A 56,433-nucleotide genomic window follows, 5' to 3' on the forward strand; every position below is an offset into this window, starting at 1 on the left:
GCCGCACACGTTGATCGGCGCGTGGACCGGAACCTGGACCACATTGCCCGACGCGACGCCGGGCGAGTGGACCGCGGCACCCTCCGCGCCGGAGTGCGCCGAGGCCATACCGGCGCCGCTGATCACGACGGCACCCGTGCCGAGAGCCAGGGTGGCCGCCTTCGCGATGCGAGACATCACGTTCTCCTTACTAGGTCAGGTAAACACGGCCCCTCACCAGCGGCCGTACTCCCCACTCAACGCGCCGCATCGCCCCGGGTTACGCCAAATGTCCAGGGATCACACTTTGGCCCGTATTCGATCCGGACGCGGACCCCGCCGACGCCTGCCGTTCGGCCATCTGGGACGCCCTCGCGCGCCGCTGACCTGCGTCTTCACAGAAAACCTACGCGATTGGGCGTTTCCGTTGCGAAGGGTTGCAAACTGTCACCTATAGTCATGACTGTCGGTAAACGGGCCATAACGGTCCGTGTCGACACAAACGAGAAACGGAGAGGTAATGCGTAAGTTCCAGAAGGCTGCCGTTGTCGCGGCCATGCTCGGCAGCGTTGGCTTCCTTGGCGCCGGCGTCAGCTACGCCGGTGACAACCCGGGCTTCGAGCTCAACAGCGAGCAGACCACGACCTGTGCCCAGGACAACTCGGTCCAGTCGCTGATCTCGATCGACGACGTCAACGCCGGCGTGGGCGCCCTCCTGGGCCTCGGCAACGCGGAGAACACCGAGGTCAACGCGGTGGCTTGCTCGTCGAACCTCGGCTGAGCAGTCGCGTGAGGTGACCCGGGCGGGTTCCGGGGTCCGAGCCGATGCGCCACGGACCCCGGGCCTGCCCGGCTCCCTGCCACTCCATGACCGTCAAGGGAAAAAGGCTGATGTTCCAGTTGAAGAGGATCGCTGCGGCGGGCCTGGTGGGAAGCCTCGCGGTGATCGGTCTCGGTGCCGCCCAGGCCGCCGGCGCCGACAGCCCCGGCAACTGCACCGAGGACAAGCAGGGCCATGTGCGCTGTGTCCAGGTGAGCGAGTACCGGATCACCGAGAAGAGCGGAAAGGTCCGCGTCGGCAACGAGGCGTCGCAGACCTGCTCCGGCAAGGGCCGGCTCACCTGCACCAACTCGTACGACGCCCGCGGCGGGAAGTCCTGACGTGACGCGCGTCGGCGTTATTCGACGATCTCCCCACCGGGCCGATTGTGTGAGATCGCGACAGCAGCGCGAAGTGTCTTTTTCTGCCATCTGAATGCCGATCGGCGTTTCGCTATCAATTGCCGCAAAAGTCGCCTTAGGTTTGGCGACTGTCACCGACCGGTCCGTCCAGGATCGCGTCACCTCGAGAATGGAGAAGTAATGCGCAAGTACCAGAAGGCCGCTGTCGTGATGGCCATGCTCGGCAGCGTCGGCTTCCTGGGCGCCGGCGTCAGCCACGCCGGCGACGACCCGTCGGTGGAGCTCAACAACAGCCAGAAGACGACCTGCGCCCAGGACAACTCGGTCCAGTCGCTGATCGCCATCGACGACATCAACCTCGCGGTCGGCATCCTCGGCCTCGGCAACGCCGAGAACACGGAGACCAACAGCGTGCAGTGCGCCAGCAACCTCTCGCTGGGCGAGGACTGATCACCTTCCGGTGATGTGGGCAGGTCCCGGGGTCCGGTCGTATCCGACCGGTCCCGGGCCTGCCCGTTTCGTTGGCCGTTGAGGCAACCGTAACGGCGCCGCCGTACAGCCGCGGCGGGGCCGGGCGTCGAGGAATGAGCAGATGTTCAAGTCGAAGAAGATCACAGTGGTGGCGGGCCTTCTGGGGAGCGTCGCCCTGATGGGCCTCGGCGTGGTCCAGGCCGTCGCCGTCGAGAACCCCGCGAAGTGCGCCGACGACGGCAGGGGGCATGTGCGCTGCGAGGATGTGCGCGAGGACCACGTCAGCGGCGACAAGGCCGGGAAGCTCAACCTGGTCGAGGAGGGGGCCGGCGCCCTGCTCGGCGGCGGGAAGTCCTGACGCGTCGCGTCGGTCATGAGGAAGGGCCGGAACCCGCCGACGGGTTCCGGCCCTTCCTCATGACCGACGTCATACCGGGGCGGCGGCGGACGCGGCACGGGGCGTCTCGACGGCGTGGCAGTACGGCAGGCCGTGGACGGGGCGGTCGGTGCAGAAGCGGGCGATCAGGTCCGCGGACTCCTCACGGCGCTCGACCGTCACCAGATGGTCCGCCTCCTTGACCGTGGTGAACAGGGCCCCCGGCATCGCCGCGGCGAGCTCCCGGCCCATCTGGGGCGTGCACAGGGTGTCGTACTCCCCGGTGAACACCAGCGTCGGCACCTCGGGGACCGGCAGCGGCTCGTAACAGCCGTGCGTCACCAGCCTGGTGTTGTGCTCGACGGCCTTCCTGATCTCCTCCGGCGTCTGGGTCAGGAACTGCCGCTGCAGCAACCGCGCCACAGCCGCGTGCCTGCGCACCCGGCCGGCCTCCGGATTCGACATGAACAGCTGGACGAGTCCGTCGGCGGCTCCCTCGATGTCGCCCCGCTCGAGCGCGTGCGCGAGGCGCGGTACGGCATCGGTGTACGCGTCGGGGAGCCGGCTCGCCGCGGCCGCGAAGACGATCCGCCGGACGGACGCCGGATGACGCTGCGCGAACCGCAGACCGACCACCTCCCCGAAGCAGCCGCCGAACAGATTCACCTCCGGCACACCGATCTCCGTCAGCATGTGCTGGATGGCGTCGGCCAGGAAACCGATGTCGTATCGGGCCGGCAGGAAGTCCGAGCCGCCGTAGCCGGGAAGGTCCACGGTGATCAGCGTGCACAGCGGAGCCAGCCACTTCTCGTGGCTCTGCCAGGAGTACCGGTTCTGCGACGAACCCCCGAGCAGCAGCAACGGAGCGGTCCGCGGCGCGCTCTGGTGAACGATCCGGCACGCGTACCCGAATCCCTCGAACGTGAGGCCCCGCTCCTCCACGGAATCCTGGGCGGCGGTGAGGGCAGGGCGCATGAGCGGCTCCGGGAAAGGCGGAACGACGGCGAACCGTTCCATGATTACCAGGAACCTTGCAAATATGGCGTAATCACCCCAAGGTGGGCGATCCGGAAAGTGGCGTGGTCAGTGGTGGAAGCCGACGCGGGCGGAGTCGTGGGGGCGTCCCTCGGTGAGGTGCTTGATCGCTCTGCGCATGTCCTGGGCGAGGAGCTCGATCTCGTCGCGGTCGACGCCGTGCCGCACGAGGGCGCGCTGGATCACGGTCTCCTGGCGGTCCGGGGGGAGCGGATAGGACGGGACCTGCCAGCCGCGCATGCGGAGCTGGTCGGACAGGTCGTACAGGCTCCAGCCGGTCGAGGCCGGGTCGGTCAGGGTCCAGGAGGCGGCGGGCAGTGCTCCGGTGCCGTCGTAGAGCAGGGTGAACGGGCCCATGCCGGCAACCTGTCGGCCGAGGTGCTGTGCGGTGTCGGCGCAGGCCTGGTGGACGCGCCGGTATCCCTCGCGGCCCAGGCGCAGGAACATGAAGTACTGGGCGACGACCTGGCCGCCGGGGCGGGAGAAGTTCAGGGCGAGGGTGGGCATGTCGCCGCCGAGGTAGTCGACGTGGAAGACCAGGTCGTCCGGCAGGGCTGCCCTGTCGCGCCACAGGGCCCAGCCGACGCCGAGCGGGGCCATGCCGTACTTGTGGCCGGAGGCGTTGATCGAGGCGACCCGGGGCAGCCGGAAGTCCCATTCCAGGTCGGGGTGGAGGAAGGGGGCGATGAAACCACCGGAGGCCGCGTCGATGTGCAGCGGGACGTTCAGACCGGTCTCCGCCTGCAGGCGGTCGAGTTCGGCCGCGATCTCCGCCACCGGCTCATAGGTGCAGGTGTAGGTCACCCCGAGGATCGCCACGACGCCGATGGTGTTCTCGTCGACGTACTGGCGCAGTTGGTGTGCCCGCAGGCCGGTGGCGCCCGGTTCCACCGGCACCTGGCGCAACTCCACGTCGAAGTAGCGGGCGAACTTCTCCCAGCACACCTGCACCGGCCCGCACACCAGGTTCGGCCGGTCGGCGGGCCGGGCGGCCGCGCGCCGGCGGTCGCGCCAGCGCCACTTCAGGGCGAGGCCGCAGAGCATGGCGGCCTCGCTGGAGCCGGTGGTGGAGCATCCCACGGCGGGCTCGGCGTCGTCGGAGCCGACGGGGGCATGCCACAGGGAGGCGAGGATGTTGACGCACCGGGCCTCGATCTCCGCGGTCTGCGGATACTCGTCCTTGTCGACGATGTTCTTGTCCAGGCACAGGTCCATGAGGTCGCGGACCTGGTCGTCGGTCCAGGTGGTGCAGAACGTGGCGAGGTTCTGGGCCGCGTTGCCGTCGAGCAGGAGCTCGTTGCGCAGCAGCTGGTGGACCACGTGCGGGGGCGCCGGCAACTCCGGCATGGCCCGCTTGGGCAGGGGCCTCTCACTGATGGGCGATGTGAAGACATCGGCCGCCGGATCCGCGGTCGTCTCCCGGGCGTTGTGCAGAGCCACCGCCGGCCCCTCTCGCGTCGTCTGTCGTCTCCGCCTCGGACGCTACGGGCGGCGGACCGCACCGGACAGCGGGCGTACTCCACTCGGGGAACGACATGACCCGCAGCCGCGCCGCACGGCGGACGCCGGGGAGGCGAGGGCAGGGGAGGGGATCGGTCCTGCACCGGGCCGGGCGGCGGGATCGAACGGCGGCCCCGGACCGGCGCTTCGCCGGATCCGCGAGAGGCCGGGCCTGCGGGGCCGGTCCACGACCGCCGGCGCACCATACGTGCCCCGGCTGCTCGGGCCTGCTCTGGACGGCGGTCCGCCGGCCGCCGGGCAAGGGCTGTTGCCGACAGACGCCGTCGGAACCACGGAACACCCTGGAGGGAGGACCTCCTCCGGGGCGTTCTGCCGGCTGGCGCCCCCGGCAGGACTCGAACCTGCGGCCAAGCGCTCAGAAGGCGCTGCTGGAGCCGCCCGCTCGGGGTATCCGCCTGAGCATGCTTGCTGTAGTGGCCTACCGCTCGTACCACGGTGCGACGACCGTATGGGCCTTCGTGGTCGCCATTCTCATCGTGCTGGTGGCGGGTTGGTACATCCGGCGCCGAAGATGAGTATGGCACCCACAGACCCCATTCTCGGGATCCGGCAGACCGTTACGGACGGTTGATCGGGATCTCGTAGACGATCTCGCAGTGGAGACGGCGGGCACCACGATGCCGCCGTCTCCACGGGCCGCCCCTGGTCGCTGTAGTACGTCCGGCGGATGTGCGTGACGAGCGCGGACTTCTGGATGCCCAGGAGTGACGCTTCCTCGGCGGTCCCCTGCCTCGGCTCCGGCTGCTCCACGGCGTGGCTGACGGTCATGGCCTGTGCCCGCCCACCGACACCGGACGAAGCATCGACCCTCCGGACCAACTCCAACGCGCTCACACGCGTCGCGACCGATCCCACCGGGCGAGTCGTCGAGACCGTGCTCCCGGTGTTCCCGGGGGACCGCGTCGACGCCGTCTTCACCACCCACCACGTGACCGAAGAGAGGCAGACGCAAGCATGACGGCACCGGACGAACCGCGACTCCTCGCGCCTCCTGCCGCGCGGCGTGCTGAAACGGGCCTCGGTGGTCGTTCGTCGATCCGGGTGCGGACGCTCCTGTGCACGGTTGTTCGCCGTTGTCGACGTCAGCTGGTGACGTCAGTCGACGGGCACAGACGGCTCAGCTTCCTACAGCTCTGACCAGGGGTGCGGCTCCGTGTAGGCGTGCTCCCCGCGGAAGAACCAGTCCGCCAGATCCGTCAGCCGCTCGACGCATGCGGCGTAGTACTCCTCCGGCTCCGGCCGAGGGAAGTTGGGGTGAGCAGTCCACGAGGGAACGTCCGTGGCGACGTGGTAGTACCCCTCTGCCAACCAGCGGGGGAGCTCCTCGGCTTCCTGCAAGCGTTCGCAGACAGTGCGCATGGCTTTCTCCAGCCGGGAAAAGGCGTCCCGGTCCCAGACCAGATCACTTCGCAGCCCCAGCAAGAAGCTTCCGGGCTCGGAACGGAACTCGTGCTCCAAGGTCTTCAAAGCTTGGTCCATGGCGGGCATGCTGCCAGGCCCACCGTCCACGACGTGCGGGGAGGGGGATGGGTTCTCGACGGACAAGCGAAGGCCTGTCTTGTGCTGACAATGGCCGCCAGGCAGTGGTCGATGACCGTGGCCGACGCGTGCTTGTTTGCCGCCTCGGCACCTCCTTGCTGCCCCGATACCCAGGCCTGCGAGAGTGGTCCCGTGCTGCTGGATCCTGAGAACACCCTGTTCGTCCGTGGTGTCACGCCCGTGCTCCTGCTGGCCGACGCGCCTGTCCACGATGCCTTGCCGCTCCTGACCGCGCCGGACGGGGCGGTGCCCTTGTGCGAGGGCTGGAGCATCGTTCCCCGACTCACCCTGTGCGTCGTAGACGGGCCTGGGGACCACGGGCTCGTCGTCCCCGCTCTCGCTGCGCCGGTGGTCGGCGGAGCCGACAACGGCAGGGCATCGAGCGGCATGGGCGACTGGTGTGCGGATGCCGAGCAGGCTGGCGGAGCGGTCGTCCTGTCTCTGGACCACATGCCCGACGCCCTCGACTGGTCTGCCCTGCTGTCCTCGGGCACCGCCCGCGGCGGCTTCGTGCCTGCGCCGGCCTGACCGTCGGTGCGCCGGACTCGCAAAGCGAGCGTTACGCCTGTCGGCTTTGCGAGCCTTGAACTCCGGACCTCTTCTGATCCGAGTGTCTGAGGGTCTCCGCCAGGCGTCGGCTTCGTGGCGCACACGGCAGCATCCAATACGCCCCTGGGCTTCTGCGTATCCTCGGCTTGGCGCAGGGGGCGAACATGTGGGACGGGCCGTTCTACCGGGTGCGACGCGAAGGCTACGAGATCTGCTTCGTGCCCGGCGCAGGTGAGGATCTGGCCGAGGTGGACGACATCGACATGTGGGTGATCCTCGATGATGGCGACCGCTGGTCCGGCACTGTGTACACCCTGGATGTGGTGCGGCGGAACATGGACCGCTGGCGTGATACGGGTGAGTGCTTGGGCGGCAGCTACTTCTGGGTCTGGGATGGCCTGATCGTCCGCGATCCGGGCATCCCCGCCATGGTCCGTGTCATCGACCACCTTGTGAGCACAGGCGAGTACCGTACGGCGCTGCGCCACGTGGGGCCGGAAGAGGACCTGGACTGAGAGGACGCCGTCCGGGGCTGGTACGGGGCACTCCTGCGGCAGAGTCATGCTTACTTCTTCTTGCCCTGGGTCGTGTCCTTGTCTCCCTCGTTCCGCCGGACGCGGGCGCACCGGACACCAGGAGTGCCCTCAGCCCTCGGAGGGGGTGTTCCTGCGGCGGGTGATGATCAGGCCCGCTCCGCCCACGACGACCAGGCCGATCGCGGTGCCGGTGATCCACGGGGTGGCGCTGGAGGCGCCCGTTTCGGCGAGGTTGGTGTCGGTGGGAGTGACCGCGAGGGGGGTCGGGGACGGGCCGGACAGGGTGTGGGTGGTGGTGCCGATCTCGGCGGCCCGGGTCACGCAGTCGAGCTTGCCGGTGAACCGCTGCTCGAAGCCGCCCGGACCCTCGACCGTGAAGTCGTACGGCAGGTCCTCGCTCACCGGGACCGTCACCGTCCGGGACTTGCCGCCCGCGACGGTGTACTCCGCCCCGGCCAGCTCGAAGACGAACGGCTCGTCGTCCTGGTTGGCGACGGTGACGTCCACACCGCCCTTGGCACAGTTCTCGCGGGCGGACAGCGCGGGTATCGCACCCTCGAGCGCCCAGGTCGCGCTCGCCGTCGCCGAGACGGTCGACTCGCTGGAACCGGCCAGGATCTGCGTCTGGCTGCGGCTGTCGGAGACGAAGGCGCGGCCGACCGGGACCGTCGTGGAGGCCTGCGCGGTCAGTCTCACGGTGTCCGCCGCCGCGTCCTCGGGGACCTCGAAGAAGAGCCGACCGCCGTCGGTGGCGGTGGTGACGGGCTCGCCGTCCTTGTCCACGATCCGTACGCCGGTCGTGGTCGCGTCCGCCGGCGGGGAGACCGTGACGCTGCGCGCGTCCGTGTGCACCGTCACCGGACCGAGCAGCTCACCCGGGCGGCCGGAGACCGCCGGCGGGTCGAGGGTCAGCGACGCCTTCGGTTCCGCCTCGCCGCGGGCGTTCTTCTGCAGGTAGTCGGCGAGCTGCTCCGCCTGGGGGTCGACGGCGTCCACGTCGACGGCGTCGGAGTAGCGCCAGATCGCCACCTGGGTGCCGGCCGCCGCGTCCTGCTCGGTGAGCTGCCCGCGTACACCGGCCTTCTTCGCGAGCGCCGCGAGATCGTTGACCTGCGGGTAGGAGTTGCGCAGGATCCAGCGGATGCGGCCGGCGTCCTTGTTGGTGCCCAGCGACGTCCCGGCCCAGGCGGTCTCGTGGTACTTGGCGTCCTTCTGCGTCGGCGTCTGGATGTCGACGCAGTACGTGTGCAGCATGCCGCCGCCCTCGACGGACATCTCGAACAGTCCCGCCGACACCTGCTGGTCCCCGGCGGCGCCGCGTATCACCGCGTCGCCGTAGGTCTTGAGGCCGCCTATGGTCGCGGCCGCCCCGCTGTGCCCCGGCGCCGTCTCGTCGCCGGCGGCGGCGGCCGTCCCGGCACCGGCCAGTACGGCGGTGGTGACGAATCCGGACGCCAGCGTTGCTGCGGCGAGGCGGGCCGACCCGCGTCCGCGCACGGACCGCGCGGAGAACGAAGCAAACACCGAAATCCTTTCCGAGCGGGACCCGTTGACACGGGGGGACGGTCCCACCAGCACATTTCATCGGCCCCAGAGCGCCGGGAGCCATGCCCGGCATCCTAAGGAGGCGGCAGAGCGCGCTTGCCGGTGATCGCGTCGGAGGGCTGATCCGACTCGGAATCGTTATCGCGGAAGCCGCCGCGAGCAGGGCTTATCGACAAATCCACACAGGATGGTTCGGTATGCATCTGCCGATAAGCCTCAGTTCGGTCGGCGTCCGGACCGGGCGGAGCGCGCGGCTGACGTCATGTCACGACAACGGGCTCCGGCGCGGGTTGGACCGCCACGTCGTCCGATGCCGGCGAACCGTCCGGCGCGCTCTCCCAGTTGGGTTCGGCCCGGTCCGTCGCCGGTGTCTGGTCCGGTCGCTGCGCGCGGCGGAAGGCGGTCGTGCCGCGGGCCAGGTCGTGGCCGATCGACACCGCGTCGATGTCCGCCGACATCCAGCCCTGCTGTCCCTCGCGGGTCTCCGTGCGCACCTTCAGCCGGCCCTGGACGATCACCGGTTCGCCCACCGACAGCGAGGCCGCCGCGTTGGTGGCGAGCTGCCGGTTGGCCCACACCGTGAAGAAGTTGGTGTGGCCGTCCGCCCAGGCGCTCTTCTCCCGGTCCCAGTACCGGGACGTGACCGCGATCCGGAACCTGGCCGCGGGGCCCGACGCCGTCTCCCGGTACACGGGCCGTGTCGCCATGTTGCCCACCACGCACACCATCGTCTCGTTCATCCTCGTACTCCCTCCCTCGCCCGGACCCGCCGGCCGCACGGGGCGGCATCGGCGGGCGCCGGGCTGAAACGCGTACGGGCCCTCCCGTACGGCCGCCGTCCGGCGTGACGACCGCGGACCGTTCCGCGATCGCCGTGCAAGCCAGACTGCCCCCGTCGGGCCGGGCCCGCCGAGCGCTGTGGACCACCTCCGGCCTGGGGACAACCCCGCCACCCGAACGAGGCGCTCCGCCCTTACCGTCGGCGCCGGCCGCCCTCACCCCCGACCGGCCACCCCCACCCCCGCGACCCGCCCGTACTGCTCCCGTACCTCCCGGTACCGCAGCAGTTCCGCCGCCACCGGATCCAGGACGCGGGCCCGGCCGCACCCGGCCGCCGCATCCCGCAGACGTCTCTCCGCCTCCAGCCCGTACCGCCGTGCGGGCCCCCGGGCCGCCATGCGGCAGCTCCACTCGATCAGCGGGCCGCCGACGATGCCGATCGCCATCAGCAGCACCGGCACCCCCAGATTCGGCGCCATGAGGCCGGCGATCTGCGCCACCAGCCACAGCCCGCCGACGAACTGAAGAACCGTCATCGAGACCTGCGCCAGCACGGCCACCGGCCACCACCCCGGCCGCGGCGGCCGCCCCGGCGGCAGTCCCGCGCGCACGGCCAGCTCGTCGAGCGCCTCGGGCAGCCCCTGCGAGCCGCGTACGGCCGCCTCCCGGACCGCCTGCGCCCACGGGGCAGGCAGTCCGCCACAGGCGCGGTCGGCCACCGTACGCACCGCCTGCTCCACCCGCTGCCGGGCCGTGGCCTCCTCGTCGGGCTGCCCGCGCGGGGCGACCCGGCCGGTGGACGGCTCGCTCCGCTCCTGGCACCAGCGCCACAGTCGCAGCCAGGGCGTGCCGCACGCGCGGTTGGCGTTGCGCAGCCACGCGCGTTCCGCCGCCTCGCCCGCCGCGGTGGCGCCGACGGCGTCCGCGAGCCGGTCCGAGAACTCCTCACGCGCCTCCTCGCTCAGCCCGGTGCGCCGGCGGGTGGCGTACACGGGCCACAGCCGGGCCGCCGCGATGTCCACGTCCGCCGAGATCCGCCGCGACGGGGCGCCGCGTTCGGACACGAACCGGGCGAGGGACTCCCGCAGTTCGCCGATCCCGTCCCCGGTGAGCGCGGACAGCCCCTGCACGGTCGTACCGGGCTCGCCGTACTCCCCCAGTACGATGCCGTCCTCGTCGAGCAGCCGCCGCAGATCGTCCAGGACCTGGTCGGCGGCCTCCCCGGGCAGCCGGTCGGTCTGGTTGAGGACGACGAACATGACCTCCGCGTGGGCGGCCATCGGCCGCAGATAGCGTTCGTGCAGCATGGCGTCGGCGTACTTCTCCGGGTCGACGACCCAGATCACCGCGTCGACCAGCCCCAGGACACGGTCCACCTGCTCCCGGTGCTGGACGGCCGCCGAGTCGTGGTCGGGCAGATCGACCAGGACCAGCCCGCGCAGCCGCTCGTCGGCGTCCGCGGTCGCCTGCAGGGGGCGCCGTCTGAGGCGGGGCGGGATGCCGAGGCGTTCGATGAGGGGCGCGGCGCCGTCGCTCCAACTGCACGCGATGGGCGCGGCGGTGGTCGGCCGGCGTACGCCGGTCTCCGAGATGGGCACTCCGGCCAGCGCGTTGAACAGCTGTGACTTGCCGCTCCCGGTGGCGCCGGCGATGGCGACGACGGTGTGCTGTCCGGAGAGCCGGCGCCGCGCGGTGGCCTCGTCGAGGATCCGGCCCGCCTGGGCGAGAGTCCGGTTGTCGAGCCGGGTGCGGGAGAGCCCGATCAGCTCGCGCAGCGCGTCGAGCCGCGACCTCAGCGCCGGGTCGTACGCGAGCGGGATCACGGGCTGCGGCGCGGGGACGCGGGCCGCCGTCGCCGCGGACTGCTCCTCGCCGTTCACGCGGCGTGCGATCAGTCCGTCGTCCCACGGGGTCGCCGTATCCGTACGGGATGATCCTTCGGCGTCGCGATCGGGTTGCCCGGTGTGGTCCTGGTCAGTGACGGCGGTCACCGGTCACCTCTCCTTCTGCAGTACGGACAGGGCGGCGATGAGTTCGGCCTGGGGTTCCGCGTGCACGTCGAGCGCGTCGAGCGGGGCGAGCCGGCGTTCGCGTTCGGCGTGCATGACGCCGTCCACGTGCGCGACGAGGAGCCGTCCGCCCCGGTCGCGCAGCCGCAGCGCGCCGTGTGCGCCGATCCGCTCGGCGAGGCCCTCCCCGGCGGTGCGGGCCCGGCGGCCGCCCAGCAGCGCCGTGGCGACCAGCGCGGCGACCATCTCGGGGTCGGGGGCGATGCTGCGGTCCAGCTCCCGCACCTCGTCCTCGGCGAACTCCTCGAGTTCGCGCCGCCAGCGGCGTACGGCCAGCCCGATACGGTGCTCGGCGCTCGCGGGGGCACGCTCGCGGCCGGCGAGTTCCGGGGCGTCCGCGGCGGGCTCGCGCCGCCAGGCGTCCTCGACACGCTCGTCGGCGGCGGCCACGGCGCACAGCAGCAGCGCGCTCAGGCTCTCCACCAAGGTGTCGAGGAGTTCGCCGGGGGTGCAGTCCAGGGGGAAGGCGCGCCACCGTTTGAGCGCGTCCCCGGCGAGTACGGCCCCGGCCTGCAGCCGGCCGCGCACACGCGCGTGCTCGCTGTCGTACGCCCCGTCGACGGCGGAGGTGAGCCGCAGCGCGGCGGCGTACTGCGCGGCGGCGGCACCGGCGAGTCCGGGCATACGGGCGTCGAGGGAGTCGAGGACGCCGTACGCGGTGCGGCCCGTCACCTGCTGCCGGGCGGCGGGATCGAGCGTCTGGTGGACCAGCCAGGTGCGCAGCGACGCCACGGCGGTGGCGGGCAGCAGCCCGCCGCCCCAGGCCGACTCGGGCAGCTCAGGCACGGTGAAGCGCGGTACGTCGCCGAGTCCGGCCTTGGTGAGCAGGGCGCCGTAGTGCCGTGACACCTCGGAGACGACCTGGTGGGGTACGCGGTCGAGGACGGTCACCAGAGTGACGTCGTACTCCTTGGCGGTGCGCAGCATGTGCCAGGGGACGGCGTCGGCGTAGCGGGCGGCGGTGGTGACCATCACCCAGATGTCGGCGGCGGTGATGAGTTCGGCGGCGAGGACCCGGTTGTCGGCGACGAGGGAGTCGACGTCGGGCGCGTCCAGGAGGGCGAGGCCGGGCGGCAGGGTGTCGGCGGTCTCGACCCGCAGCACCCGCGCGGGGTTCTCGCCGGGCAGCAGCAGGTCGTCGGCGGGGTCCCGGTGGTGGGGCACCCACACACGCGTGAGGTCGGGCAGCACCCGCATCCCGCTGAACCAGTGGTGGTCCTCCGGATGGCAGACGAGCACCGGGGTGCGTGTCGTGGGCCGCAGCACGCCCGCCTCGCTGACCCGGCGGCCCACCAGGGAGTTCACCAGCGTCGACTTCCCGGCCCCGGTGGACCCGCCGACGACGGCCAGCAGAGGCGCCGAGGGGTCTCTCAGCCGGGGCACCAGATAGTCGTCGAGCTGCGCGAGCAGTTCGTCGCGGCTGGCACGCGCGCGTGCGGCCCCCGCGAGGGGCAGCGGGAAGCGTGCGGCGGCGACACGGTCGCGCAGGGCGGAGAGTGCGTCGAGCAGCTGGGGCCGTACGTCCAAGGTCACCACATGCGAAGAATGCCCAATTTTAGGGGAATTCTGAAGCATATGCGCATGTCTGCGCGCCGACAGGACACAAGGGATGGAAGGGGCGACCGTGACGTGTGCACAGGCCAGGCATAACGAGTGCACAACACCCGGTGCGCGAGAGGCCAAAAGCGGTGCACGATTCGTACCTGCCTGCGATTATCAGGACCGCTTCACCGAACCTCCACATCGAGCCACGGAGGAGCGGCAACAGGGGCAAGGATGCGGGAGCCCTATCCTTGTCTCCGGCACCGTCAGGGACAGCCCGCACCCGGGCACCACGACGACAGGCCACCACACCGGCCCCCGTAGCTCAGTGGATAGAGCAGGCGCCTTCTAAGCGCTTGGCCGCAGGTTCGAGTCCTGCCGGGGGCGCCACTCTCCGCCCTCCCGACCGGGAGGGCTCTTCGCTGGTCGGAACGCATTCCAGCCGGCACGACGAAGCCCCGGACGCCCTCTTGATGATCAAGGGCGGGCTCCGGGGCCGTCCGGCTGTCACCGGGTTTTCGCGGGTGGCCGTGTCGCATACAAGTCGAAGTCCCCGGCCGGCGATCAGCCGGCGCCCGGGCGCCTCCGGCGGGTCCCCCGCGGCTTCGAGCCGCCGTTTCAGGTCTCGCAACTGCCCGTCGGCGCATCGGGCGTAGGTGGCGAGCAGCACAGCCACGCTGTTCCCGGCCCACTCCGCCACTTGGGCGGGCGGGATGCCGTCGCTGAGCCACTTGGGCAGTCGTGTATGCCAGTTGGACGTGAGCCTGTGGATAGCCACCCCGGAGTTCGAAGAAGCCATCGGACAGAAGCGCGCAGAGCTTGATGCAGAGGTGCCGGCTGACGCCAAAGGCGCTCTCGTGTGGGCTTCAGCAGCTGGTGTCCAGGCCGCGGTCCAGCAGCCTCGGATCGAGGAACTGCTGCGCGCACGGGAGACCTTCGTGGAAGAGCTGTTCGACGCGCTGCTGGATGAACCGGGCTTCCCCGGAGCCGCCCACTTCGCACCGCAGCCATAAGAAACGACGTCCAAAGCGGTGCTCACGCGCCAGCCGGCTCAGGGCAAAGGGGGAGAAGCCGGCGGACTGGTCGAGGTGGTCAGGGGTCGTGAACCGCATGCCGCGATCGGCATCGCCGTCAGCCACGCTGTGGAGCAGCCGGAGCCCCGGCAGGCGACCGCCGAGGAGGCTTCACTTCTTGGCATCCAGAAGGGCTCACTCGTCACGCATATCCGGCGGACGTATTACAGCGACCAGGGCCGCCCCGTGGAGGCCGCGGACATCGTGGTGCCCGCCGCGCTCTGCGAGATCGTCTACGAGATTCCGATCAGTCGCTAGCCGCGTAGTGGGGTAGCGGGCTCAGGGCAGGAGCCGAGACGGGGACCTCAGTCGAGGGTGGTCCAGGGTCCGCTGGTTTCGTCCTTCGAGATCCACAGCTGGGGCTGACTCGCGCGGCAGTACTCCTGCGCGTGGTCGTCCCAGGGGAACCGGCCCTCCTTGTCTGGCCAGAAGAGCTGGGTGATCGGAAGGGGAGGCGCCTGGTAGAAGTCGATCCCGGCACCGAAGAAGCTTCGGTACCAGCTCGGGTGCACCGGTCGGACAGCCACCGAGTGGCCGTTCAGGATGTCGTCACGAAGCTGGTCGGATTCCAGAGGGTGACCGTTGCGGATCTCCCGCCCCGCGACGTTGAGGACGGACATCATCGTCTCGACCCGCAGGCCGAAGATGCAGACCTCTGGGCTGCGCAAGGTGTGCCACAGGCCGATCGAGTAGGCCCAGTCCGCCGGTGCCTCGTCCCCGGCTCCGACACCCATCACGTGCCAGCCGTGGGCGGTCACATTCGCGGCTATGTGACCGTCGCGTTCGTCCGAGGCCGGGGCGTCCGTACGGGGTGCGCACAGGAGGCAGAAGCAGGGAGAGTCACTCACCCGAGGAAGGTTACGACGTCCTGATCATGGCAGGTGCTGGGCCGTCCCCGGGCCGTGCGAGGGTGCCCGAGGCCGACCGGTGGCGACCGACAGTGACAGGCGAGGCTCAGGCGGCATCCGGGAAAGGCCAGGTCAGGGCCCCCGGGTGGAACGGGTTTCCCCCGAGGGGTGGCGGTCGGGCAAGATGGGGTGTATCTGCCCACTGCCAGATTTCAAGCTGCCGGACGGTTTCTCTTGGCTGAGTACATCTACACCATGCGCAAGGCGCGCAAAGCGCACGGCGACAAGGTGATCCTCGACGACGTCACCCTGAGCTTCCTGCCCGGGGCGAAGATCGGTGTCGTCGGGCCGAACGGCGCTGGTAAGTCGACGGTCCTGAAGATCATGGCGGGGCTGGAGCAGCCCTCGAACGGTGACGCGTTCCTCACCCCCGGTTACACCGTGGGCATCCTGCTCCAGGAGCCCCCGCTGAACGAGGACAAGACCGTCCTGGAGAACGTCCAGGAGGGTGTCGCCGAGGTCAAGGGCAAGCTCGACCGGTTCAACGAGATCGCCGAGCAGATGGCGACCGAGTACACCGACGAGCTCATGGACGAGATGGGCAAGCTGCAGGAGCAGCTCGACCACGCCAACGCCTGGGACCTCGACGCCCAGCTGGAGCAGGCCATGGACGCCCTGGGCTGCCCGCCCGGCGACTGGCCGGTCAGCAACCTCTCCGGTGGCGAGAAGCGCCGGGTGGCGCTGTGCAAGCTGCTGCTCGAGGCGCCCGACCTGCTGCTCCTCGACGAGCCCACCAACCACCTCGACGCCGAGTCGGTGAACTGGCTGGAGCAGCACCTCGCCAAGTACGAGGGCACCGTCGTGGCCGTCACCCACGACCGGTACTTCCTGGACAACGTCGCCGGCTGGATCTGCGAGGTCGACCGCGGCCGGCTGCACGGCTACGAGGGCAACTACTCCAAGTACCTGGAGACCAAGGCCACCCGCCTCAAGGTCGAGGGTGCCAAGGACGCCAAGCGGCAGAAGCGCCTCAAGGACGAACTCGAGTGGGTGCGGTCCAACGCCAAGGGGCGCCAGGCCAAGTCCAAGGCGCGTCTGGCCCGGTACGAGGAGATGGCCGCCGAGGCCGACAAGATGCGGAAGCTGGACTTCGAGGAGATCCAGATCCCGCCGGGCCCGCGCCTCGGCAGTGTCGTCGTCGAGGTCAGCAACCTCAGCAAGGGCTTCGGCGAGAAGCTCCTCATCGACGACCTCAGCTTCACACTGCCGCGCAACGGCATCGTCGGCATCATCGGCCCGAACGGCGCCGGCAAGACCACCCTGTTCAAGATGATCCAGGGCATCGAGGAGCCGGACTCCGGCGCCATCAAGGTCGGCGACACCGTCAAGATCTCCTACGTCGACCAGAGCCGCGAGAACATCGACCCCAAGAAGACCCTGTGGGCCGTCGTCAGCGACGAGCTCGACTACATCAACGTCGGCCAGGTCGAGATGCCGTCCCGCGCCTACGTGTCGGCCTTCGGGTTCAAGGGCCCGGACCAGCAGAAGCCGGCCGGCGTGCTCTCCGGCGGTGAGCGCAACCGGCTGAACCTGGCGCTCACCCTCAAGCAGGGCGGCAACCTGCTGCTCCTCGACGAGCCGACCAACGACCTCGACGTCGAGACCCTCTCCAGCCTGGAGAACGCCCTGCTCGAGTTCCCCGGGTGCGCCGTGGTCGTCTCCCACGACCGGTGGTTCCTGGACCGGGTCGCCACACACATCCTCGCCTACGAGGGCGAGTCCAAGTGGTTCTGGTTCGAGGGCAACTTCGAGTCGTACGAGAAGAACAAGGTCGAGCGGCTCGGCGCGGACGCGGCGCGTCCGCACCGCGCCACCTACAAGAAGCTGACCCGGGGCTGATCGATCTTGCGGCACATCTACCGCTGCCCGCTGCGCTGGGCGGACATGGACGCGTACGGCCACGTCAACAACGTGGTGTTCCTCCGCTATCTGGAGGAAGCCCGCATCGACTTCCTGTTCCGCCCGGAGAAGGACTTCCAGCAGGGGTCCGTGGTGGCGCGCCACGAGATCGACTACAAGCGGCAGCTCGTCCACCGGCACCACCCGGTCGACATCGAGCTGTGGGTCACCGAGACAAGGGCCGCGTCGTTCACCCTCACCTACGAGGTCAAGGACGGGGACGTGGTCTACGTCCGCGCCTCGACGGTGATCGTGCCGTTCGACTTCGAGGCGCAGCGGCCCCGGCGGCTCACCGCGGAGGAGCGGGAGTTCCTCCAGGAGTACACGGACTCCGAGGAGGAGGCCGTCGCAGCATGACGGCGCTCCACCTCGCCGACGAGGGGGAGGCCGCGGATCTCGCGGCCTTCCTCTCCCGGCTGCTGCACTACGACCGTTCCGCCGCGGTGCGGCTGCAGGCGGCCGGGACGGCGCTCGCCGTCTTCGGCAGGCCGCCGTCGTTCGAGGTGCTCGCCGTCCGCGCCGTACGGCTGGCGAAGCCGTACGAGAACGGGCTGGACATCACCCTGGACGTGACCGTGTCCGCCGGTGAACTGCTGGAGTCGGTGGACGAGTCCGCCGGCACGGCCGCCGTGCCGGGCGCGGTGACCGGGCCACCGTGGGCCGGTGTGCTGCCGCCGCGCGGCGGCTGGCGGGCCGAGCCCGGACTGCCGGCGCCGCAGGAGCTGCGCGCTCTCGTCGCCGCGTCGGTCGCGGAATTCCGGTCCCGTACGGAGGAGTTGGCACCGGAGTCGCGTAACCGGGCCGAACTCGACCGGATCGGCCGGGAGATCTGGTCCCGCACGGTCGCGGACACCGGGCTTCCGGTGCGGGCGGTGCACGCCGCCCAGTCGCTCGGCTTCCTGCGGGGCACGGAGCAGGGGCTGTTCTCCTCCGGGGCGTGGCTCCGGCTGCGTACGCCCTTCGGGTCGGTCGCCGTACGGCGGGCGGGGCTCGGGGCGTTCGGGCTCAGCGTGCGCTGAGGCCGTCTACCGCCCCTCGCTGTCGTCCGGGCGGACGGCTATGTGGTCGGGCTCCAGTTCCAGGGCGACGCGGTCGCGCATGTTCAGCGCCTTCGTGTACTCGGCGGGCAGTTGGAGGCGGCCGGCGCGGTCCAGCATCGCGTACTCGCGGGCGACCACGGTCTCGTGGCCGGTGGTCGCGTCGACCTCGCTGCGGCGCAGCACCTCGGTGGAGGTGCGGCCGTCGCGGATGGCGACGGTGCGGCGGACCTCGCTCGCCACCGCCTGGTCGTGCGTGACGATCACGATGGTCGTACCCAGCCGCTCGTTCGCGGTGCGGAACGCGGCGAAGATCTGTTCCGCCGTGTGGGAGTCCAGCTCGCCGGTGGGTTCGTCGGCGAGCAGGACGGAAGGATCGCAGGCCAGGGCCACGGCGATGGCGACACGCTGCTGCTGACCGCCGGACATCTCGTGCGGACGGCGGTCGCGGCAGTCGGCGACCTCCAGCAACTCCAGCAGTTCCAGCGCGCGTTCGGCGCGGACGCGGCGCCCGGAACGGGACCGGCCGGCCAGCTGCATCGGCAGGGCGACGTTCTGCGCCGAGGTCAGATAGGGCAGGAGATTGCGGGCCGTCTGCTGCCAGACGAAGCCGACCACCTCACGCCGGTAGGCGAGGCGGTCCTTGGCGGTCATCGTGAGCAGGTCACGGCCGGCCACCCGGGCCGCGCCCGCCGTGGGGGTGTCCAGGCCGGCGAGGATGTTCATCAGGGTCGACTTGCCGCTGCCGGACGCGCCCACCAGCGCCATCAACTCGCCCTCGCGTACCAGGAGATCGAGCCCCTGGAGCGCCTGCACCTCCACGCCGTCCGCGGTGAACACGCGGACCAGCCGGTCGCAGGTGATGAGGGCGTCATGGCCGTACGCCGGACGGTCGCGGTCGGCGCCGGCCCGGTCGGCCAGCTCGGCGAGCGTGGGGTTCGAGGTCATCGGGGGCCTCCTGGGAGGGAGCACGGGCGGGCGTGCGCGGTCGTACGGGCCTCGGCGCGGATCATCGGGCATCGCCCGCCCTCAGTTCCCGTACCGAACCCCTGCGGCCCGTCCACCATGCCTGGGCCGCCGCGATGCCGACCGTCAGGGCCACCACCGTCAGCGCGGGCAGCAGCAGGGACACCGGGTCGGTGCGCAGGGCCGCCCGGCCCGCCGGTGAGGAGGCGGTGGAGACGGCGATGGTCGTCAGGTCGATGCCGGGGGAGAGGAGCTGGACGGCGGACCAGGCCGTGATGGTGCCGCCGACCGCCGCGAGGAGGGCCTGCGGCAGGGACTCCAGGACCAGCAGGCGGCGGCCCTGGGCCCGGGTGAGGCCCATGGTGCGCAACCGGGCCAGCAGCGCGGCCCGTTCGGGTGCGGCGCGCAGCAGCGTCAGCAGCAGGGCGAGTACGGCGTACCCGGCGCCCGCCGCCACCGCCGCCGTGTAGAGCCGCTCGGCGCCGGACTGCAGGGGCGAGTCGACGTACTCGGCGAACCGCTCCGTCCGCAGCTGCACTCGCGCGGCATCGCCCGCCGCCTTCCGCAGCGCGGCCGCGTCCGGACGGCTTCCGGTCAGCAGCAGCGCGGTGGGCGGGGCGGAGGGGTCCGGCAGCCCGGCCCGGTCCACGATCAGGAACTCGTCCCCGACGATCGCCGGGGTCCGCTCCCGTACCGTCCCGATCCGTACGGTGAGGTAGCCGCCGCCGTCGAGCCGCACCCGGAACGGCCGGGTGCCGTAGCGGTCGGCGACCGCGGGGGAGGCCAGGGCGGGGAGGATCCCCGTGCCGCCGGGGGCCCTCAGTTCGTCCGCGGCGACCGCGCCGATGCCCGTGTGCCGGGTGAGGGCCGCGTAGCCGGCCGGGTCGACGGCGGCGACCGGGACGGTCAGCCTGCCGTCGTCGGGATAGGAGTACAGGGCGACGTTCACCGGCGTGACGTCGTCCACGCCGGACACGCGCCCGACCTTGTCGGCCAGGCCGGACGGCATGGCCGACGCCGATTCGAGGCGGGCGTCGGCGCCGACGGTGAGGAGGGCCGCGCGGTCCCGGGCGTCGGCCACCCCGGTGAGGACGGAACCGCCGAAGGCGGCGGTGGTCAGCGCGGTCAGCAGCGCGAGCAGGGGCAGTACGGCGGACCCCGACGTACCGCGGCCCGCGCGGGCCAGCGACAGCGGGCCGACCACGCCCCGCAGCCGGCGCGCCGGACGGGCGAGGCCCCGCAGCGGCAGCGGATACAGACGTACGAGCACCAGCGCGGCGATCATCCCCACCAGCACCGGGGCCAGCGACACGAGTCCGCCCCCGGACGCCCCCTGGCCGTCCTGTGCCGTACCGCGCGTGCGCAGCGCCACGACGGCGCCCACCGCGAGGGTGAGCAGGGTGAGTTCGGCGACCGTGCGGCGACGGGAGGGGCGGGCCGAGGTGATGTCGTCGCGGGCGGCGTGCACGCGTACCGCGCGGTGTGCGGCGACGGCCCGCAACGGCAGCGCCACGGCGGCGATGAGCGCCACGGCACCGGCGGCCGCCGCGGCGTACGGCAGCCGGCCGCCGGTGAGCGCGAGCCGGGCGGCGGCCAGGCCCAGGGCCGCCGCCGGGACGGCGACCACCGTCGTCTCCGCCAGCAGCCGGCCGGTCAGACCGGGCAGGGAGGCGCCGCGGGCGCGCAGCAGGGTGAGCTCGGCGCGGCGCCGGTCGGCGGCGAGCCCGCCCGCCATCAGCAGGACGGCGGCCGCGACGGTGCCCGTGCCGAACGCGGCGACCGCGACCAGCGGCCCGATCGCGGACCGCAGCCCGGTGTACTCGGCGAACACCTCGTCGAGCGCGGTCTCCGTCTCGACCGGGGCCGAGGCGGCCGTACGGGCCCGCTGGAGCAGCGGGCCGGCGTCGAAGGAGGCGACGGCCGACGTCAGCCGCGACAGATCGTGGGCGTGCAGGGCGGACACATCGGGGGGCAGCGTCCAGTACCGCTCGGGCTCCCCGGCCGTGGCCGCGAGCGCCGGGGCCGCGTCCGCGGGCAGCAGCACCGCGGCCACCCAGTACTGGCTGCGCATCGGGTCGTCGGGGACGGTCGTGAGGTACGGGGTGCGCAGTACGGAACTCGTCGACCAGTACGCCTCCTGGGGCGTACGCGGTTCGACGATGCCGGTGACACGGACCGCGAGCGGCCCGCGCTCCGCGGCGGGCACATGCAGGACGGACCCCACCCCGATGCGCAGGTTCCGGGCCGTCTCGGCGGTGACGGCGGCCTCGACCGCCGCCGTCGCGGAGGTCACGTCGGCCGCGGCCTTCGGCAGCCGGCCCTCTCGCAGCCGGGAGTGGCCGGCGAGCCCGCTGGGCGCGGCCAGGTGGAACTGCGGGGGCACCGCGTCCGGCATGGCCAGCCACGGGTCCGGGACCTCCAGCGGCCGGGTGGTGCGCACACCGTACGAGGACTGCTCCCGGTCGACCGGGAGGGAACGGCCCGGCAGCGCGAGGATCTTCGCGTGCGCGTCGGCGATCGGGTCCTCGCGCAGCTGCTCCTCCCGCTCCTCCGGCGTCAGCAGCAGGTCGGCCGCGGAGGCGCTGTACAGCTGGACGGTGGTGCGGGCGGGCCCGGCCACCTCCATCGACCTGCGCAGCCCCGCGTCGCCGTACCGGTCGGCCGCGAGCGGCAGCGCGGCGGCCAGGAACGCGGTCACCGCCACCAGCAGCGCCAGTGCCACCGCCTCGCCGGGCGCCGACCGCAGCCGGGTGCGCACCCAGGGCGCGACCACCCGCGTCCGTACGGTCACCTCACTCACCTCCCCGTTCCCGCAGCGAAGTCACCGGGTCGGCCCTGCGCAGCGCCAGTACGGCCGTGATGAGCAGCGGCGCCACGGCGACGGCGGCCAGCAGGGCCGCCACCCGGGCGGCGGGCAGCTCCACCAGCACCCCGGGGACCGGGCGGGCGGCCTCCGCGGTCAGCATGATCAGCGGGATCACCGCCCGTGCCAGCACCGTGCCGAGCAGGACGCCCACCGCCAGCGCCAGCCCGACCAGCACCCCGTGCTCGACGAGCACCACCCGGGCCAGCCGCCGCCGGGACGCGCCCAGCGCGCGCAGCACCGCGAACTCGGCGGACCGTTCCCGCAGCGACCCCGCCGCGCTCACCGCGAACCCGACCGCCGTCAGCGCCGCCGCCGCGAGGGCCGCCGCACCGAACGCGGCGCCCGGACCGGCGCCGAACGGGTCGTCACGCAGCTGCCCGGCGATCTCGTCCCGCACCACCACCCGCGACGGGTCGACGTCCGGCCGGTCGCGCAGCGCCCCGGCCACCCGCGCCGACGCGCCCTCCTCGGTCGCCAGCCACCACTCGTTCGGGGCCACGCCGGTGCCCTGACGGGCGAGGAGGACCCCGTTGACGGCGCGCAGATCGACGAGCAGCGCGCCCCCGTCGTCCTTCGCGCCGGTCGGCGTGGACGGCAGCTCCCGCACCGCGCGGAGGATCCGCAGCGGCACCGTGGCCTCGCCGATGCGTACGTCCACCCGCTGCCCGGTACGGGCGCCGGTGGAGTCGAGGTAGCGGTCCGTGGCCAGGGCGGCGACCTCGGCGGCCGCACGCTGCGGCACCTGGAGGCCGATCGTGAGGGGCGAGGGCCGCCAGTACATGTCCTCCGGCACATGGCCGGTGTCGTACGAGAGGGTCATCGGGTCGGCCGAGGTGAGGCGGGGGCGGGTCGGGGTGGTGCGCGCGCCGGGGGTGTCCACCGCGTCGTCGGCGCGGGCGGACAGCTTCCAGTCGTCCGGCAGCGGCAGCTCCCGGTCCCGGCCGCCGTCGTCCGTGGCCGTCACCGACTCCAGGGTGAGGCGGTGCCGCTCGGCCTTCCCGACCGGCTGATAGAGGTCCAGGCGGAGGCCGGTCAGCGTCAGGGCGCCCGCCGACAGGTCGGCGGTGAGGGCGTGCGGCCGCCCGTCCGCGCGGAGCCGGCCGAGATCGAGTTCGTACGGGGTGCCGTAGGAGTCGACCACGGTGGCGGCGGCGTCGACGGCGGTCCTCGGGTCCGCGCCCCGCAGACGGGCCGTCAGCGTCAGCTGCGCGCTGTCCCCCGGCACGCGCACACCCGCCGGGGCACCGTCCGGCGCCAGCCCCGACACCGTCGTACGCACGGGGTCGTCGGACAGGTCGGGGCGCATCAGCATCGTGTCCGCCGCGTGCGCGGTGTCCAGCGCCAGCACGGTCGCCGTCCGCCCGCCCGACAGCGGCACGGTCGTCCGCAGGCCGGGAGCCGTCTCGCGTACGCCGGGGACGGCCGCGTACGCCTGTCCGCGGCCGAGGCCGCTCTCCCCGGAGGCCAGGATCCGCACCGGCGCGCCGGCCCGGAAGTCCGCCTGGTCGTCCTGCGAGCGGTCCCACGAGGAGGCCTGGCCGATCGCCAGCATGCCCAGCGCCACGGCGAGCACCAGCAGCAGCACCGGCCCGGCCCCGCGCATCGGGCGGCGGCTGAACTGCCAGCCCGCCAGCGCCCCCGGCAGCCCCCGGCCGCGTGCCGCCCGGCGCTCCGCCAGCCGCGCCGCCGGCGGCAGCAGCCGCAGCGTCAGCACCGTACCGGCGAGCAGTGCCAGCGCCGGGGCGACCACCAGCAGCGGATCGATCCCGAGGTCCTCGCCGACCACACCGGAGGGGCGACGGCTCAGCTGCCAGTACGCCACACCCGCCACCACCAGCAGGCCGACATCCGCGCCCGCCCGCACCACGCCCGGCAGCGGCTTGGCGCGGCCGACCGCGAACGAGGAGGTGAGCGCCGGAACCGTGACGGCCAGCGCGCAGCCCAGTGCCACGCCCGCCGCCACCAGCCACACCGAACCGTGGCCGGCGACCGTGCCGACGGAGGCGTCGAGGCGGAGGCCGATCCGGGCGAGCGCCCCCTGCCCGGCCAGCAGGCGGGTGAGCGGGCCCGCCAGCAGCGGGGCGCAGGCGGCCGCGGGCACGGCCAGCAGCAGCGCCTCCAGGGCGGCGAACCGGGCCACCTGGGCGCGGGAACCGCCGCGGGCCCGCAACAGCCGTGTCTCCGCGGCGCGTTCCGCGCTGAGCAGGCGGGCCACGAGGAGGAGGGCGCAGCCGGCGAGGAGGGCCAGCTGGAGCGCGATGATCAGGAGGGTGGAGCGGGCCACGAGGAGCGAGCGCTCGATACGGTCCAGGGCGGCGGGGAGGTCGCTTCCGGCCGTTGCCGCGCCGTGCAGTGCCTCCGCCTCGGGGAGGGCGGCTGTGCCCTGGCGGGCCGCGTCGCGGAGGGCGTCGACACGGTCGGTGGTCATCGTCGAGAAGTCGGCGGAGGCCAGCCAGCCGGAGCCGCCCGCGGTGACCCGGTCGTCGGCGAAGACGGTGGGGTCGGTGAGGAGGGGGCCGTACGTCGTGAAGTGGACCTTGACGACTCCGCGGCCGTCGAGGTCGTCCAGCTGCCAGTACGGGGCGGCGGTGTCGGTGGGCTCGTAGAGGCCGGTGACGCGGATCCTCGCCGGGGGGCCGTCGAGGCGGTTGTCCAGGGTGAGGACGGTGCCGGGGCGCAGACCGAGGGCTCGGGCGGCTGTCTCGGGGAGGGCGGTCTCGATTTCCTCGCCGCCCGCTCGCGAGGGCATGCGGCCCTCGGTGATGCGTATCTGGGCGCGGTCCAGGGCGGCGAAGTGGGTGAGGTCCGGGTCGTCGGTCCTCTTCCGCTGCTCCGGGGAGCGCAGGGAGTCCGGGAGGGCGTACGGGCCGGAGCGGATCAGGGTGCGGAGGGTGACCGGGAGGCCGTCGAAGGCCTTCCGCGCACCCTCCCGTACGGCTTTGTCGGCCTCGGCGCGGTCCTGTGCGGGGAGGGTCTCCGCCTTGACGGTGAGAGTGGTGTCGGCGGGGGCGCGGGGGGTGGTGAGGGCGTGGCGCAGCGAGGCGTCGCCGATGGTGGTGGAGTACGCGGTGAGGGTGGCCAGGACGGCCGTGGTGAGGAGGACGGTGAGGAGGGCCGCGGCGAGAAGGGGTTTGTGGGATCGGGCGCGGGCGAGGACGAACCTCGCGGTGTGCGCTGCGGATGTCACTCAACCCCCCGTGGTTGTCCCCCGACCTGCGGGTGATGTTGTCAGAGGGGGTGTGGTGGGGGTAAGCGGCTGTGGGGTGGGCTTGACCGGATTGTGATCGGAAACCGGTCAAGGGGTTCCGGTATGCGGGCGGGGCGGGAAAGTCAGTCCGGGGAGTTGATCATCGACGCGGCCGCGTATGTCAGGTACTTCCAGAGCGTCGCCTCATGCTCCTCGGAGAGGCCCAGCTCGTCCACGGCGTCCCGCATGTGCTTCAGCCACGCGTCGTGCGCCGCCCGGTCCACCTTGAACGGAACATGCCGCATCCGCAGCCGTGGATGACCCCGGTTCTCGCTGTACGTCGTCGGACCACCCCAGTACTGCATGAGGAACAGCACCAGCCGCTCCTCCGCCGGCCCCAGATCCTCCTCCGGATACATGGGCTTCAGCAGCGGATCGTCGGCCACCCCCGCATAGAAACGGTGGACGAGCCGGCGGAAGGTCTCCTCCCCGCCGACCTGCTCGTAGAAGGTCTGCTCCTGAAGCGTGCCGCGCCGAATCTCTGTCACGCCGTCCATGGTCTCAGACACGACGGCGTAGGACTCCGGCCCTAGGGCGGGCAGGCCGCAGCGCGCACGCCGCGGCCCGGCCCGCTCAGCCCCGGTGGATCGTGATCGTCGTCCACGCGCCCACGTGGACGCGGTCGCCGTCCTGCAGCGGGACCGGGACGAACGGCTGGATCGGCTCGTCGCCGTTGTTGACCGTGGTGCCGTTGGTGGAGTTCTGGTCGACGACCGCCCAGGTCCCGTCCGGCTGCTGCACCAGCACCGCGTGCTGATGCGAGACGCCCGGGTCCTCCGGCGGGGTCGACAGATCGATGTCGGGGGTGTCGCCGGTGGAGTGGCGGCGGCGCCCGATGGTGATCTGGTTGCCGCTGAGCGTGCGCTGCTGCTCGGGGGAGTACGCGGGCAGGTTCAGGCCCGCGGCCTCGGGGCCGGAGCGCTGCATCATCGCCATGAAGTAGTCGCGGTCGGGACCGATGGTCGCGCTCCAGGTCACCGGGCCCTGCGGCGGACGCGGCTGCTGCGGGAAGCCGCCGGGTCCGGGCGGTGCCTGGGTCGCGCCCGCGCCCTGCTGCGGGTAGCCGTAACCGCCGCCGGACTGACCCGGGTTGCCGCCGGGCGGGGAGATCACCCAGTCGTCGTCAGCGCCGCCGAAGGGGGCGCCGCCGCCCTGCTGCGGGCGGCGGTCGGTCTCCTGCGGGAAGCCGGGAGGCGCCGGTGGGCCGGGCTGGAACGCCTGAGGGGCGCCGGGACCGTTCGGTCCACCGGGACCGCCGTAGCCACCGGGGCCGTTGGGGCCGCCAGGACCGCCGGGGCCGTTGGGACCACCGGGACCGCCGTAGCCACCGGGGCCGCCAGGACCGCCGCCGTAGCCACCCGGACCGTTCGGGCCGCCGGGACCCCCCGGACCGTTCTGGCCACCCGGACCGTTCGGGCCGCCGGGACCGCCGTAGCCGCCGGGTCCGTTCGGGCCGCCGGGACCGCCGGGACCGCCGGGACCGCCGGGCCCGTTGGGGCCACCCGGACCGCCAAAGCCACCGGGACCACCCGGACCACCGGGCCCGCCGGGGCCCCCGTAGCCGCCGGGTCCGGCAGGTCCGCCAGGTCCGGGCGGGGGCGGTACCGGGCGGGACGGGTCGCCGCCGAAGCCGGGCGGGCCGGGCGGAATCGGTTCGGCCGGGCGGTTCACCTGGGACGGGCGTGAGCCCTGGTAGTCGTATCCGTCACCGCCGCCGTACGACGGTCCGCCGGGCGGCTGCTGGAAGGGGCCGCCGGGACCCGGGCCGGGGGCCGGCGGGCGCGGGGCGGCCGGGGTGTACGAGGTCGCCGTGTTCGTCAGGAAGTTCCACCGGCACTCCTCGCAGAACGGCGCCGCGCCCTCACGGGGCGTACGGCACTGCGGGCACAGCTCCGGTTGGCCGCCCCCGAAACCACCGGGGCCGCCGGGACCGCCGCCGGGCGGCGGGAAGCCGTAGCCACCGGGTGCGGGAGGCGGGGGAGGGGGTGGCGGCACGGCACCCGCCATGCGGTGACCGCACACCTCGCACCAGTCGTCGGAACCCGACTGGTGTCCGTTCGGGCAGGTCGGCATGTCGGCGCTTCCCCCTCTCCTTTTCCGGCCGGTTCCGACCGGATTTCTCCCACCCCGAGGGGTCGGGCTCGACTACTTACGGATCACTTCTTTACACGAACAGTCTTTGTGGACCGGGTTTCGAGCGTCATCTCGTCGGCTTCCTCGACCTTCGCTTTCAGTCGCACAGTACCCGCCGCGGCGTCGACCACGTCCACCACCTTCGCAAGCAGTTTCGCAGTATCCGCGTTGCCGGACGCGCTCGCGAGCTGGACCGCCCGGCCCAGTTTGGCCGTCGCTCCGTCGATATCCCCCTCTTTGCGCAGATCCAGTCCTTGTCGGATGACTTCCGCCAGTTCCGCCTGCCCCGTGTAGTGGGCGACCTGGGGGTTGATGGACGTCGAGGCGGCCATGTCGTCCGTCCACACCGCGCGGACCAGACCCTGCGCACCGAGGCTCTGCACGCCCCGGTCGGGCTGCGGAATCACCAGCGACAGCCGGGCCGCCAGCATCTCCTGGCCGATGTCGGCCGCCGGCACCTCGACGCAGACGTGGTAGTCACGGGACTCGTCGCCCCAGGAACCCAGCGGGTAGTCGCCCGCGCGCGGGCCCGCTTCCGTACGGCGGCCGGTGAGTTCCTCGACCGTCGGCGCGACCTGCTTCACGAACCTCACCGTCGTACCGACCGGGGTCCACAGCCGCAGCGAGACGTCCGCGACCTCCTTGCCCATCGCCGTCTCCATCATCCGCGTGAAGTCGGCGGCGAGACCGGCCGGGTCGGCGACGATGTCGGCGGTGCCGAGGAGCGCCGAGGCGACGGCTGTGACTTCTTTCACTTCCCAGTCGGTGCCCACGCCACGGGCGTCACAGGTGAACCGACCCGCGCACGCCTCCAGGGCCGCCTTCAGGTCCTCCGGCGACTCGTGCTCGTTGCGGCCGTCGGTGAGCAGGATGCCGTGCCGGATCGCCACCTCCGCCGACGCCAGCAGCCGGTCGGTCAGTCCCAGCCAGGTCCCGATCGCCGTACCGCCGCCCGCGCTCAGTCTTCGCAGCGCCTGCTTGGCCTGCTCGCGCGTTCCGGCGCCGGCCACCGCCAGTCCTCCGCCGCCCGGGTACACCTCCCTGGCCACGTGCGTGCCGCCGACCACCGCGAAGTGCACGCCGTCGCGCAGGGCGTCGATCGCGGCGGCCGTGGCGTCGCGGGCGTTGCGCATCTTGGTCGGCGGGTAGTCCATCGAGCCCGAGCAGTCGACCATGAGGACCACGGCCGCCGACGGTCCCTCACCGGGCGAGTAGAGGTGGGGTGCCGTCACCGCGCTGCCGATGGTGCCGCCGCCGGTCGCCGTCACCGTGACGATGGCGTGGACCTCGCGGCCGCCCTCCGGCAGATACACGTTCTGGTTCACGTCCACCGAGAACTGCGGCACGTTGGATTTCGAGAAATTGGCCATGCCTGTTTCGCTCCCCCTTGGCTGCCCCGGCGGCGCGGGGCGACGACGGATGACGGCCCGGTCCCCTCCGGTCCGTCGGGCTTCCCCGTACAAGGCTTCCCGTAAGCGGCCTCAGGCCGATCCTGCCCCCTGCGGGACGGCCGGGAACGGCACGAGGGCCACTGTTACGTTGTCGTGGCCCCCGCCGTCGAGCGCGTGACCGACCAGTACGCGCGCGCCGTGCAGCGGTCGTACGGCCGCGTCGGCGGGGAGGATCTCGGCCATCTCGTCGGCCGACTCGGCGTAGTTCCACAGGCCGTCGGTGCAGACCACGACCACACCGGGCCGGTCCGGCTTGAACGAGGCGGTGTGCGGCTCCAGTTCGTACGCGTCGGCGCCGAGCCAGCCGGTGATGGCGTGGGCCCGCTGGTCGGCGTACGCCTCGGCCTCGCCCATCAGACCCGCGGCGACCATCTGCGCGGCCCACGAGTCGTCCTCGGTGAGCCGGGCCGCCGGGGCGGAACGGTCGACCGGCACCCAGTAGACGCGGCTGTCGCCGACCCAGCCGACCACCAGCAGCCCGGCCGTGACCACGGCGCCGACGAAAGTGCACGCGGGGGCGTTCTGGTGCGGGGCGTGCTCACCCGCCGCCTCGGGGTCGTCGGCCAGCGCGTTGACCGCCTCGGCGGCGGCGATGATCGCCTCGTGCATCGCCTGCTGCGGATGCGTGCCGCGCGGCAGGGCCGCGAGGAGGGACTCGCTCGCGACGCGGGAGGCGGCGAGTGACGCCTCGTCGGGGCGGGTCGCGGAGGAGACGCCGTCACAGACGACCGCCACGGAGGCGGGGGCACCGTCGGGCAGCGCGGCGGTGCCCACGGCGAAGGCGTCCTCGTTGCGGTGGTGGCGCAGTCCGCGGTCGCTGACCGCGGCCAGGGGGCCGCATTCCTGTTCCATGTGGTCCCGTTCGCGCGGCTGGGCGTGGCCGCAGTTCTCGCAGTAACCGTCGTCGTCCACCCGGCCCGCACGGCAGGCCACGCACACGGCGGCGGTCTCCTCGGCGCTCTGCGCCGGCTCGGCCGCCACCCGCGGGTCGGGCGCCTGCAGCGGGTACTCGTCGGCGGCCGGCTCCGCCCGCCGGTCGAACCGCACCCCGGACGAAGGGGCGACGGGAGCGCCTCCGGCGGGAGAGGGCTGTACGGCTGCCGGTCCCGCGGCGGGGGCACCGGGAGTGGGAGTTCCCCCGGCCGCGGCGGGCTGTGCGGGTGCACCGGCAGCGGGCGTGCCCCCGGTCGTGGAGGGCCGTACAGATGCGCCGGGCGCCGGGGCACCCCCGGTGGCGGGAGGCCGCACGGACGCCGCGGGCGCGGGAGCGCCGGGTGCGAGCGCGCTCCCGGTCGTGGAGGGCCGTACCGGTGCCGGAGGCGGCACGGCGGCGGAAGGCCGTTCGGGCTCGGCGGGCGTGCCCGACAGGGGCGAGCCGTCCGAGTTCGTGCCCGGTACGTCCGCCGGGCGATGAGCCGGAGCCGGGTCGGCGGGGCCGTCCGGGGCGGGCCACGCCGGTGCGGCGGGCGGGGCCGAAGGCGGCCGGGACGCGGCGCGCTCCGCCGAAGTCTGCGGCGGCACCACGCCGTTCATCGCGATCGTCGGCTCGTCCCGCGGCCGTGCGGGAACCACCGACAGGTCGTATCCGCACGCACCGCAGAAACGATCACCCGACTCGAGGGGTTCCTCACAGCTCGGGCACTTCGCCAGTGCGGCCTGCTGAGGCATCTGCGACATCAACTACACCCACGTCCGGGGGCGGTAACGATTGGCACGTTCCACCAGGTCGATCCTCTCCTCGCCGCTGCGCGCCAGCCGGGCCAGCGTGCGGTACGAACGCTCCAGGCCGAAGCGCAGGCCCCGTTCGTCCAGGCCGCTGCCGAGCAGCGTCCGCCCCCCGGCGGCGGGAGGAGCGGAACCCTGGCCCCCGGAGAGTACCCAGTCGAGGCAGCAGCCGAGGACCTCCGCCGACAACAGCTCCCGGCGCGCCGGATCCAGACCGTACGCCTCCAGGGCCTCGACCTGCCCGGCGGCGGCCGTCAGATCGTCCAGGAACGGTACGTCGGCGGCGGCCGCCGTACGCCCGCGCAGCCGTGCCCGCACGGCCGCCACCCGGGCGGCCGTGTAGTGGATGGACGACTCCGGCACCGACTCCAGCGTCCGTACGGCCCCGCCGCGGTCCCCGGCCGCCAGCCGCACCCGGGCCAGCCCGAACGCGGCGCTCACATAGCTGGGGTCGGTCGACCACACCAGGCGGTAGTACTCGGCGGCGTTGTCCAGCTGGCCCAGCACCTCCGCGCACACGCCGAGCGCCAGCTTCGGCGCGATCTCGCCCGGGAACGCGTCGTAGATCGCGTCGAAGGCGAGCGCGGCGCCCTCGTGGTCGCCGGTGACCAGCGCGGCCACGCCCCGGTACCAGACCACCCGCCAGTCGTCGGGGTCCTGTTCCTCCAGGGTGTGCAGGGCCGACAGGGCGGTGGGCCACTCGCCGGTCTCCAGCCGGGCGCGGATCTCCCGCAGCCGGGTCTCCGCCGACGGGGCGGGCGCCGCCGCCAGCGCGTTGATCAGCTCGGCGGGCGCGGACGTCAGCAGACCGGCGAGGAAACCGGCGTTCGGGTCCGAGGGGTGGACGTGCGGCACGGGCAGGGCGAGCGCGGCGGCGGAGCAGCCGACGGGCCTGACCAGCGCGGCGGGGGCCGGCGGGAGCCGGGGTGTCCCCTTCCGGGGGCGGGCGCCCAGGCGGGACACGTCCCCGTTCAGCGCGGGGAACAACTCCGTGTCCGTCACCCGCGGTTCCGGGCCGAAGAGCGGCGACAGCGCGGGCCGGGCACGCCCGGTCTGCAGCGAGACGACCTCGCGCAGCACCCCGGTCAGCTGCTCCGTCATCTCCTGCGCGGAGGCGAACCTGCGGGCCGGGTCCGGGTCCGTGGCGCGGACCAGAAGACGGTAGAAGGACTCGTACTGACGGAACACCTCGATGGTGTCCGGGTCGGGCAGCGAGTCCACGTACACGTTCGTGTAGCCCTGGAAGTCGAACGTGAGGACGGCGAGCGTACGGGCCACCGTGTACAGGTCCGACGCCACCGACGGGCCGACGTCGGCGACCTCGGGCGCCTGGTAGCCGACCGTGCCGTAGATGGCCGACTCCTCGTCGTCCATCCGGCGCACCGCGCCCATGTCGATCAGCTTCAGCTGGTCCTCGGTCTGGATCGCGTTGTCGACCTTGAAGTCGCAGTAGAGCAGGTTGCGGCTGTGCAGATGGCCGAGCGCCTCCAGGGCCTCGATGCCGTACGCGCAGGCCTGCTCCACCGGCAGCGGATCGCGTCTGCCCTCCGGTGTGCGGCGGCCGTTGGCGATCTCCTTCAGCGACTTGCCGCCCAGGTACTCCATGACGATGTAGCCGTCGAGGGAGCCGGTCCGCTGGTCCAGATGCTCCACGAAGTTGTAGATCCGCACGATGTTGGCGTGCTCGATCTCCGCGAGGAAGCGCCGCTCGGAGATCGCCGCCGCCATCGCGTCCTGGTCGCCCGTGTCCAGCAGGCCCTTCAGCACCACCCAGCGGTCCGAGACCGCCCGGTCCACGGCGAGGTAGATCCAGCCGAGCCCGCCGTGCGCGAGACAGCCCACCACCTCGTACTGGCCGTGCACGATGTCCCCGCCCCGCAGCTTGGGGACGAACGAGTACGGGTGGCCGCACTTGGTGCAGAAGCCCTCCGTACGCCCCGGCCGGCCGCCGCGGGCCCGCCCCACCGGCGCCCCGCAGTCGGAGCGCGAGCAGAACCGCTTCCGCTCGGGCACCTCGGGGTCGGCGAGCACCATCGCGCGCGGGTCGGGGCGCGGGATCGGCGGCACCTCGACCAGTCCGGCACCGAGCCGGCCCCGGCCGGACGAGCCGCCGCCCGCACCGGAACTGCGCACCGACACCGAGCGGCCCGTGGTCCGGCCCGACAGCGAGCGGGACAGCCGTCCGGAGACCGAGCGGCGCGACTTCGACGACTGCGACGACGTACGGGAACTGCGGCCGCTGCCCGTACTGCCCGAACCCCGGGATTCCCCGCCTGCCGTGATGCCGGTCGGGGGCGAGACGACCATGCCCGTCGGCGACACCACCGGGGCGAGCCCGCAGGTGTCGCAGTACAGCTCGCCGCCGCCGACGTCCTCGTACGTGCCGTCGCACTCGGGGCGCTGACAGGCGCGCTGTGCCTGACCGCCCTGGTTCTCGCCGTCCGTCATGCGCCGGGCCCCCTCCGGTCGTCGGGACCGGCGCCCTGGCCCGGTACCCGGGGCGCCGAGCCGAGGAGCTCGGACGCCGCCTGCTGGTAGCGCAGCACCGCCCGGTCGGCGGCGCGCAGATCGCAGGGCGCGCTCCACAGCATGCGGCGCGCCTTCTCGTACCGCTCCACCAGTTCGGGATCCTCCGCCAGGCCGTACCGGGCCACCTTCGCCTTGTACGCGTCCAGCCGGCCGCGCAGTTCGGCACGGACCGCCAGCGGGGCCGTCACCGCGGTCAACGACTCGCGGGCACGCAGCAGTTCGTCCTCCGCCCTGCGCTCCAGCGACTCGAGCAGCGGGGACAGGCGGTGCCACTGGGCGTGCCTGCGGTACTCGGCGGCCGTCGACAGCTGCTCCTGCAGCACGGTCGGCGGGCCGCTGACCACCGGCACCTCCGTCGAGGCGATCTTCGCCAGCACCTCGCCGCGCGCGGTGCGGGCCTCGGCGAGGGTACGGTCGGCACGCGACAGCACGTCCCGCAGTCTGACGATCCGCTTCTCGGCGTCCTGGCGGACCGTCAGTACGGCGTCGATCTCCCGGCGCACGTCCTCCAGCGCACGGGCCTCACGGTCGTACACCGTGGTGTCGGGCCGGCCGCCGCCCGGCGCCGAACTGCCCTCCGCCTTCCTCCAGTACGCCAGCGGATCGGACACCACCCGCTCGCGCAGCCTCGTCAGCGTGCGGGTGATCCGCTCCAGGTCGTCGCCCGCCGGATGCTCGCCGGGGCGCACCCCGACCGAGTGCGCGAGCCGGCCGGTGCGCTGGAGTTCGGCGGCGAGCAGATCGATCCGTGCGGGCAGCGCGGACCAGACGGCGTCGGCGGCCACGATCATGTCGAGCGAGGTCGCGTACAGCTCGTTCATACGGTCGACGAGGGTGACGAGCGAACAGCGCTCGCCGAGCCGGACGGCGTGCGGCGCCTGCGCGTCGGCGGCCAGGGCCACCGGCTCGCCGCGCAGCAGTTCCGTCAGCTCCACCAGGTCCTCGCGGCTGGACCAGCGGCGGCGGGACCTGATGTCCCGGGCCCTGCGCAGCGCGTCCGTGTACGCGTCGAAGTACGTCCACAGCAGCGTGATCGACGCCTCCGTGGCCGTCCAGCGTTCCTCGGTGACACCGGTGAGGTGCGCGCCCTCCAGGAGTCTTCGGCCCGCGTGGTCCTGCAGGGCGAGGAGCGAGGTCTCGATCGCCTCGTGCTCCGCGCCGAGCCGCGCCAGCGCACGGTCCACCTCGTCCCGGTCCATCACCGGCCCGGTGGGATCCGTGTCGGCCATCGATCACCTCTCGCTGGGGGGTGGTTGGGGGTCTGGGGTCTGGGAGCCTCGGGGGTCAGCTTTCGCGCAGGTATTCCGGGGGCGGGGGCTTTGACCGGGAGGCGTCCGCGCCCAGCGTGGCCGACAGCCACTTCGTGTACGCGTCCTGCCAGCCGTCCGTGGTGTCCTCGCGGAAGTCCACCAGGATCCGGTTGACCCGGCGCACCAGGTCGTCCGCGTCCTTCTTCATCGCCACGCCGTAGTACTCGGCCGTGAAGGCCTCGCCCTTGAGCTGCACCGTCGGATCCTGCGCGGCCTGGCTGGCCGCGAGCGCGCCGTCGGTGACCACCGCGTCGACCTCGCCGAGCTGCAGCCGCACCAGGCAGTCCAGCTGGTTGGGCACGGTGGTGCGGATGTCGGTGGACTCCGGCAGCCTGCCGGCCTTCTTGTCGGCCTCCAGCTTCGTGTACGCCGTCGAGCCCGTCGCCGTGCAGATCTCCTGGTCGGCGAGCGTCTCGTCGTACCCCTCGACCGGTGAGGACTTCGGGGCCAGCACCTGCTGGCCCGTCTTGAAGTACGGCGCGGAGAACGCCACGTCCTCCAGCCGGTCGCAGTTGATCGTCATCGTCCGGACGACCATGTCGACCCGGCCCGCCTGAATCGCCGGTATGCGCTGGTCGGTCGGGATCGCCTTGAACTGGACCGCGTCCCGGTCGCCGAGAATGTCCTCGGCGATCCTGTGCACCAAGTCGATGTCGAAGCCCTCGAGCGTGCCGCCCTCACCGCTGTTGGGGTCGCGGTAGCCCCAGCGGTAGCTGTTCTGGTCGACGCCCACGATCAGCTTCCGCTTCTCGCCCTCGCGGTTCTTGATCGCCTCGATGGTGGGGCCGTCGGCGGTGGACGGGGGCAGGGTCTGCTTCTCCGGGTCCGCGCAGTCCTCGTCCGCCTGTGCCCGTGCGGCGTGGGAGACGGACTGGCCCGCCGGCTGTGGTGCGGCCCCGGTCGGGGCGCCGGTGCAGGTCAGAACCAGCGCGAAGACCAGGGCCAGGGCGCAGGCGGTCGCCATCGCGCCCACTCCGCCCCAGCCCTTCAGGCGGGCCCGCAGGTGTCGTGTGATCATCGTCATGGCCCCCTTCGGTCCGTTCACCTGTCCGTTCATCGGTACTCCGACAGCCTGCGGCCTATGCCGAGCACCGCGCCGGCCGCGCCCAGTACGGCGAGGACCGCCGCCCCCATCGGCAGTCCCGCCAGCGCGTCCCGGCCGTCGCCGGCCGCCTGCTTGAACTCCGCCTCCTCGTGCGCCAGCGCCGTCGCGAGGTTCTCGTCGACGCTGTCGAAGCACTCGCCCGTCGCGCCCTTCGCGCCGATCACCATGTCCAGCGCCTGCTGGTAGTTGCCGTTCTCGTCCTGCTCACGGGCGGCCGCGTGACGCTTCTTCCACTCCGTCATATTGCCCACCGCGGCGGTCACCGGCCGCTCGCCGCTGTCGTCGTCCGCGAGGCGTCCGGCCTGGGCCAGGCCCTTGGCGAGGGTGTCCATGTCGCGGCCGAAGTCGTGGTCGTACGCGTCGAAGGTCTCGCCGCCGACCTTCGTCGTCTCCGCGCCCCGCGCCACCAGCGTCAGGTTCTCGTTGCCCCGGGCCTTCAGCGAGGCGATACGGGCGTCGTGCAGGACGTTGAGGGAGCGGACGCCGTGGTCGTAGGAGTCGTCGAGGTTCGAGCGGGCGAGGGTGTGGCCGGCCGTCAGCCACAACAGGACCACGGTCGCCGCTGTGGTGGCGGCCACCAGGCCGTGGTTGAGGACCCTGTTGGTGCGGACGTAGTTGCGGCGCATGGCCCACGCGAGCGCGGCCAGGGCGACGATCCCGAGGGCGATCGCGGGCCAGGGGTAGGGGGTCGCGTCCGCGTAGTCGTCGCGCAGGCGCTGGTTCTCCTTGGTGTAGAGGTCCTCCGCCGCCGGGAGCATCTCCTTCTGCATCTTCTCGTTCGCGTACCGCAGGTAGGCGCCGCCTACGGGGAAACCCTGGCGGTTGTAGGTGCGGGCGCGTTCCACCAGGCCCTTGTACTCGGGGAGCAGGCGGTTGAGCTTGGTGATCGTGGCGGTGGAGGGGGAGTCCGGTTCCGAGTTGGCCGCCGCGTTGACGAGTTTCGCGGCGGCGGTGCGGATGTCCTTCTCGTAGCGGTCCCTGGACGCGGCGGTCTCCTGACCGCCGGCGAGGAAGCCGCTGGACGCGGCGGTGTTGGCGTCGGCGAGGGAACGGTAGATGTCGGCGGCGTCCGAGCTGAGCGGCTGGCTGCTGGTGAGGACGTCGTCGGCGGCCGCCGCCCTGTCGGTCATCTGCCACGCGGTCACCGCGCCGAAGGCGACGACGAGGGCGGCGAGGAGCGCGCCGATGATCCTGAGCCGGCCGGGCTCGGTGGTGGCGGCCCTGCGGAGACGGTCGACACCCTCCGCGAACGCGGTACGGCGCGGTGGTGGAGGTTCCGGCAGGGATACGGGTCCGGGCTGCGGCGGCACCGCGGGCAGCGCCGGCGCATGCGTGACGCCGGGCGGTGCCGTGCTGTTCGGTGCCATGGTGACCTCCCCCGTGGTCATTCCTCCCGGCAAGTATCACCGCCGGGACTGACATATGCACCGGCCTTGGCGCGATCTTGATCCAACTACACCGCACTTGCGGCTTTCTCCACCGTCCCCGCCCCCACCCTGCCCACGAACACGCCCCAGAAATCGGTACGGTTCCCGCAGCCCTCCGCCCGCCGCCTCACTCCCCGAGATGCGACCGCACCCGCTCCCGCGCCCCGGCCCCCGCCCCCAGCCGGTCCAGCCCCAGCAGCGCGGCCCCCAGTACCGGGCGGCCCGTCACCACCCGGGGGACCGCCTTCGGGGCCCGTGCGGCCAGCAACTCCCGTATGCCGACGTCCAGCCGCGTATGCCGTGCCGCCAGCACCCCACCCCCCAGCACCACCGGCGTCTCCTCCTCCAGCAGGCCCAGCCGCCGCAGCGCGACCACGGCCATCGACACGATCTCCTCCGCCTGCCGGTCGACGATCGCCCCCGCCACCGCGTCCCCCTCCGCCGCCACGGCGAAGAGCACCGGCGTCAGTTCGTGCCGCCGGGCCGGGTCCACCCGTTCCAGATGCAGCGCCTCGATCAGCGACGGCATGTCCGGCAGGCCGAAGTGCCCCGGCAGGGCGAGCGACAGCGCCGTCGGCGAACCCCGCCCGTCCGAGGCGCGCGCCGCGTGCCACAGCGCCTCCTCGGCCAGCGCCCAGCCCCCGCCCCAGTCCCCCGATATCCGCCCCACCGCCGGGAAACGGGCCGTACGCCCGTCGGGCAGCATCCCCACGCAGTTGATGCCCGCGCCGCAGACGACGGCCACCCCCCGCGGCTCGCTCACGCCCGCCCGCAGGATCGCGAACGTGTCGTTGTGCACCTCGACGCTCGCCCCCCAGCCCTTCCCTGTCACCGCCGCCGTCAACCGCCGTTCCTCCACGGGAAGATCCGCGTTGGCCAGGCATGCCGAGACATGCGCGACCTCGCGGACGCCGGCGGTGTCCAGCGCCCGCTCCACCGCCTCGGTGAGCGCGGACATCGCCGCGTCCAGGCCGACGGCCGGGGGCCGGAACCCCGCGCCCCGTGCGGAGGCCAGCAGCGTGCCGTCGTGCGCGACCACCGCCACGTCCGTCTTGCTGTTGCCGGCGTCGATGGCGAGGACGCCTGCGGTCAGGCCCACGTGAGGTGCTCCCGGTTGTGTGCGATCAGATCGTCGGTGAGGCGGTCGGCGTACTCGTACTGGCCGATCAGCGGGTGGGCGAGGAGTGCGCGGAAGACGCGGTCGCGGCCGCCGTGCAGTGCCGCCTCCAGGGCCAGGTTCTCGTACGTGGTGACGCTCGCCATCAGGCCCGAGAACAGGGGATCCACGGAGGCGACGGGCAGCGGCGTCGCGCCCTTCGGGCCCACCGTCGCCTGCACCTCGATCACCGCGTCGTCCGGGAGGAAGGGCAGCGTGCCGTTGTTGAGGGTGTTGACCACCTGGTGCCGGGAGCCGGCGCCGCGCAGCAGGGCCGCCGCCAGGTCCACCGCCGCCTCCGAGTAGTAGGCGCCGCCCCGCTGGGACAGCAGGTCCGGCTTCTCGTCGAGGGCCGGGTCGGCGTACAGGGCGAGGAGGCGGCGCTCCATGTCGGCGACCTCGGCCGCCCGGGACGGCTTCGTGCGCATCTCCCGTACGACCTCGTCGTGCGCGTAGAAGTAGCGCAGGTAGTAGGACGGGACCACGCCAAGGCGGTCCAGCAGCGGGCGGGGGAGGCGGAGGTCGGCGGCGATCGTGTCGCCGTGGGCGGAGAGGAGGGCGGGGAGGACGTCCTCGCCGTCCTTGCGTACCGCCGTCTCCCACGTGAGGTGGTTCAGGCCCACGTGGTCCAGGTGGAGGTCCGCCGGGTCGGTGCCCAGCAGTGCCGCGAACTTGCGCTGCAGGCCGATGGCCACGTTGCACAGCCCCAGTGCCTTGTGTCCTGCCTGCAGCAGCGCGCGGGTGACGACGCCCACGGGGTTGGTGAAGTCGATGATCCAGGCGTCCGGGCTGGCCCGGCGGACCCGCTCGGCGATGTCCAGGACCACCGGGACCGTGCGCAGCGCCTTCGCGAGGCCGCCCGCGCCGGTCGTCTCCTGGCCCACGCAGCCGCAGTCCAGGGGCCACGTCTCGTCCTGCTGCCGTGCCGCCTGCCCGCCCACCCGGAGCTGGAGCAGCACCGCGTCCGCGCCGTCCACGGCCGCGTCCAGGTCGGCGGTGGTGGTGATGGTGCCGGGGTGGCCCTGCCGGGCGAGGATACGCCGGGACAGGGCGCCGATCAGCTCGAGGCGGTCCGTCGCCGGGTCGGTGAGGACCAGCTCGGTGACGGGGAGCGTGTCCCTCAACCGGGCGATGCCGTCGATGAGTTCGGGGGTGTAGGTCGAGCCTCCGCCGACCACGGTGAGTTTCATAGTCATCCCTTGACTCCGGTGAGGGTGACGCCCTCGACGAACGCCTTCTGGGCGAGGAAGAACACGAGGATCACGGGCGCCATGACGAGCACGGTCGCCGCCATGGTGAGGTTCCAGTCGGTGTGGTGGGCGCCCTTGAAGGATTCCAGACCGTAGGAGAGCGTCCAGGCGGCCGGATTCTCCGAGGCGTAGATCTGCGGGCCGAAGTAGTCGTTCCAGGCGTAGAAGAACTGGAACAGGGCCACCGCCGCGATGCCCGGCTTCGCCATCGGGAGGACGACCCTGAGCAGTGTGCGGAGTTCGCCGCAGCCGTCGACGCGGGCCGCGTCCAGGTACTCGTCCGGGACGGTCAGCAGGAACTGGCGCAGGAGGAAGATCGAGAACGCGTCGCCGAACGCCATCGGGACGATCAGCGGCCAGAGGCTGCCGGAGAGGTCCAGCTGCTTCGCCCAGAACAGGTACATCGGGATGATGACGACCTGCGGCGGCAGCATCATCATCGAGATCACCAGCATCAGCGCCAGATGCCGCCCCCGGAAGCGGAACTTGGCGAGGGCGTACGCGACGGGGAGCGACGACACGACCGTGAGCGCGGTGCCCAGGCCCGCGTAGAGGAGGGTGTTGCGCCACCAGGTGAGGAAGCCCGGGGTGTCCCACACCTTGCGGTAGTTGGCCCACTCCCAGGTGTCCGGGACCAGATCGCGGGTGAGGGCCTGCTGGTCGCTCATCAGCGAGGTGAGGACCACGAAGACGAACGGCAGCGTGAAGAGGAGCGCCGCCGCCACGCCGAGGGAGTGCACCGCGATCCACTCCAGCAGGGCCCGGCGGCGGGCGGTGCGGTGTGCGGGCCCGTCCGGTACGGGGGGCGTCATCGGGCACCCGCCTGGATCAGTCCGCCCCGGCGGCGCATCAGCAGCGCGGTGAACGCCGTCGACAGGGCGAAGAGGACCAGGGCCACCACACAGGCCGCCCCGTAGTCGAAGCGCTGGAAGCCCAGGTTGTAGACGAGCTGGGGGAGCGTGAGGGTCGACTTGTCGGGGTAGCCCGGCTCGAACTGCTGACCCGAGCCGCCGATGACACCCGAGGCGACCTTTCCCGCGACCAGGGGCTGTGTGTAGTACTGCATCGTCTGGATCACGCCCGTGACCACGGCGAACAGCACGATGGGGGAGATGTTGGGGAGCGTGACGAAGCGGAACCGCTGCCAGGGGGACGCCCCGTCCAGCGCCGCCGCCTCGTACTGCTCCTTCGGTACGTCCAGCAGCGCGGCCATGAAGATGACCATCAGGTCGCCCACGCCCCAGATCGCGAGTGCGGTCAGCGCCGGCTTGGACCAGTCGGCGTCCGTGAACCAGCCCGGCGCCGGCACGCCCAGCCCCTCCAGTACCGCGTTGACCGGGCCCGTACCGGGGTTGAGGAGGAACACGAAGGCGAGCGTCGCGGCGACCGGCGGGGCCAGACAGGGCAGATAGAAGAGGGTGCGGAAGACGCCCGTACCCGTTCTGATCCTCGTGATGAGCAGGCCGACGCCGAGGCCGAAGACCACCCGGCAGGTCACCATGACCAGTACCAGCCAGAGGGTGTTGCGCAGGGCCGGCCAGAACATCGGGTAGTCCTGGAAGACGTACACCCAGTTGTCCATGCCCCGGAACTCCGGGACGCCGAAACCGTCGTACCTCATGAAGGAGAAGTAGACGGTGGACACCAGCGGATAGGCGAAGAAGACACCGAAACCGATGAGCCACGGGGAGAGGAAGGCGAGCGTCCGGAGCGTCGGCGCGCGGTGTTTCGCGCGGAGCGTGTGTGTGGACATCGGCGGCGCTACTTCGCCTGCTCGATGTCGGTGTCGATCTGCTCCGCGGTCTTCGCCAGGCCCGCCTTCAGGTCCTTCACCTTGCCGGACTCGTACTGGAAGCCGAAGTCCTGGAGCGTCGTCTGGTACGTGGAGCCGTTGACGGAGGCCGGCGGGGTGTTCGAATCGGGGTGCCGGGCGATGTCGAGGAAGGTCCTGAAGGCCGGGTCCGTCTTCAGGCCGGGGGACTTCAGGGCCTCGAAGGTCGAGGGCACGTTGCGGATGGCGTTGGCGAAGGAGACCACGGCCTCGGTGTCGGTCGTCATGTACTTCACCAGTTCCCAGGCGGCGTTCTGCTTCTCGCTCCGCGGGGCGATGCCCATGATCGTGCCGGAGAGGAAGCCCTTGCCGTACTCGTCCACCTCGTCGTCGGCGACCGGCAGCGGCGCGGTGCCGATCTCGAAGTCGACGCCGGCGTCCCGCGCCATGCCGAGCCGCCACTCGCCGTCCAGTTGCATCGCCACCTGACCGGTGTGGAAGGGGTGCTCGGCACCCCACTCGTCCCCGAACGTGTTGCGGTACTTCTCCAGTCTGGCGAAGCCGCCGAGGTCGTCGACGAGCTTCTTCTGGTACGTGAACATCTCCGCGAACGCCGGGTCCTTGCCGATGTTCGACTTGCCGTCGGCGTCGAAGTAGGCGTGGTCCCACTGGGACATGTAGTGGTCCACGACCGTCTCGTAGCCGTGGTAGTTCGGCATGAAGCCGAGCCGCTCGTACCCGTCGCCCTTCGGCTTCGTCAGCTTCTTCGCCACCTCGGCGAACTCCGACCAGGTCTTGGGGGGTTGCTCGATCCCGGCGGCCTCGAAGGCGTCCTTGTCGTAGTAGAGCCCGTAGGCGTCGCCGAGGAGGGGGAGGGCGCAGCGGGTGCCCTCGAATTCGGTGTAGTCCAGCATCGGCTTCGGGACGATCGCGTCCAGGTCGAGCTTCGACTTCTCGATGAACGGCTTCAGATCGAGGAAGGCGCCCGAGGAGCAGAACGTGCCGACGTTGGACGTGGTGAACGAGGAGACCACGTCGGGGCCGCTCGAACCGCCCGCGCGCAGCGCCTGGTTGAGCTTGTCGTCGTTGATGTTGCCGACGACCTTCACCTTGATGTTGGGGTGCGCCTTCTCGAAGCGGTCCACGTTCGCCTGGACCGCCTTCACCTCGGCGGGGGCGCTCCAGCCGTGCCAGAAGGTGATGGTCGTCTCGGCGTCCGGGTCGTCCGTCGCGCCGCTCCCGGACTGGCCCGTACAGGCTGTGGCGAACAGGGTGAGGGAGGCGGTGACGGCGAGCGCGAGTGTCGCTTTTCTGGATATTCCGGGCATGACGGTGCTCCCTGGGGCGGGGTGGGAGGGCGGAAGGGGAAGGGCGGTGCTAGCGGGAGGTGTCGAAGACCTCGTCGCGCGTGGTCGCCAGGGCGCTTTCCAGTGCGCCCCGCAGGACCGGGTGTTCGCGGACGTCGCCCACGACCAGACGGGGGCGGGGAGCGGCGAGTTCCTCCAGTTCGGCCTGGATCAGGGCGCGCAGCACCTCGCCGCCGGAGGTGAGGCCGGTGCCGCTCAGGACGACGAGTTCGGGGTCGAGGACGGAGACCAGGGAGGCGAGCCCGGTGGCCAGCCGGGTGGCGTAGGTGTGCAGGAGCCGGTGGTGCGCCTTGTCGTCGTCGGGGTTCGCCGCCGCGCGCTCCAGAAGGGCGGCGGCCGCCTCGGTGTAGGGGCCCTGCGGGACGTCCTCGATGCCCAGCTCGCGGGCGAGCCGCGGCACGGCCTGGGAGCCGGCCAGCTCCTGGAAGCCGCCACTGTTGGCCCTGGTGACCTGACGGACCAGCGGAGTGCCCGGCACCGGGAGGAAGCCGACCTCGCCGGCGCCTCCCGTCCAGCCCCGGTGGAGCCGTCCGCCGAGGACCAGGGCGGCGCCGAGGCCCTCCTGGTTCCACAGAAGGACGAAGTCGGAGTGGTCGCGGGCCGCGCCGAGGCGCTGTTCCGCGAGGGCGACCAGGTTGACGTCGTTCTCGTACTCGAACGGCATCGGCAGCGCGGCGGCCAGTTCGTCGAGCAGCGTGGGGGAGTGCCAGCCGGGCAGATGCGAGGCGTAGCGCAGGCGGCCGGTGTTCGGGTCGAAGGCGCCCGGCGTCCCGATGACCAGGCGGTGGATGTCGGAGCGGGACAGTCCCGCCGCCTTCACCGCACCGTCCAGGGCGTCGGTGACCTGCCGGACGACGGGCGTCCCCGAGCGGCGGCCGGGGGCGGACAGCTCGTACCGGCCGACCGTACGGCCGGTGAGGTCGGCGACGGCCGCGCGTATCCGCCGGGGGTTGACGTCGAGACCGGCGGCGTACGCGGCGGCCGGGTTGACCTCGTACAGCTGGGCGCCCGGGCCCGGCCGTCCCTCGGTGGTGCCGGTGGCGAGAACCAGCCCGCCCGCCTCCAGCCGGGCCAGCAGCTGGGAGGCGGTCGGCTTGGACAGGCCGGTGAGCTTGCCGATCCGGGTGCGGGACAGCGGCCCGTGCTCCAGCAGCAGGTCCAGGGCGGTGCGGTCGTTCATGGCGCGCAGGACGCGCGGGGTGCCCGGCGTACCGGCGGTTCCTGCCATGGGGTGCGACACCTGCCCTTCCTCGACTGCCCAGCTTCTCAGCGGCCGGTGCGGGACGTCCATCCCGGTACCGGCGGCCGATCACTGTTAGGAAAGTTTCCTGTTGGGCGTGGAACGTATGCCCGGCGGAGAAGGGCCGTCAAGAGGGAGTACGAGAAAGGGCGGCACCCGGACGATCCCGGGTGCCGCCCTCGCCGTCGGCGTCTACTTGGTGGTGCTGGGCGGCAGCGGGGACGCCGCCATCGACTGCGGGGAGAGGGTGCTCGAGTAGACCGACGGGGCCGCCATGCCGGCCGTCGGGTCGGCGGCCGCCGCGTCCTCCATCGCCGTGGCGCCGCCGACGATCCGGATGCCCGTCGCGTCGAACGCCCGCTTGATGCGCCAGCGCAGCTCCCGCTCCACCGTCAGGGACTTGCCCGGCATGGTCTTCGCCGAGACCCGGACCACCATCGAGTCCAGCAGCACCGAGTCCAGGCCGAGCACCTCGATCGCGCTCCACAGGAGCTCGTTCCAGGGCTCCTCCTTGGTCATCCTCTCGGCGACCTCGGTGAGCGTGGCCTTCACCCGCTCCAGGTCCTCGTCGGAACGCACCGTGACGTCGACGCCCGCCGTCGCCCAGCCCTGGGAGAGGTTGCCTATGCGCTTGACCTCGCCGTTGCGGACGTACCAGATCTCGCCGCTGTCGCCGCGCAGCTTGGTCACCCGCAGTCCGACCTCTATCACCTCGCCGGAGGCCACGCCCGCGTCGACGGTGTCGCCGACGCCGTACTGGTCCTCCAGGATCATGAAGACGCCGGAGAGGAAGTCCGTGACCAGGTTGCGGGCGCCGAAACCGATCGCCACACCGGCGACACCGGCGGACGCCAGCAGCGGGGCCAGGTTGATCTGGAAGGTGCCGAGGATCATCAGCGCGGCCGTGCCCAGGATCAGGAACGAGGCCACCGAGCGCAGCACCGAGCCGATCGCCTGCGAGCGCTGCCTGCGCCGCTCGACGTTGACCAGCAGTCCGCCGAGCCCGCTGCCGTCCACCGCCTGGCCGGTGCGGGACATCCGGTCCACCAGCTTGGTGATCGCCCGCCGCACCACGACTCTCAGCACCGTCGCGATCACCAGGATCAGCAGGACCCTGAGCCCGATGGCGAGCCAGGTGGACCAGTTCTGCTCCACCCAGCCGGCGGCGTTGGTGGCGCTCTCGTGGGCGTCCTGGAGCGTCGGCACCCGGGGTGTCCCGGACTCCGAGGGCGTCGGCGACGGGCCGTCGGCCGACAGGACGGCGGACAAGGACACGGCAGGTACCTCCAGGTGCAAGTCTGCGCCCGGTACGGCGGTCAAGGTCTCCGAGGTCACGATCGGGTCACCGGGCAGGCAGAACCACCACACTAACGGGGCATTGTGCGGGGATCGGCCCCATGTGTGAAGAAGAGACGGTCCTCACCCGTGCTTGAACAGGCCATGATCCTGGGGATGCATCGGGGTGTGGTCGAAAACACTCCCAGCCCGTTACCGGGACATGGTGGCGCTTCCACCAGGCATGAGGGGAGACTGACTACGGATCGTCCCGGCGCGAGCCACGCGCCGCCGGCGTACAAGGAGGCCGTCCGTGCCGCATGTCCTGGTCCTCAACGCGTCGTACGAGCCGCTCGGCGTCGTACCGCTCCGCCGCGCGCTCGTGCTCGTCCTCGAGAACAAGGCAGTCTGCCTCGAGGAGACCGGCGCCTATCTGCACAGCGCGACCGTCACAGTCCCCGCACCCAGCGTGGTCCGGCTCAAGCGTTTCGTGCGGGTCCCCTACCGGGGGCCCGTTCCACTCACCCGTCGGGCGCTGTTCGCCCGTGACGGGGGCCGGTGCATGTACTGCGGTGGCGTCGCAACCAGCGTCGACCACGTCATCCCGCGCAGCCGCGGGGGCAAGCACGTCTGGGACAACGTGGTGGCGTCGTGCCGCCGCTGCAACCACGTGAAGGCCGACCGCCATCTGTTCGAACTGGGCTGGCGCCTGCACCACAAGCCAGCCCCGCCCACGGGCCTGGCCTGGCGCATCATCGGCACCGGCCACCGCGACCCACGCTGGCTCCCGTACCTCCAGCCGTACGGCGCGGAGGACGCGATGGCCCGCATCGACGGCATCTCCGCCTGACGCCGGGAACGGCGGCAGGGTGCGGTCCGGCTCCGGGAACCCCCGTTCCCCGGAGCCGGCCGGCGTCAGGTGTACCGCAGCTCCGCCGGGCGGATCGTGCGGCTCAGAAGGGGCAGGGACGTCGCCGCCGCCAGGAGGCAGGTCGCGTAGACCGCGAGCGGGACCAGCAGGGACGTCCACGGCCAGGAGGCCGACGCGGTGAGCGCGGCGTAGACGGTGCCCACCGTCATACCGCCGGCGCCCGCCAGCAGCACGGCCGGGGCCAGCGGGAGGGCGGTCTCCAGGAGCAGCGCCCGGTTCAGTACCGCGCGGGGCACTCCGGCGGCGGCCTGCGCGGCCAGGCCCCGGCGGCGGGCCGTGAGGGACTCGGCGGTGCCCACGGCGAGCGCGGAGAGGGTGATCACCAGGCCCACCGCGATCGCGGCGGCGGTCAGATCCAGCCCCGTCGTGTAGTAGGCGATGCTCTCCCCGAGGTACCGGCTCTCGTGCAGATCCTCCAGGAACGCCTGCCGTACGCCCACGAACCCGGTGCCCACCACCGTCACCAGCAGGACCGCCGCATGCGTACGGGCCGCCGCCCACGGGTCGTCGCGCAGCCGCTCCGCCGCGATCAGCGTCGCCGCCGAACGCGCCCGGCCCGCCAGGACCCGCCCCACGACGCGGCAGGTGGCACCGGACAGCCACACCGAGCCCGCGCCGACCGCGAGCAGCGCCGCGAACACCGTCAGCGGGGTCCGCAGCTCCATCGGGCCGCGCGGCCCGGACGACGTGGTGTTCGCCGCGAGCAGCGCCAGCCCGGCCACCGCCGGCAGCGACACCAGGAACAGCCGCCCCGGCCCGCGCCCCGGACGAGCCGGGGCGACCCGGCGCACCCAGCCGAGCGGCGAGGCCACCACCCGGCGCAGCGCCAGCGCGCCCGCCGCCGCGCCCAGCACCGGGACGGCGACGGCGACCAGCGCCAGCGCCACCCAGGTGAGCGCGGCCGGGTGCTCCCACACCCGGACCGCGACCGTCACCGAGACGACGGTCGCGACCGCCGACCCGAGCAGAGTGGCCAGCCCCGTCTCCAGCGCGGCGATCCGCCGCACCTGGCCGGGGGCCGCCCCGGCCAGCCGCAGCCCGGCCAGCCGCCGGTCACGGCGCAGCGCGCCGATCCGGGCGCACTGGCCCAGGAACCCGAGCACCGGGATCAGAAGCAGCAGCAGGCCGAGGATCACCCCCGAGCGGGTGCCGGGCTCGCTGAGCAGGCCCTCGGCGAGCGGTACGGCGTAGTGGCCCCGCAGGGAGGCCAGGGCGGCGGCGGTCAGCGCCAGCCCGGTGGCGAGCGCCGCGCCGGTCGCGGTGAGCGCGATCCGCCACCACTCGTCCCGGCCGGAGCCACGGGTCAGCTGCCACGCGAGGCGCAGATCGGAGCCGAGGGAGCTCATGCCGTCACCTCCAGCGACGCCACGGCGCCGTCCCGCAGCTGCACTTCCCGGTCCGCGTACGCCGCCACCTGCGCGTCGTGCGTGATCAGCAGCACCGCCGTACCGGCCTCACGGGCCGTGTGCACCAGCGCCGACATCACCTGCTCGCTCGCCAGTGAGTCCAGCGCGCCGGTCGGCTCGTCCGCGAAGACCACCCGGGGCCCGGTGACCAGGGCGCGGGCCAGCGCGGCCCGCTGCGCCTGACCGCCGCTCAGCTCGCCGGGCCGCGACTCCGCCTGCCCGCGCACCCCGAACCGCTCCAGCCACTCCCCGGCCGCCGACCGGGCCTCGGCGCGGCCGGTGCCGGCCAGCATCAGCGGCAGCGCCACGTTGTCCAGCGCGGTCAGCTCCGGGATCAGCTGCCCGAACTGGAACACCACCCCGAACTCGGTACGGCGCAGCTCGCTCAGCCGCTTCTCCGGCAGCTCCTCCAGCCGTTCACCGGCGTACGTCACCGAGCCCGCGTCGGGGCGGACGATGCCGGACAGGCAGTGCACCAGCGTCGACTTGCCGCTGCCGCTGGCGCCCGTCACCGCGAGGATCTCGCCCGCGCGCAGCTCGACGGAGGCTCCGCGCAGCGCGTCGGTCCTGCCGTGCGCCTTGACCAGGGCGCGGCCCGCGAGCAGCGGCCCCGCCGTGTTGTGCCCCATGCTCATGCTGTGTCGACCTCCGCGGTCAGGGTGGTGAGCCGGGCCGCCGTGGTCGTCATCCAACGGAGGTCCGCGTCCAGGTGGTTGAGGGCGAAGTCCGCCGAGAGCACGGTCGCCAGATCCGCGCCCGACGCCGACTTCACGACGGTCAGTTCCCGCATCCGCTCCATATGGGCGGCGCGTTGGGCGCGCAGATACGCGGCCGGGTCGCCGCCGGACAGGATCGACACCACGACCTTGGCGAAGATCTCGTTCGTCACGAACGGTGCGGGCGGGGCGATCTCCGCGGCCCAGCGCGCCAGTTCGCGCGTTCCGTCGTCCGTGGCGCGGTACATGGTCCGCTCCGGGCCGCCGTCCGAGTCGGTGCCCTCGATCTCGGCGAGTCCGTCCCGGACCAGGCGCTGGAGTGTGGTGTAGGCCTGCCCGTAGGCCAGTGGGCGGGCCTGCGGGAAGCGTTCGTCGTGGCGTCGCTTGAGGTCGTAGCCATGGCTCGGCCCCGAGGCGAGCAGGCCCAGCAGGATGTGGCGGGTGCTCATGACGCCATTATGCACTCGATACATGTACTGAGTGAATAGTGATCGCCGAAAAGGAAACGGGGAAGGGCTGGAAAGGCTCAGTCCGCGACCGCGTACGCCTCCACCGACCACAGCGAGTAGCCGAACCGTGTGGCCCGCCTCTCGCCCTGGACGCGGAGGTGGCGGACGCCGGGCTCGTCCATGCGGAGGGTCTCCCGGCCCCCGTGGCTGTCGCGTACCGCCGCCGCCGTCCGCCAGGTGCGGCCGTCCGCCGAGACCTCCACGCGGTACGCCGACGGGTGCGCGTCCTGCCAGTGCAGGGCGACCTTCCCCAGCCGTACCGGGTGCTCCAGGTCGACCTGCCACCAGGCGTCGTCCTCGACCGGGGACGACCAACGCGTCCGTGGGTCGCCGTCGTTCGCCGCCTGGGCCGGGAAGTCGGGCGTCTCGTCGGCCGAGGAACCCGCCCGGCCGGTACGGGCCAGGTCGGGGCCGGCGGTGCGGGGGACGGCGTGGACCGTCAGCGTGCGCGCCGTCCCGGCGAAGGCGAGCCGGATGTCGTAGGACCGGACGGGCGAGCCCGCTCGCACGCTCACCTCGACCGGGACCTCCAGCGAGGTGCCGCGCGGAACGGTCAGCGCGTCCTTCGGCACCCGGACGGTGATGCCCTCCGGGGCGTCCACGGTCAGCGTCCCGCGTACGTCGGCGGGGCGCAGCGAGCCGAGCGTGGCCGTCAGGCGGCGGGTGCCGCCGATGTCGGCGTCCGCGCGTTCGCCGGGCAGCTGCAGGGAGGCGGCGGGCGCGTCCGCGAACCAGGGGACCAGGTGCCGCACTCCGGAGGCGCCGGTGACCCGTACGGCGTCCACCCGGCCGTCCCCGCCCGGCAGTTCGGTGGCGCCGCTCGCGGACAGCGCGCCGAGCCGGCGCCACCCTCCGCCCGGCGTCTGGACCTCCACGGTCCCCTTCGTGCCCGGTTCGGCGAGCACCGTCACGGAGTCCAGCGCGCGGGCGCCCGGGAAACGCAGCGTGCGGTCGCCGCCGGAACGCCCGGACGGCTGCCGGCCGATGCCCGCCCAGCTCTCGTACGCCTTCTGCGCCCGGCTCAGGAACGGGTCCAGCACTCCCTTGCCCACCGTCACCCGTGACGACCCCAGCCGCTCCCGGGCCTCACCCAGCCGCAGATACGCCGTCCAGGCGGCGCCCGCGTCCCCGGCGCGCTGGGCGCGCAGCATGTCCAGGGCATCGGTGCCCGCCTCGCCGTAGCGGGCCAGCTGCTCGGACCAGGGGCCGGTCTCGGCGGCGAGCCCGGTCCCGGAGAGCCGCTTCGGCAGCTCGCGCAGGACGGTGAAGGCGGCACGCAGCCGCCCTTCCTCCCGCGTCCGCCAGAACGCGTCGATCAGCGGCCGCAGATACGCCGACTCCTTTCCGCCCAGCACCGACGACGCGGTGTTCCCCGCGAGGGCGTTCAGGGCCTCCTCGCGCCGGGTGTCACCGGCGGCGAGATCGGCGATCGCGGCCCGCCAGGACTCCCCGGGGCGGTAGTCGCTCGGGTTCCAGGCGAAGTCGGCGGCGGTGAACAGCGGGACACGGGACGCCTCGGGCTGCGCCATCGCGTTGGCGAGCAGCGCCGCCGAGCCCGCGGCGACGGCCGGTTCGCGGCCCTGGTAGGGGCCGAGGAAGATCCGGCCGGGGGCGTAGTCGTTCACCGGATAGTTGTCCATGGTCACCAGCGGATGCCCGAACACCTTCCGCGCCTGCGCCAGTTCGCCCCCGGTAATGGTGCGCGGCACCACCCCGACCCCGGTCCACGCCACCTCCGTACCCGGCTCCAGCTCCTGTGCGAGGGCCCGCCGGTACGCGGTCGAGCCGTCCTCGTAGAACTCGGTGGGCATCAGGGACAGGGCGGCGGCCCCGGGGTGCCGCTCCGCCAGGTGCCGGGCCACCGCGTTCGCCACACGCGCCTGGGCGCGGGCGGCGGCGCCGGGTCCCGAGCCGAACCGGTCGGCGTCCGCCCCGCAGTGCCACTCGCTGTAGCTGACGTCCTGGAACTGCAGCTGGAAGGCACGGAAGCCCAGCGCCCACATCGCGTCCAGCTTCCGGGTCAGCGCCCGCAGATCGTCGTCGGAGCCGAAGCACATCGCCTGCCCCGGCGCCACCGCCCAGCCGAGGGTGACGTGGTTGCTCCGCGCCCGCTCGGCCAGCTCCCGGAACTCCGCCCGCCGGTCGGCCGGGTACGGCTCACGCCAGCGGGCCTGCCGGTACAGGTCCTCACCGGGCGCGTACAGATACCGGTTCTGCTTGGTGCGGCCCATGAAGTCCAGCTGGGACAGCCGCTGTCCGTGCGTCCACGGGGTGCCGTAGAAACCCTCGGTGACGCCGCGTACGGCGGTGGCGGGCCAGTCGCGCACGACGGCCGCGGTGAGGGAGGTGCCGTCCGGGCGGAGCAGTTGGCGCAGGGTCTGCACGGCGTGGAACTGGCCGTCGCCGTCCGCGCCGGTGAGGGAGACGGCTCCCTTGCCGACGGTCAGCGCGTAGCCGCCGGGCGGGAGGGCGTGCCGGGGGTCGGCCGGCGCGCGCTCCGTGCCCACGCGCACCACCAGCGCCCCCTCGGGCGCCGACGCGCCGGGGGTGGTGAACCGGCGCGCGCCCGCTTCCCGCAGCAGCGCGCGGAGCGCGTCGAGGGCGTACGGGTCGGCCGTCGCGTCCGCCGCCAGGGCGACCTCCTCGGTCACCTCGACCGGGGCGCCGTTCGCCCGCACGGACTGGGGGCGCGGCCACAAGGAAAGCTCCGCCTCCCGCGTCCTCTCGTCGGCCGGGGACGCGGTCACCCCCGGCGCGGCGACGGCGACGGGCACGACCCCCAGGCTCCCGGCGAGGACCGCGAGGGCGAGGGCGGCCCTCCTGGCGTTCGCCGTCCTCCCACGCCGCAGCAGCACGCGCCCTCCCGATCACTCGACGAACCACCCGGCCCGGCCGTGTCCATTCCGTTACCGGGAAACCCCGAGCCCACCATTTCCGTGGTGAACGTGTCAACGGAAGTGGACGTTGTGGCGCGTTTGTCCCACTGTGGAAGGACGGGGCGGGGCGAGAATGTGATCAGGAGCACGTTGAAAGACTTTGTGCGTCTGGCATCGCGCGCCCTGGGTAGGGCTGCGAGATAACCCGCACGACCCGCACGCCCCGCGTGATCCGCGCGCCGTGCCCGACGAGGAGGCCATCTGTGGCTGCACCGGCTTACGTCCCGTCCCCGGCCCTGTCCAAACCCGTGGCGGAGCATCCCTCCGCCGACCTCCCGGACTTCCCGGACCTCTCCGGTTTCGAGGAGCCGCAGTACTGCGTCTTCAGCGCGGAGGGCCCCTGCGCCGAGGTCCCGCTGACCAGCGAACCTCCGCTGCCCGACGCCGAACCCCTCACCAGCGAACCGCCGCTCGCCGACGCCGCCCCGCTGACCAGCGAGTCCGACGCCTTCACGGACACCTCCGACTCCTCCGGACTCGACTCCTTCCCGGCCCAGTACCGCCCGGAGCCCTAGGGTGACCGCGCCGCGGCCGGCCGAGCCCCCTTCCGAGGACCTGTCCCGGCTCGCCGCCCTGTACGGCGTCGCCACCTCCTACGCACCCTCCCCGGACCGTACGGTCACGGCCTCGGCCACCGCCGTCACCCTCGCGCTGGCCGCCCTCGGCGTGGACACCGCCACCCCGGACGCCGTACGCACCGCGCTCACCGCCCGCGAACGGGAACTCGGCGCGCGCCTGCTGCCCCCCACCCTGGTCGGCTGGGGCACCCGCGCCCCCGACGCCCTGACCGCCCTGCCCGACGGCACCCGGCTGCGCGTACGCACCGAGCAGGGCGAGATCCGCGCCTCGGCCGGTCACCTCCCGCCCGGCGTGCACGAGGTGACCGCCACCGCCCCCGACGGCCGCACCGCCCGCGCCCACCTCATCGTCGCCCCGACCGCGCTGCCCGCCCCGCCCGGACGCTCGTACGGCCTCCTCGTCCAGCTCTACTCCCTGCTCTCCCGGCGCTCCTGGGGCATGGGCGACCTCACCGACCTGGGCGAACTCGCCGGCTGGGCCGGACGCGCCCTCGGCGCCGGATTCGTCCAGGTCAACCCGCTGCACGCGGCCGTTCCCGGACCGCCGACCGACCCGTCCCCCTACCGGCCCTCCTCGCGGCGCTTCCCCGACCCCGTGCATCTGCGGGTCGAGGCCGTCCCCGAGTTCGCGTACCTCGCCGCAGGTGCGGACGACCTGCTTCAGCGGGCCGGACGGCTGCGCGAGGCCGTGCTGGAGAAGGGTGCGCTGATCGACCGGGACGCCGTCTGGCAGGTCAAACGGGAGGCCCTGGAACGGGTGTACGGAGTCCCCCTCGGGCCCGGCCGCCGCGCCGCCTACGACGCCTTCCGTGAGGAACAGGGGCAGGCCCTGGAGGACCACGCCACCTGGTGCGCGCTGGCCGAGACGCACGGCGCCGACTGGCACCGCTGGCCCGACGGGCTGCGCGACCCGCGCTCGGACCGGACCGCGCGTGCGCGGCGCGAGCTGGCGGACCGCGTCGGCTTCCACTCCTGGCTCGTCTGGCTCACCGACGCCCAGCTCACCGCCGCGCAGCGGGCCGCGCACGAGGCGGGGATGCCGGTCGGGATCGTCCACGACCTCGCGGTCGGCGTGCACCCCGGCGGTGCCGACGCCTGGGCGCAGCGGGAGCACTTCGCGGCCGGCATGTCCGTCGGCGCGCCCCCGGACGCGTTCAACGCGCGCGGACAGGACTGGGGGCTGCCGCCCTGGCGGCCCGACCGGCTCGCCGCCTCCGGGTACGCGCCGTTCCGGGCGCTGCTGCGCGGGCTGTTCCGGTACGCGGGCGCGCTGCGCATCGACCACGTGATGGGGCTGTTCCGGCTCTGGTGGGTGCCCGAGGGGCATCCGCCCACGGAGGGCACGTACGTCCGCTACGACGCCGAGGCGATGCTCGCCGTGCTGGTCCTGGAGGCGTCACGGGCCGGGTCGATGGTGATCGGGGAGGACCTGGGCACCGTCGAGCCGGGTGTGCGGGAGGCGCTGCGCGAGCGGGGGGTCTACGGCACGTCGGTGCTGTGGTTCGAACGGGACTGGGAGGGGGACCGGCGTCCGCTGCCGCCGGAGGGATGGCGCGCGGACTGTCTGGCCACGGCCACCACCCACGATCTGCCGCCCACGGCCGCCCGGCTCAGCGGGGAACACGTGGATCTGCGGGACAGCCTCGGGCTGCTGACGCGTCCGCCGGAGGAGGAACGGGCGGAGGCGGCGGCCGACACGGCGGAGTGGCGGGAGCTGTTCCTGCGGCTGGGGCTGATGGAGCCGGGGGCCTTCGAGGAGGCCGAGATCCAGGCCGTCCACCGCTACCTGCTGCGCACGCCGGCCCGCATGATCGGGGTCTGGCTCCCGGACGGCGTAGGCGACCGCCGCCCCCAGAACCTGCCCGGCACATGGGACCAGTATCCGAACTGGCGCCTCCCGATCGCGGATGCGGGGGGCCGCCCTACGACGCTGGAACAACTGACGAGGTCACCCCGGCTCCGAGCCCTGCTCGAGGTACTGCGCCGGCAACGCTAGTCGTGGGCTGCCGCATGCCGCCGTTCCCGCCGTCGCGTCCATCGGGCACCCCGCGCGCGCGAACCCCGACCCCGTTGGATAGTTTGTGACCGTGGACAAGAAGAACGCCCTGCGCGCCGGCGCCCTGGCAGCCGGTACGACGCTGATGATGCTGCTCATGTCGTCCCCCGCGCTCGCGCTCACCCGCGACGACGGCGACGACCCCGGCACGGGCCTGAGCGTCGTCGAGACGCTGGGTCTCTACGTCCTGGCCCCGATCGCCTTGTTCCTGGTCATCGCCGGCCTGGTGATGATCGGCGACAAGACGCACAAGAAGAAGGACCCGACCACCTCCAACATCGCGACCGAGGCCGAAGCCAAGGCCTGATCCCGCGCTTTCACCAGGGCGCCGCCCCTTCCGTACGCACGCGCATCCGCCGTACGGGACGTGGGGCGGCGCCCTCGGTGCGTTCACGGCGGACACGGCGCCGCCGTCGGACAGCGCCGCACGGTGGGTGCCGCCGTGGCCACGGTCGAGAAGCGGCTCGCGGTGGAGCGCCGGGCGTCCGGCGCCGCCGGGCGGGACCGGACCGAGGCCGCGCTCGCCCATCGTGCCGGCCGAGGAGCGGGCGGCTACGTCTCCGTCGCCACCACCAGCTCCCGCAGGAGGCCGGCCAGTTGGGCCGACCGGTCACCGTCCAGGGCGGACAGTGCCTCGGTCTGGGCGGCGAGCCCCGCGCCGGCCGCCGCGTCGATCAGCCTCAGGCCCGCCTCGGTGAGCGTGACCTGGAGGCCCCGGCGGTCGTGCGGGTCCGGGGAGCGGCGGAGCAGTCCCCCGCGCTCCAGTTTGTCGAGGCGGCCGGTCATTCCGCCGGTGGTCAGCATCAGCGTGGCCGAGAGCGCGCGCGGGGAGAGGGTGTAGGGCTGCCCCGCGCGGCGCAGCGCGGCGAGGACGTCGAACTCCCCGCGCGAGATCCCGTACCTGGCGTACACCACCTCCATCCGGTCGCCCATCGCGCGCGCGAGCCGGAACACCCGCCCGAAGACCTCCATGCCCGTGGTGTCGAGATCGGGCCTGACCTGGGCCCATTGCTCGACGACCGTGTCGACGGCGTCCCGGGGGCGCTGCTCGGGGGTGCTCATGCGCAGGAGTATCCGGCCGGCACGGATCGCCCGCAACAAAGTAGCTCGCCGGTGAGCGACCGGTGACGGCCCGTCGGCCGGGCGTCTCGTTCGCGCCACCTGGGGCCAAAGTGGCGCGTTCAACCATTGCCGCTTCGTGGGGTCACGCGCAGCCTGGGAGCGCGGGAGCGCTCCCACACCGTCGACGCGAATCGATCGCGCTCCTCCCGAACAGAGCACCAGCACCAGAACACCCCCGCCGTGCAAGCGTCCACGTTTCTGGAGCCGACATGCCACGACGCCGCTGGACCGGGCCCCTCCTACTGGCCCTCCTGCTGACCGCCCTCGCCCCGCTGCCCGCGGCGGCGGACACCGCGCCGTCCCGTACCGAGGCGGCCGAGGCCGTTCCCCTCCCCTCGATCAGCGCGACCACCACCCAGGTCGCCTCCGGGCTGAGACGGCCCACCGCCATCGCCGCCCCCGACGACGGCACGGACCGGCTGTTCATCACCCAGAAGTCCGGCAGCGTCCGCGTCTACGACCCCGACACCGGCCTGGCGCAGACCCCGCTGCTCGACATCACCTCCGCCGTCGACGAGTCCGGCAACGAGCGCGGTCTCCTCGGTATCGCCGTCCCGCCGGACTTCGCCGACAGCCAGGCCCTGTACCTGGCGTACACGGCGCTGCCCGACGCCGCGGTCACCGTCGCCCGCTACCGGCTCGACGAGTCCCGCCTCGAGCCCCTGCTCTCCCAGCCGCACGCCGAATTCAGCAACCACAACGGCGGCCAGCTCGCCTTCGGCCCCGACGGCAACCTGTACTGGAGCATCGGCGACGGCGGCAGCGCCGGCGACCCCTTCCGCTCCGGACAGCGGCTGGACACCCTGCTCGGCAAGATCATGCGGATCGATGTGAGCCGTACCTGCGGCACGCTGCCGTACTGCGTTCCCGCCGACAACCCGTTCGTCGGCACACCCGGCGCCCGCGAGGAGATCTGGCTCTACGGGCTGCGCAACCCGTGGCGGTTCTCCTTCGACCGGGCCGACGGCTCGATGTGGATCGGCGACGTCGGCCAGGGCCGCTGGGAGGAGATCGACCATCTCGCCCCCGGCCGGGGCGGGCTGAACCTCGGCTGGTCCTGCTACGAGGGCCTGGAGAGGTTCCAGGGCGGCGACTGCGTGCCCGGTGAGGAGTACACCGAGCCCGTCTTCACCTACTCCCCCTACACCGGCGGCTGTTCGGTCATCGGCGGCCATGTCTACCGCGGCCGGGACCACGCCGGCCTGGTCGGCGGCACCTACATCGCCACCGACTACTGCTCGTCCACCGTCTGGGCGCTGCGCCCCGACGGCAGCGGCGGCTACGAGCAGGCCGAGATCGGTGAGATGCCCACCCAGGTGA

Annotated in this window: 48 protein-coding genes, 1 tRNA gene and 3 pseudogenes (2 of these 52 cut by a window edge); 19 read left to right on the forward strand and 33 right to left on the reverse strand. The window is 72.7% G+C overall.

The window, feature by feature from the left end; all coding sequences use genetic code 11:
* Positions 1-177: the 5' portion of a chaplin gene (locus ACGFR9_RS19990; protein ID WP_393210207.1), read on the reverse strand. The gene continues 63 nt to the left of window position 1, outside the view; 177 of the gene's 240 nt are visible here — the first part of the coding sequence; the start codon lies at positions 175-177; the stop codon falls past the left edge of the window.
* A gap of 322 nt (positions 178-499) precedes the next feature.
* Between ACGFR9_RS19990 and ACGFR9_RS19995 the strand changes: the two genes are divergently transcribed.
* From ACGFR9_RS19995 to ACGFR9_RS20010, 4 genes are all read left to right on the forward strand, one after another.
* Positions 500-760: a hypothetical protein gene (locus ACGFR9_RS19995; protein WP_393210210.1), complete on the forward strand. Its 261-nt coding sequence runs from the start codon at positions 500-502 to the stop codon at positions 758-760.
* 86 nt (positions 761-846) lie between these two features.
* The gene (locus ACGFR9_RS20000) at positions 847-1,140 is read left to right on the forward strand and encodes a hypothetical protein (protein ID WP_393210213.1); all 294 of its coding nucleotides are present in this window, start codon (positions 847-849) and stop codon (positions 1,138-1,140) included.
* A gap of 201 nt (positions 1,141-1,341) precedes the next feature.
* Entirely contained in the window at positions 1,342-1,611 is a 270-nt protein-coding gene (locus ACGFR9_RS20005; protein ID WP_393210216.1) for a hypothetical protein, read from the forward strand.
* 142 nt (positions 1,612-1,753) lie between these two features.
* Complete coding sequence (locus ACGFR9_RS20010; protein ID WP_393210219.1) at positions 1,754-1,990, forward strand: hypothetical protein; 237 nt, start codon at positions 1,754-1,756, stop codon at positions 1,988-1,990.
* A gap of 69 nt (positions 1,991-2,059) precedes the next feature.
* On the opposite strand, the gene ACGFR9_RS20015 is transcribed toward ACGFR9_RS20010, so the two are convergent.
* Both ACGFR9_RS20015 and ACGFR9_RS20020 read right to left on the reverse strand, forming a co-directional pair.
* Entirely contained in the window at positions 2,060-2,983 is a 924-nt protein-coding gene (locus tag ACGFR9_RS20015) for an alpha/beta fold hydrolase (protein ID WP_393210222.1), read from the reverse strand.
* Between the two features lie 108 nt (positions 2,984-3,091).
* Positions 3,092-4,483: a glutamate decarboxylase gene (locus ACGFR9_RS20020; protein ID WP_393210225.1), complete on the reverse strand. Its 1,392-nt coding sequence runs from the start codon at positions 4,481-4,483 to the stop codon at positions 3,092-3,094.
* Positions 4,484-4,965: 482 nt separating this feature from the next.
* Here ACGFR9_RS20020 and ACGFR9_RS20025 point away from each other — a divergent pair, with 482 nt between their 5' ends.
* Entirely contained in the window at positions 4,966-5,079 is a 114-nt protein-coding gene (locus tag ACGFR9_RS20025) for an LPXTG cell wall anchor domain-containing protein (RefSeq protein WP_158713673.1), read from the forward strand.
* A 42-nt stretch (positions 5,080-5,121) separates the two neighbouring features.
* Here the strand turns inward: ACGFR9_RS20025 and ACGFR9_RS20030 are convergent.
* A pseudogene (locus tag ACGFR9_RS20030) lies at positions 5,122-5,365 on the reverse strand (UTRA domain-containing protein); the annotation flags it as partial.
* Here ACGFR9_RS20030 and ACGFR9_RS20035 point away from each other — a divergent pair.
* Positions 5,340-5,522, forward strand: a pseudogene (locus ACGFR9_RS20035) (GntR family transcriptional regulator); the annotation flags it as partial. The pseudogenes ACGFR9_RS20030 and ACGFR9_RS20035 sit on opposite strands and share 26 nt — an antisense overlap.
* A gap of 167 nt (positions 5,523-5,689) precedes the next feature.
* Here ACGFR9_RS20035 and ACGFR9_RS20040 read toward each other — a convergent pair.
* The gene (locus ACGFR9_RS20040; protein ID WP_393210229.1) at positions 5,690-5,923 is read right to left on the reverse strand and encodes a hypothetical protein; all 234 of its coding nucleotides are present in this window, start codon (positions 5,921-5,923) and stop codon (positions 5,690-5,692) included.
* 312 nt (positions 5,924-6,235) lie between these two features.
* Between ACGFR9_RS20040 and ACGFR9_RS20045 the strand changes: the two genes are divergently transcribed.
* Together ACGFR9_RS20045 and ACGFR9_RS20050 are read left to right on the forward strand one after the other, a co-directional pair.
* Positions 6,236-6,631, forward strand: a complete 396-nt coding sequence (locus ACGFR9_RS20045) for a hypothetical protein (RefSeq protein WP_393210232.1) — start codon at positions 6,236-6,238, stop codon at positions 6,629-6,631.
* Positions 6,632-6,816: 185 nt separating this feature from the next.
* Complete coding sequence (locus ACGFR9_RS20050; RefSeq protein WP_393210439.1) at positions 6,817-7,167, forward strand: hypothetical protein; 351 nt, start codon at positions 6,817-6,819, stop codon at positions 7,165-7,167.
* Between the two features lie 129 nt (positions 7,168-7,296).
* On the opposite strand, the gene ACGFR9_RS20055 is transcribed toward ACGFR9_RS20050, so the two are convergent.
* The 4 genes from ACGFR9_RS20055 to ACGFR9_RS20070 form a co-directional block, all read right to left on the reverse strand.
* Positions 7,297-8,712: a Cys-Gln thioester bond-forming surface protein gene (locus ACGFR9_RS20055; protein WP_393210235.1), complete on the reverse strand. Its 1,416-nt coding sequence runs from the start codon at positions 8,710-8,712 to the stop codon at positions 7,297-7,299.
* A 281-nt stretch (positions 8,713-8,993) separates the two neighbouring features.
* Complete coding sequence (locus ACGFR9_RS20060; protein ID WP_393210238.1) at positions 8,994-9,473, reverse strand: single-stranded DNA-binding protein; 480 nt, start codon at positions 9,471-9,473, stop codon at positions 8,994-8,996.
* A 255-nt stretch (positions 9,474-9,728) separates the two neighbouring features.
* Positions 9,729-11,504 (reverse strand): GTPase, encoded by a 1,776-nt coding sequence (locus tag ACGFR9_RS20065; protein ID WP_393210244.1) that lies wholly within the window; start codon positions 11,502-11,504, stop codon positions 9,729-9,731.
* Positions 11,505-11,507: 3 nt separating this feature from the next.
* A complete protein-coding gene (locus ACGFR9_RS20070) occupies positions 11,508-13,118 on the reverse strand; it encodes a dynamin family protein (RefSeq protein WP_393210247.1) in 1,611 nt (536 codons plus the stop codon).
* Positions 13,119-13,438: 320 nt separating this feature from the next.
* Between ACGFR9_RS20070 and ACGFR9_RS20075 the strand changes: the two genes are divergently transcribed.
* The 3 genes and pseudogenes from ACGFR9_RS20075 to ACGFR9_RS20085 form a co-directional block, all read left to right on the forward strand.
* Positions 13,439-13,514, forward strand: a tRNA-Arg gene (locus ACGFR9_RS20075).
* A 368-nt stretch (positions 13,515-13,882) separates the two neighbouring features.
* The gene (locus ACGFR9_RS20080; protein WP_393210250.1) at positions 13,883-14,137 is read left to right on the forward strand and encodes a hypothetical protein; all 255 of its coding nucleotides are present in this window, start codon (positions 13,883-13,885) and stop codon (positions 14,135-14,137) included.
* Positions 14,138-14,216: 79 nt separating this feature from the next.
* Positions 14,217-14,455 (forward strand): annotated as a pseudogene (locus ACGFR9_RS20085) (UTRA domain-containing protein); the annotation flags it as partial.
* A 47-nt stretch (positions 14,456-14,502) separates the two neighbouring features.
* Here the strand turns inward: ACGFR9_RS20085 and ACGFR9_RS20090 are convergent.
* Positions 14,503-15,045: a DUF4262 domain-containing protein gene (locus ACGFR9_RS20090; protein ID WP_393210253.1), complete on the reverse strand. Its 543-nt coding sequence runs from the start codon at positions 15,043-15,045 to the stop codon at positions 14,503-14,505.
* 234 nt (positions 15,046-15,279) lie between these two features.
* Between ACGFR9_RS20090 and ettA the strand changes: the two genes are divergently transcribed.
* The 3 genes from ettA to ACGFR9_RS20105 are packed head-to-tail and all read left to right on the forward strand — an operon-like array spanning position 15,280 to position 18,023.
* The gene (gene ettA, locus ACGFR9_RS20095) at positions 15,280-16,944 is read left to right on the forward strand and encodes an energy-dependent translational throttle protein EttA (protein WP_393210256.1); all 1,665 of its coding nucleotides are present in this window, start codon (positions 15,280-15,282) and stop codon (positions 16,942-16,944) included.
* Between the two features lie 6 nt (positions 16,945-16,950).
* Positions 16,951-17,361, forward strand: coding sequence for an acyl-CoA thioesterase (locus ACGFR9_RS20100; RefSeq protein WP_393210259.1), 411 nt, complete (start codon positions 16,951-16,953; stop codon positions 17,359-17,361).
* A complete protein-coding gene (locus ACGFR9_RS20105) occupies positions 17,358-18,023 on the forward strand; it encodes a hypothetical protein (protein WP_393210262.1) in 666 nt (221 codons plus the stop codon). The genes ACGFR9_RS20100 and ACGFR9_RS20105 overlap by 4 nt, the downstream gene beginning before the upstream one ends.
* A gap of 6 nt (positions 18,024-18,029) precedes the next feature.
* Here the strand turns inward: ACGFR9_RS20105 and ACGFR9_RS20110 are convergent, their stop codons facing one another.
* From ACGFR9_RS20110 to ACGFR9_RS20195, 18 genes are all read right to left on the reverse strand, one after another.
* On the reverse strand, positions 18,030-18,989 hold the full coding sequence (locus ACGFR9_RS20110; protein ID WP_393210265.1) for an ABC transporter ATP-binding protein: 960 nt from the start codon (positions 18,987-18,989) through the stop codon (positions 18,030-18,032).
* 61 nt (positions 18,990-19,050) lie between these two features.
* Entirely contained in the window at positions 19,051-21,798 is a 2,748-nt protein-coding gene (locus ACGFR9_RS20115) for an FtsX-like permease family protein (protein ID WP_393210268.1), read from the reverse strand.
* 1 nt (position 21,799) lies between these two features.
* The gene (locus ACGFR9_RS20120; protein ID WP_393210271.1) at positions 21,800-25,060 is read right to left on the reverse strand and encodes an FtsX-like permease family protein; all 3,261 of its coding nucleotides are present in this window, start codon (positions 25,058-25,060) and stop codon (positions 21,800-21,802) included.
* 143 nt (positions 25,061-25,203) lie between these two features.
* Positions 25,204-25,617, reverse strand: a complete 414-nt coding sequence (locus ACGFR9_RS20125) for a globin (protein WP_393210442.1) — start codon at positions 25,615-25,617, stop codon at positions 25,204-25,206.
* A gap of 76 nt (positions 25,618-25,693) precedes the next feature.
* Positions 25,694-27,193, reverse strand: coding sequence for an FHA domain-containing protein (locus tag ACGFR9_RS20130; RefSeq protein ID WP_393210274.1), 1,500 nt, complete (start codon positions 27,191-27,193; stop codon positions 25,694-25,696).
* Between the two features lie 83 nt (positions 27,194-27,276).
* Positions 27,277-28,623, reverse strand: a complete 1,347-nt coding sequence (locus ACGFR9_RS20135; protein ID WP_393210277.1) for a VWA domain-containing protein — start codon at positions 28,621-28,623, stop codon at positions 27,277-27,279.
* A gap of 111 nt (positions 28,624-28,734) precedes the next feature.
* Complete coding sequence (locus tag ACGFR9_RS20140) at positions 28,735-30,381, reverse strand: PP2C family serine/threonine-protein phosphatase (RefSeq protein ID WP_393210280.1); 1,647 nt, start codon at positions 30,379-30,381, stop codon at positions 28,735-28,737.
* A 3-nt stretch (positions 30,382-30,384) separates the two neighbouring features.
* Positions 30,385-32,877 carry a tetratricopeptide repeat protein gene (locus tag ACGFR9_RS20145; RefSeq protein ID WP_393210282.1) on the reverse strand — a complete coding sequence of 831 codons (2,493 nt, stop codon included), beginning with the start codon at positions 32,875-32,877 and terminating at the stop codon, positions 30,385-30,387.
* On the reverse strand, positions 32,874-34,187 hold the full coding sequence (locus ACGFR9_RS20150) for a hypothetical protein (protein ID WP_393210285.1): 1,314 nt from the start codon (positions 34,185-34,187) through the stop codon (positions 32,874-32,876). Before ACGFR9_RS20150 ends, ACGFR9_RS20145 begins: the two co-directional genes overlap by 4 nt.
* Positions 34,188-34,242: 55 nt before the next feature.
* Positions 34,243-35,286: a glutamate ABC transporter substrate-binding protein gene (locus ACGFR9_RS20155; protein WP_393210288.1), complete on the reverse strand. Its 1,044-nt coding sequence runs from the start codon at positions 35,284-35,286 to the stop codon at positions 34,243-34,245.
* Between the two features lie 35 nt (positions 35,287-35,321).
* Positions 35,322-36,740 (reverse strand): hypothetical protein, encoded by a 1,419-nt coding sequence (locus tag ACGFR9_RS20160; RefSeq protein ID WP_393210291.1) that lies wholly within the window; start codon positions 36,738-36,740, stop codon positions 35,322-35,324.
* 187 nt (positions 36,741-36,927) lie between these two features.
* Positions 36,928-37,899, reverse strand: coding sequence for an N-acetylglucosamine kinase (locus ACGFR9_RS20165; protein ID WP_393210294.1), 972 nt, complete (start codon positions 37,897-37,899; stop codon positions 36,928-36,930).
* Positions 37,890-39,146 (reverse strand): 6-phospho-beta-glucosidase, encoded by a 1,257-nt coding sequence (locus ACGFR9_RS20170; protein WP_393210445.1) that lies wholly within the window; start codon positions 39,144-39,146, stop codon positions 37,890-37,892. The genes ACGFR9_RS20165 and ACGFR9_RS20170 overlap by 10 nt, the downstream gene beginning before the upstream one ends.
* Before the next feature lie 2 nt (positions 39,147-39,148).
* Entirely contained in the window at positions 39,149-40,018 is an 870-nt protein-coding gene (locus ACGFR9_RS20175; RefSeq protein ID WP_393210297.1) for a carbohydrate ABC transporter permease, read from the reverse strand.
* Positions 40,015-40,959, reverse strand: a complete 945-nt coding sequence (locus ACGFR9_RS20180) for a carbohydrate ABC transporter permease (RefSeq protein ID WP_393210300.1) — start codon at positions 40,957-40,959, stop codon at positions 40,015-40,017. Before ACGFR9_RS20180 ends, ACGFR9_RS20175 begins: the two co-directional genes overlap by 4 nt.
* A gap of 8 nt (positions 40,960-40,967) precedes the next feature.
* Positions 40,968-42,305, reverse strand: coding sequence for an ABC transporter substrate-binding protein (locus ACGFR9_RS20185; RefSeq protein WP_393210303.1), 1,338 nt, complete (start codon positions 42,303-42,305; stop codon positions 40,968-40,970).
* A 49-nt stretch (positions 42,306-42,354) separates the two neighbouring features.
* Entirely contained in the window at positions 42,355-43,572 is a 1,218-nt protein-coding gene (locus tag ACGFR9_RS20190) for an ROK family transcriptional regulator (RefSeq protein WP_393210306.1), read from the reverse strand.
* A 204-nt stretch (positions 43,573-43,776) separates the two neighbouring features.
* Positions 43,777-44,859, reverse strand: a complete 1,083-nt coding sequence (locus ACGFR9_RS20195) for a mechanosensitive ion channel family protein (RefSeq protein ID WP_393210309.1) — start codon at positions 44,857-44,859, stop codon at positions 43,777-43,779.
* A gap of 313 nt (positions 44,860-45,172) precedes the next feature.
* Here ACGFR9_RS20195 and ACGFR9_RS20200 point away from each other — a divergent pair, with 313 nt between their 5' ends.
* Positions 45,173-45,709 (forward strand): HNH endonuclease, encoded by a 537-nt coding sequence (locus ACGFR9_RS20200; RefSeq protein ID WP_030217562.1) that lies wholly within the window; start codon positions 45,173-45,175, stop codon positions 45,707-45,709.
* 65 nt (positions 45,710-45,774) lie between these two features.
* Here ACGFR9_RS20200 and ACGFR9_RS20205 read toward each other — a convergent pair whose 3' ends face one another.
* The 4 genes from ACGFR9_RS20205 to ACGFR9_RS20220 form a co-directional block, all read right to left on the reverse strand.
* The gene (locus ACGFR9_RS20205) at positions 45,775-47,136 is read right to left on the reverse strand and encodes an FtsX-like permease family protein (RefSeq protein ID WP_393210312.1); all 1,362 of its coding nucleotides are present in this window, start codon (positions 47,134-47,136) and stop codon (positions 45,775-45,777) included.
* Positions 47,133-47,831 carry an ABC transporter ATP-binding protein gene (locus tag ACGFR9_RS20210; protein ID WP_393210315.1) on the reverse strand — a complete coding sequence of 233 codons (699 nt, stop codon included), beginning with the start codon at positions 47,829-47,831 and terminating at the stop codon, positions 47,133-47,135. Before ACGFR9_RS20210 ends, ACGFR9_RS20205 begins: the two co-directional genes overlap by 4 nt.
* Positions 47,828-48,361, reverse strand: coding sequence for a PadR family transcriptional regulator (locus ACGFR9_RS20215; protein ID WP_393210318.1), 534 nt, complete (start codon positions 48,359-48,361; stop codon positions 47,828-47,830). The genes ACGFR9_RS20210 and ACGFR9_RS20215 overlap by 4 nt, the downstream gene beginning before the upstream one ends.
* Before the next feature lie 77 nt (positions 48,362-48,438).
* Positions 48,439-51,276, reverse strand: a complete 2,838-nt coding sequence (locus tag ACGFR9_RS20220) for a beta-N-acetylglucosaminidase domain-containing protein (protein ID WP_393210321.1) — start codon at positions 51,274-51,276, stop codon at positions 48,439-48,441.
* A gap of 284 nt (positions 51,277-51,560) precedes the next feature.
* On the opposite strand from ACGFR9_RS20220, the gene ACGFR9_RS20225 reads away from it, so the two are divergent.
* The 3 genes from ACGFR9_RS20225 (at position 51,561) to ACGFR9_RS20235 (ending at position 54,298) form a co-directional block, all read left to right on the forward strand.
* Positions 51,561-51,872 (forward strand): hypothetical protein, encoded by a 312-nt coding sequence (locus ACGFR9_RS20225; protein WP_393210324.1) that lies wholly within the window; start codon positions 51,561-51,563, stop codon positions 51,870-51,872.
* 1 nt (position 51,873) lies between these two features.
* Positions 51,874-53,931, forward strand: coding sequence for a 4-alpha-glucanotransferase (gene malQ, locus ACGFR9_RS20230; protein ID WP_393210327.1), 2,058 nt, complete (start codon positions 51,874-51,876; stop codon positions 53,929-53,931).
* 91 nt (positions 53,932-54,022) lie between these two features.
* A complete protein-coding gene (locus ACGFR9_RS20235; protein ID WP_393210330.1) occupies positions 54,023-54,298 on the forward strand; it encodes a hypothetical protein in 276 nt (91 codons plus the stop codon).
* Between the two features lie 245 nt (positions 54,299-54,543).
* Here the strand turns inward: ACGFR9_RS20235 and ACGFR9_RS20240 are convergent, their stop codons facing one another.
* Positions 54,544-55,053, reverse strand: coding sequence for a MarR family winged helix-turn-helix transcriptional regulator (locus tag ACGFR9_RS20240; protein ID WP_393210333.1), 510 nt, complete (start codon positions 55,051-55,053; stop codon positions 54,544-54,546).
* 269 nt (positions 55,054-55,322) lie between these two features.
* Here ACGFR9_RS20240 and ACGFR9_RS20245 point away from each other — a divergent pair, with 269 nt between their 5' ends.
* On the forward strand, positions 55,323-56,433 hold the 5' portion of the coding sequence (locus ACGFR9_RS20245; RefSeq protein WP_393210336.1) for a PQQ-dependent sugar dehydrogenase. The gene runs 410 nt beyond the window's last position; only the first 1,111 of its 1,521 coding nucleotides appear in the window; its start codon is at positions 55,323-55,325; its stop codon lies off the right edge, out of view.

It is taken from the genome of Streptomyces sp. NPDC048584, assembly GCF_043199595.1.
GTDB classification, from domain to species: domain Bacteria; phylum Actinomycetota; class Actinomycetes; order Streptomycetales; family Streptomycetaceae; genus Streptomyces; species Streptomyces edwardsiae.

Excerpts from the sequence above, each read along its gene's own strand:
- ACGFR9_RS19995 (WP_393210210.1), top strand. The coding sequence starts at position 500 with ATGCGTAAGTTCCAGAAGGCTGCCGTTGTCGCGGCCATGCTCGGCAGC.
- ACGFR9_RS20000 (WP_393210213.1), top strand. The coding sequence starts at position 847 with ATGACCGTCAAGGGAAAAAGGCTGATGTTCCAGTTGAAGAGGATCGCT.
- ACGFR9_RS20005 (WP_393210216.1), top strand. The coding sequence starts at position 1,342 with ATGCGCAAGTACCAGAAGGCCGCTGTCGTGATGGCCATGCTCGGCAGC.
- ACGFR9_RS20010 (WP_393210219.1), top strand. The coding sequence starts at position 1,754 with ATGTTCAAGTCGAAGAAGATCACAGTGGTGGCGGGCCTTCTGGGGAGC.
- ACGFR9_RS20015 (WP_393210222.1), bottom strand. The coding sequence starts at position 2,983 with ATGCGCCCTGCCCTCACCGCCGCCCAGGATTCCGTGGAGGAGCGGGGC.
- ACGFR9_RS20025 (WP_158713673.1), top strand. The coding sequence starts at position 4,966 with ATGCTTGCTGTAGTGGCCTACCGCTCGTACCACGGTGCGACGACCGTA.
- ACGFR9_RS20040 (WP_393210229.1), bottom strand. The coding sequence starts at position 5,923 with ATGCGCACTGTCTGCGAACGCTTGCAGGAAGCCGAGGAGCTCCCCCGC.
- ACGFR9_RS20050 (WP_393210439.1), top strand. The coding sequence starts at position 6,817 with ATGTGGGACGGGCCGTTCTACCGGGTGCGACGCGAAGGCTACGAGATC.
- ACGFR9_RS20060 (WP_393210238.1), bottom strand. The coding sequence starts at position 9,473 with ATGAACGAGACGATGGTGTGCGTGGTGGGCAACATGGCGACACGGCCC.
- ACGFR9_RS20105 (WP_393210262.1), top strand. The coding sequence starts at position 17,358 with ATGACGGCGCTCCACCTCGCCGACGAGGGGGAGGCCGCGGATCTCGCG.
- ACGFR9_RS20110 (WP_393210265.1), bottom strand. The coding sequence starts at position 18,989 with ATGACCTCGAACCCCACGCTCGCCGAGCTGGCCGACCGGGCCGGCGCC.
- ACGFR9_RS20125 (WP_393210442.1), bottom strand. The coding sequence starts at position 25,617 with ATGGACGGCGTGACAGAGATTCGGCGCGGCACGCTTCAGGAGCAGACC.
- ACGFR9_RS20130 (WP_393210274.1), bottom strand. The coding sequence starts at position 27,193 with ATGCCGACCTGCCCGAACGGACACCAGTCGGGTTCCGACGACTGGTGC.
- ACGFR9_RS20135 (WP_393210277.1), bottom strand. The coding sequence starts at position 28,623 with ATGGCCAATTTCTCGAAATCCAACGTGCCGCAGTTCTCGGTGGACGTG.
- ACGFR9_RS20140 (WP_393210280.1), bottom strand. The coding sequence starts at position 30,381 with ATGTCGCAGATGCCTCAGCAGGCCGCACTGGCGAAGTGCCCGAGCTGT.
- ACGFR9_RS20145 (WP_393210282.1), bottom strand. The coding sequence starts at position 32,877 with ATGACGGACGGCGAGAACCAGGGCGGTCAGGCACAGCGCGCCTGTCAG.
- ACGFR9_RS20150 (WP_393210285.1), bottom strand. The coding sequence starts at position 34,187 with ATGGCCGACACGGATCCCACCGGGCCGGTGATGGACCGGGACGAGGTG.
- ACGFR9_RS20155 (WP_393210288.1), bottom strand. The coding sequence starts at position 35,286 with ATGATCACACGACACCTGCGGGCCCGCCTGAAGGGCTGGGGCGGAGTG.
- ACGFR9_RS20160 (WP_393210291.1), bottom strand. The coding sequence starts at position 36,740 with ATGGCACCGAACAGCACGGCACCGCCCGGCGTCACGCATGCGCCGGCG.
- ACGFR9_RS20170 (WP_393210445.1), bottom strand. The coding sequence starts at position 39,146 with ATGAAACTCACCGTGGTCGGCGGAGGCTCGACCTACACCCCCGAACTC.
- ACGFR9_RS20175 (WP_393210297.1), bottom strand. The coding sequence starts at position 40,018 with ATGACGCCCCCCGTACCGGACGGGCCCGCACACCGCACCGCCCGCCGC.
- ACGFR9_RS20180 (WP_393210300.1), bottom strand. The coding sequence starts at position 40,959 with ATGTCCACACACACGCTCCGCGCGAAACACCGCGCGCCGACGCTCCGG.
- ACGFR9_RS20185 (WP_393210303.1), bottom strand. The coding sequence starts at position 42,305 with ATGCCCGGAATATCCAGAAAAGCGACACTCGCGCTCGCCGTCACCGCC.
- ACGFR9_RS20190 (WP_393210306.1), bottom strand. The coding sequence starts at position 43,572 with ATGGCAGGAACCGCCGGTACGCCGGGCACCCCGCGCGTCCTGCGCGCC.
- ACGFR9_RS20205 (WP_393210312.1), bottom strand. The coding sequence starts at position 47,136 with ATGAGCTCCCTCGGCTCCGATCTGCGCCTCGCGTGGCAGCTGACCCGT.
- ACGFR9_RS20210 (WP_393210315.1), bottom strand. The coding sequence starts at position 47,831 with ATGAGCATGGGGCACAACACGGCGGGGCCGCTGCTCGCGGGCCGCGCC.
- ACGFR9_RS20215 (WP_393210318.1), bottom strand. The coding sequence starts at position 48,361 with ATGAGCACCCGCCACATCCTGCTGGGCCTGCTCGCCTCGGGGCCGAGC.
- ACGFR9_RS20240 (WP_393210333.1), bottom strand. The coding sequence starts at position 55,053 with ATGAGCACCCCCGAGCAGCGCCCCCGGGACGCCGTCGACACGGTCGTC.